Raw genomic sequence first — 57271 nt, 5'->3', positions numbered from 1 at the left:
AACTGTGAATGGCGCAGCGAACCATCGCCGCCATTAAAATAGATACCCTTGCTGGCACAATGCACTTCGGCGTATGCGATACTCGCCGTGGCCCCGGCAACAATTTCGATACCCGACCAGTCCTGCCGCTTGGTATTGATACCATCGCAAGCCGCTGTAGCGGATATGAATTTGACCGGATCGGCTGCCATCCCAGCCACCTGCAAGTGACCAGACACCGTCAGCTTGCGGTTTCCATCCGCAACAATGTTCACGCCCGGCTGAATCCACAGTGTGGTGTTCACGGCCACATTCAGGTTACCTGTCAGGGTATAAGGCGAACCATCCCCCTTTGTCCACACCAGCGTACCGGGGATCTCCCCCGCCCATTCTCGTGTAAGGGTATTGGTATAGGTAGTGGTGACACTATTGGAGGGGGGGCTTTGGCTGTTTTCCGTTTCAGAAAGCGCATAAATCACATTGGCGCCATCCTCCAACGGCACCCAGGCAGAGAAAACACCGCTGGCATCGACAGGGATCGTCCTGGTTACCCTGCCATTCACAAAAAAACTGACAACGGATCCCGGCTCTGCCGTGCCTGTCAAGGTAATCGGATTCTCTTCGGTATCGGCAACGGGTGCATCCAGTACCGGCGCAGAGTGATTGGCAGCAAGCGCCAGCTGCCCTCCTGCAACGTTTCTACCAGCGCTGAGCACATATTCAACGCTCAGCATTTCTGAAGCATTGCTCGTATCACTGTTGTGCATCGCACGAATCTGGTTTTCACCGGAGGTCAGGGCAATCACCAGTGCAAAGTCTCCTGTTGCATTGCTTGTGGTTTGGGTGACAAGCGAACCATTGATCTCGATAGCAACTGTGGCATTGGGCTGTTCCGCAAGCCCCGCAATATACAGCTGGGGGGTATAGACCCTTTCCGATACCGGATACAGCAGTACCTCCGCACGGCTGCTAAGCGGCAGTAACGCGAGGAGTCCCCAAAGCAACACGGGTAGGCAGGTGCTGAGGTACGAGCCCAAAACCCCAGCGTGAAAGTTCCGTTTAACCATTTTTACTCTACCCTGTAGCATGTCTTAAACCCTGTGATTCCGCCCTTTAACAATCAATCAGGACAGTTGAGCTTCCCAAAACCACTCCGATGAATTGCAGTGTTGGAGCGAATTTCCCCGGCAAACACACAGCCTCCAGTCAAGAGCGCCTGTGATCAAAATCGGGCTTTTTACCAGGCACTGCCTTTCTGGTTGAGTGTGAACAGCCCCCTGAACCTGGCCACACCAATAACCAGCAATGTGGCGAACATCGACACCAGGAAATACAACATTAATGACATCTGCGATTCCGTCCCAATGGCTGTAGCGTGCAGAAACACCAGTGGAAACACGATGATCCAGAGGTAGTGCCCAATCCGCCATCTCCCCCTGCCCGATGCCAGTTTCCACCCGGCAAAGAAGCCGACACACAACACCCCAAACGCGATCAATCCCAAACTCACCGATTGATTAAAATAGCCCTGGGTGAAATTCGGCAAAAACAGCCCCCAGGCGGGCTTGCCTGCCCGTACTGACGCTGCTGCAAAGAAAAGTGCGACGTGCAGAAAGGCGAGGGAGAAGGTCACAATGCCAAGTAACCGATGAGACCTGCTACTCCACGCTGCCCTGTAGGCCGGGCCGGCCAGCCGCTTGGTCAGTGCCAGCAAACACTGAAGCCAAAATACACAGATCGCCATCAATCCGGCCAGCTTGGAAAAAATATATAATTTCTGCCCCGGCGGTGAGTAACCAACAAAATAGTCCGCCGGATTGCCCACTGAGGTCCACCATGCAAACAGAGGGATTGCCATGGCGACGATGGCGATAAGTGCCAGGAAAATGCTTGTGACTGTGCTTTTCATTTGGCCCTGATCCCGAGCATACCCACTTTTCAAAAACGCGCTAAGTACCAAAACCGGAGCACTGGCCTTGGGAGATACAACGATCAAACTGCCGTAAAGCCTGTTCCTGGCTCAACGCCCGGGAACCCACTGTGGGCAGGCCCTGTGCAACCCAGCCTTTAATCCCATAGGGCTTTAAAATCACAGAGCGCTGAATGCCCGCCTGGGCCAGCGCTTTTGCCATTTCAAATCCCCTAAAATCCTTGACACAGTAACTGACAACATAATCCGCCGCCTGCAGCTGTGCTATGGCCTGATCATCAAGCTCGCGCAGGGGGATGTTGAGCGCATGTGGGATATGGGCCTCTGCAAATTCCGCAGCCTCCCGCACATCCACAAAGACAACGTTTTTCCCCCGCTGCATTTCACCGAGAAGCTCAGCAATCGGCATTTCTCGCACGGCAGCCGCGGCGGATACCAGGGTGGACTGGGCGTCTCTATCACAGGTCACCGTTAAGCCCCCCTGCTGTATCGGGGCCCCCGCGGCCTGACTCTGCGCCAAGGCAGAAGAGACTCGGTCAAAAAACGTGAGATAACACTCCGCAGGCACACGATCTCTGCCATATCGTTTCTGCAGGTCCCTGAATGCGGATTCCACAACCTGAGCTTCCCGGGTTTTATCCGCCCCCCAGAAATTGACTTCAATATCATGCACAATACCCACCAAATCCTGGACAACCGGGTTACCTATCCCGTAGGTATCCCGAGTTACCTCAAAAGCCGTACGATGCTCTATTCGGCGAAGTTCAGAGACGGGCGTATCAAATGCAATGCCGGCAGGTAAGCTTGCGCCCTGCTCTACAACCACCAAAGACCCATTGGTGTCCACATGCCGCGTAAGCAGCCAGGCCGTGGCCCACTTGTCGGGCCCCAGCCCGTATTCGGTGACAAAACGCTGGGGGTTATTTCGCTCCGACGGGGTACAGGCTGTTAAACACAGAAAAAACAGAGCTACAGATACACGAGAGATGCTAGCCAACTACAAACTCCTTTTGTGTTCTGGCAATTACCTATCGTAAAAAAGACGGTGATAGCGTTTCTATCACAGTCATTGAACTACAGCAATGCAAACGAGAAGTTTTTGAGACCTTGATCTTTACAGATTGTTGAAAATATCGAATAGTTCGAGAATATTTTATTAGACAATCTATAAAAAAAGAATTTTTGGTACAGCCAAATTTATTCAACTACACCATTTAGTCATCTCTTTTTTTAATCCACCCTACCGGGATAATTTAATTGCATTGTTCATACACGACGGGGCGAGATTAATCTGCAGGGTGATTTCTGAAACCGGTAGACGACAACCCAAAGCACAGTGACATCAGTTGTGACTGCCAGAGGCACGTAGTTTCCATCCTCGTTTGGCGGGATAATAAACTAAAAAAGTAAGTTTGATGCTGTATTTTCCTGAATGCTTATGTCAGTTTTCACTACATATAACAGAGCAATGCCAGGCGGACAATATGAAGCCGGTAATGACCAATGAAGCACCCTGCTCAGAACGAACAAGGTGCATTTTTTACCAAATACACTTCGATGAAACTTGTAAAGTAACCTACTGACTTACAACCGGAAGATCAATTTGCTATTTTCTGGCAACGGCTAATTACTGGCACAACTCGCGGTGGGAACGCCTACGATATCGAAGGCATTAACAACCACTGCCGCGTCATAGCCAAGGTCATTGGCTGCAAATAAAACACCACAGGCACCTTCAATAAAACTGGAATCTGTATTCCAGTACATCTGATTGGCTAACACAAAGAGATCAAAAGCATGCCGGGTATCCCAGCCACTGCTGTTCGCCATCAGGTAAAAAGCCCGATTAAACACCCCAGAACTGCCATGGGGGTCAAAGCCCTCCTGGTAATCGGAGGCATGGCCAATGGAGTAATCATCTAAGGTAGGATCTTGAAAATACCGTATTGCGTCTCTTCCCCAATATTCATTTCTGGTAATTTCTTGACCAACAAGCCAGTCATTACTGCCGTGCAGATAAAACTCGGCAGCTTCACCAGCGATATCTGAAAAAGATTCATTAATACCCCCCGGCTGATTCCAGATGCTTAGATGCGAGTTCTGTTCAGTGAATCCGTGCGCAACTTCATGGGCAATCACATCAAGGCTAACCAGCGGGTAGGTAACGAAGGCCCCGTCGCCAAAGTTCATCTGGGTACCATCCCAGTTAGCACCGACATAATCCTCACCATAATGCACCTGTAATCGCATTTTATGTGTCAGAGGGGCAATACCGTACCAATCAGTATACATATTGGATATGACATTCCCAAAAAAATGGGCATCATTTAATGGCGAGTAAGCGCCGTTAATCGCTTTGTAGGTATTATTCGGACAGGTAAACTGAAAAACCGTACCCCCCTCCCGCTTGTGCTCCATATTGACAGTTTCAACATTGGTGGTATCCATCCTGCAGTCATTGTCCACCTGGAGAGACGGAAAGTCGATGCCATAGAGATACTGTCCTGTTTTCTCATTCCCGCCTGGCCCAGTAGCCTCCAGATGGTTTATGCCTTCCCAGTGCTCTAAAACTTCACCACTAAGTGCGTCAATAAAGTAGAATGGTCGTGATATTTGATCGCCATACTCAACCCAGTTGACCAGATAAGAGAGACGCGCCCTGTTAAGATAGTCAATGTAAATATAGAGCTCCTGGCTCTGGTTCCGGGACAGCAGTTTGAGTGCTGAAACCGGGAGTGCGTTTGAAAGGGGATTTTGTTGCATACGCAGGTTAGTGGATCGAGTCATCGCCCGTTCCAGCGCTTGCTCTGGCTTGATCTCAGGCTGTACCTTGGGCAGCTCAAGATGTAATCCGGTTACGATATCACCGTACAGTTGCGCACCTGAGCCCTCTCCTGAACGAGTAACTGTTTGCCCCCAAATCGGGATTCCCCAATGGGTTTGCCGCAGCCGGGTAATGCGTTTGCCATTGGGAAGAACCCGCGAGCGCACAATATCAAATGTCATATCAGAAGCTATTCTTGCTGAGTCTTGCGCTTTGAGTATTTCCGGAGTTACCGGAACTCGACCTGCGGCTTGAGCGCCAGTGGCGATAATCAGGATACAAATAGCACCTAGTAACTGCATTCTCATTGTTTTATTCCTTATCCACAGATATCTGGCTGATCTTTTCAGGCGACAGGTAAAGACTCGATAATTGGAGAATATATTGTTAATCAACTCTGGTTTTGATTTCCAACACAAATAGCACGTCACACATCTGCACTTGCCAGACAATACAAACCAATCCAAAACCGAGACATTACATTTAAATATTCTTTATTGTATAGAATCAGGAAATATCTAGAACTTTAATTGGTATGAATTATCATTACCACCTATTTGAAGCACCCTTCCTTTTTTCAGCCTATTTTCAACGAATAGTCTGATTTCCTCTAGAGCTTGCCAACTAATAGCTATTCAGCAATGAAACTGTAAAATTGGGGTAAAGGGATCTTCCAGAATACAACATCAACCCGCCCCAAAAATTGGGGCGGAACAGAGGCTCAACCGTCAATATTAAATCTTATTTGATATTCCCCGGTAAAGACATTTTGCACCAGAACTTCAGAGCTGCACCGTGATGAGGGTTCAGCACCAATTGAAAATGTGTAGGCGGCTCCAAGCGTAATAACCGACCAGTTGAACCTGCAGGATTGATAGGTCAAAACACCCGCGTCAGCCAGACCATTTGAGATAGAGGTATGGAAAGTGGTACTATTCGCAAGTGCAGGACTTGGAAACAATGGGGTAACAATACCAGTGGTATTGGTTCCATCAATCAATGTTTTATCCGATGAGGTATTATTTTTCAGCTCGATACTTGTCAACAAAGTACCAGCCAGAGCCAACAACGGGTTGACAACCAAAAATACGACCGCTGTTATTACCAAACATTTACGCTTAACTGCCATCATAAATTCCCTTTTAAAAAAAGAAAACACACCATAGCAGGTACCTTCCAGAAAAATCCTTAAAGAACAATTCCTGCGTGATATTTTGCGTCAATTAATTTGTGATTTGTGACACAATTCCAACAAGTCATTTGGGATAAATCCGACTCGTTTTGTATTCAAACAAACATCCTTTCAGGACACCACTAAAAGCAAGACAATCAAAATTGTAAAATACTTTTCCCAAGTTTGTTTCACAGCATTGTCAATTTTTTCGTCCGATAGTTTGATAGCTAAATACGTATGAATCCCTGGTCCAGACAGAACATATCAGTTCAGTTATTCTACACAGCTTAGGAAAAGAATATGATCAACATTCAAGTTGATCCTTTCTCTTTTGATTCAAAAGCTGTCAAAGTTTACTCAGGTCGCACAGGCCCATCCAAATAAGCTCACAACCTATCGGCAAATCAAGGGTAGGCGAGGATACCAGCAATCATACGGTCTGATTTGGCCACAATTCGCCATATTAGCCAAAGTTGAGATGATGGTAAATAAGGCAGAGAATTATGGAAAAAGATGAAGAATTATAGTAGGAAAGGTGCCAAAGTGAATACGGATAACACCTAGCAAGTTGGTGAAACCCGCAGTGCCCCCAAAAACTCACCGACTGAGAGTTTGGATAGCATCTTAAAATGTACAAAATCGGAAAGGAGCTACTCTGATGAATGAAAAAGGTCAGAAAAAATTATTTTTACTGAATAATCCAGACGTTATTTTCAAGTTCTTCATTCATTTCACGCCAACAGTATACAGGTTAATTGGTATAAACAGCCTCAACATGGGCTTCCTATACCCCTTACAAGTATCTAAAAACACTTTATTTGAAAATTTCAATATAAGCAGCCCGATTACAAACAGAAGCATCATCGTAACTAAATATAGAGACTAGCTTTCCTGTACTTAATGCCATTAAAGCCGCACTATAAGCCCGATTATGAATACCTTCATTATTTCCTGCGTTACCCGCCAAAGAGAGCGGAAAAGTAATTGTCTCTCCACTACATAGACCACTACCATTAGTCGTCTTTACAGTAAAAGACTTGGCATTTGCTCCAGTATTGGCCACAGATATTATTTCCACACCATTGGCAATATAACCTGATGATGCCAATACTTCCATTGAGAATAAAGTACAAACCAGTAGTAGTTTTCTTTTCATCATGTAATTACTTTTGAAATAGGGCTTCAGTTTATTGTATATAAACAACCGAAATGAATTTAGTAGGATGCGATGATAAGTCATTACTTCCCAGTATTATATGTAAAAATACAATTGCACGAAAGTCAAGTGTTTTTATCTATCGGTGGTTAGATAAAGAGCCCGTTCAACTTGTGGTCCTATTTTTGTCATACCCCGCCATCACCACTTCCCGATCATATTCACAAACACCCCCTGGCTGTCGTAATCCAGCTGGGTGAGGTCATCGGAGAAGTCGGTAAAGTTATAGCCAACCCCCAGTTTCAATTGCTCCCCCAGGTGCCGGTACAAACCGACGAGGGCACCGCTTCGGCTGTCCTGGGCATCGGGCAGGTCCAACAGGCGCCCTTCGATCAGCAGATCCCAGCGGTTCACGAAGTGCCAGTCGGCGCGCAGCACATACAGGCTGGCACGGCTGTCGAAGAACTCCGGGTCCTGCCTGTCGAGACTGAGCTGGCCGAGGCGGTAGGCGTACTTGCCCCCCAGGGTCCAGCGGCGGGTGAGGTCGTAGCTGGCGTCCACGGAGAAAATATGGCTTTTCTGGATAAACTCCGCGGAGGTGTTCTGCACCGTGACCTGGTCCCGGGTCGGCACATTGTAGAAGTAGGTGTACTTCAGCAGGGTGTTGAGGCGGTCGTGATGCACCGGGCGGTAGGCGTAGCCCATCACCGCTTCGGTAAACCTGCCATCGTAGAACTCCCCCCGGGAACTGCGGCTGTCGGAGTAATTGAGTTTTCCCACTAGGCGCCAGTCGGGATTGAACTGATAGCTGAGGGTGTTTTTCAGCAGCCAGGTGTCCCGCTGGGATTCCGTCACGGTGGTTTCATCCAGTGCGGTTTCCATGGCGTCGGTGCGGTACTCCACTGCGGCGGCGAGGCGGACTGTCTCCAGGCTGTAGCCCATGTTGAAGCCCAGTGCGTTGCGCTGGGTTTTGGCACCGGTGCGCGGATCTTCCAGGGTGCCCGCCTCCAGGGTGGTGCCGTAGGTCCAGCGGTCGCTGGGGGCCAGGTCCACCCCCAGGGCATGGGTCAGGCCGGTGGATACATCGCCGTGGCTGTAGCGCTCCTCGCCGTAAATGCTGAGGCTGTCGGAGTAGCGGCTGCGAAAGCCGGTGCTCATATTGCCCTTGCGCGCCCGCACACCGGTATCACTGCGCTCGTTATCCAGGGTGTAATTCAGGTAGAGACTGGTTCTGTCACTGACCAGAAAATCGGACCCCAGGCGCGCCGCCATGCCGGTATCGCCGCCGGATACCTCGCTGTCCAGGGCCAGGCGTTCGCTGACCCGGTAGGCGCCACCGATACCGACGCGATTGTTGTCCTCGCGGCTGCCGGTTACTTCCAGGGTGTTTTGCACAAAGCCGAAAGCGCTCCAGTCTGTTCCGGAATCGTAGCGCGCCTCCACCGCCATATCGGTACGCTCCCCCTGGGTCTGGGTGGCGGGAACCGCGGTGGAGAAGTCCTCGCGGCGGTCCCTGCGCACCCCGGAGCTCAGGCGCCAGCGGTCGTTGAGGCGGTAGCCCAGGGCCAGGTCCAGGGCTCGGGTTTGCAACCCGAACTCCTCTTCCCTGCTGTCGGCCTTGAGGCCCATATCAAAGCGCTCGCCCAGGGGCAGATTGACACCGGCCCCGTATTGCAGTGTGTCGCCCTGTACAAACTGGCCGGGGCCGGAGAAGCCGGCTTGGCGCTCCTGGTGATAGAAGTTGGCGGAACCGGGCAGGCTTTCGAACAGGTCGCCCAGTTGCAGGCTGCCCTCCAGTTTGGTCGCGCCCGCACTGGCTTCGGGATCGAAGGTCTGCCCGTTGTCAAAGCTGAAACCACCGTCCAGGGAACTGGTACTGTCCAGGTTGCCCCCTGTGCTGTCCGCCACTTCGACTTTCAGCCAGCTGCCGGCGCTTTTGCGCAGGGTGAGATCGAATCCCTGCAGGACACTCTCGTTGCCCTCTTCGTCCTGCCGGGTGCCACTGATACCCAGCTTGACGCTGTCCCCCAACCAGTAGTGGGCGCGGCCACCAAAGGCCAGGGTATCGATTTCCTCGAAACCGGGGGTGTATTCGTAGCGGGCCACCAGGTACTGGGGGTTGCCGTTGTAGGAGCCGTCCTGGATCAGCAGGTTGTCGTTGGCGAGGGCGGACAGGGGCTTGTTCAGCAGCACCCGCCCCTGGAGGTAGTCGATATCGTAATCGATCACCGGGGAGAGGTTTTTCACCCCCAGCACCAGGTCGGAATCCTTGTCCCGCACTTCGATACGCAGCCGCTCGGAGCTGCTCAGAATATCCTGGTGGCGGAGAAAATACAGGGAACCGCCGGTGCCGCGATATTCGTCGCGGCCGGCGACGGTACCGGGCTCGGCGCCAAAGGCATCCACCTGCAGGCGCTTTTCCCCAAAGCTGGTCACACCATCGCTTTCAAAGTGACCGTTGGCACCGTAGAGGGCGCGGTCGATCTGTGCCAGTTCGTTATCGGCATAGGTGGCCTTGAAATTGCCCCAGAGGCCATAGTCATCGTACCTGGACAGTTTCAGATAAAATTTGCCGGAGGTGGGCGCGTCCTCCACCACGGTGGCATCGTCGCCGAAGGTGGGGTAGTAGAGATCGCTGTCCAGGCGGCGAAACAGCGCATCGGGGGATTTTTCCATAAAGTTTGAAAACAGGTCGTCCACCGGCCCCTCTTCGGTATCGGCACTGGCGGCGAGACGCCAGCCTTCGCCGAAACCGCCGCTGGTGTAAAACGCCAGGCGCCCGTCATAGCTGACGGCATTGTCATAGTGGGTTTCATCGCCGGTGACCAGTGCCGCCGGGCCATTGGTTTTGTCATAGCCGATGGTGAGGTCGGCAATCCCCACGGTAAACCAGTCGCTGCGGGCAAATTCCAGATCGCGCAAGAACAGTTCGCCATTGCCGCCCCCATCCAGGACCGCCACTTCCACCGTGTGGGTACCCGGCGCGAATATCTGTTCGGCAACAAACTCCCCCCGGGGATTGACCGGTACCGGGTTGCCCGCCAGCCAGACACTGTGGCCCGGTGGCACCTGGGCGCCGTTGACCAGCACGCTGTTGCCGTCCAAGGGGATATTGCGCCGGGCGAGGCGGTTTTCGCCGTAGCCCACCAGCAGTTCCCGACCCACATCCACCGCTTCTGCGAGGGCTTCGATGGTGTCCACCAGCCACAGTGTCTGTGCGTCGGTTTCGTCGTAGCGGCCCTGTTGGTCGTATACCCGCAGCAGGTAGTGCAGTTTTTTCAGCGGCGCCTGAAAAGCGCTGAACTCCGCCTGCCAGGCCCCGCGTCCATTGCTGTCCAGGGGCACCACGGCGACAGGGGTATCGCGGGGGGACTGGTCCGCCTCGAACAGGCGCACTTCGGCCCGCTCGATAAAGGACGGATAGTTGGTATAGCTGCGGAACTGGACCCGGTTATCCGCCATTTCGGTATCCGGATTGTCCGCGTAGCGGATGCTGTTGGGCCAGGCGGTGACATTGAGGCGCGGCTGCATGGTCTTGTTGTCGAAACGGAACTGGATATTGGCATGGTCCAGGGCCACGTCGGTACAGCGCTGCAGGTCGGCGGAGTTTTTGTAGGGGTCATATTCCGGGCTGCCATCCACGGTGATGCGCATCAGGTTGAGGGCATAGGGATTGTTGGCCAGGGCCTCGCGGTTGATGCGCTCTATTGCCAGGCGGTCGCTGTCGGCCAGCACGGCCAGCTCATCGTAGAGCACCTGTACTTCCACCCGCGCGTCGTCCAGTTGCACAAAACCGTCGCGCACCACATCGTCGGACTGCACATAGCCGCGCCCTTCGAATTCTACCTGGGCGTCGTCGAGCCCGAGCTGCTCCTGTACCTGCGCCATGGCGCGGCGGGCGCGGGCGCGGGACAGGCCGACATCATCGCCATACACCATGGCCTCGCGACGCTCCATGCGCTGGTTGTCGCTGTAACCGATAAAGCTCAGGCGCACATTGGCTTTGCTGGCCACCTCGGCCATGACACTGCGCATCCGCTGCAACTGGGTTGCGGTAATCTCCGGGTCGCCATCGCGAAAGCGGATAGGTGGCAGTGGCCCGGAGGGGGATTCGTGGGCGATGGTGATGGTTTCCGCGGCCGCCGCTTCGGGGCAGGCCTGCACACCGTCGGTCTGAATCTCCAGGGGGTCGTCGTACCAGAATTCCACTGCCACACGGCGATTGAGGGCGCGCCCCTTGGGGGTGTCGTTGGCGGCGATGGGCTGGCTGGCGCCCTTGCCGCTGTAGGTGACGGCACTATCGGGCAATCCCAGGCTGTCGCGCACCGCCAGAGCCACCCGGCGGGCCTCCGCCAGGGATAGCGCCGCGGCGTCCCGGTAGCGCTGCGCAGGACCCTCCGGCAGTGGAGCCCCGTCCGTATGGCCGACAAAGTGCATCACCAGGTTGTGCTTGTCCGCCAGGTTGGCGCGCACCTCGCGCAGGCGGCGCACAAAGCTGTCGGGCAGGTCCAACTGCCCCGGCGCCAGGCGCAGGGGAGTCAGCAGGTTTTTCAAGCGCGCGCGCTGCTCGCTGCCGGCGGTGTAACTGAGCCTGCACACGGTTTCCTGGCGGCAAACCTGGACGCGGTTCAATGCCAGCGCCTGGGCGCGGGCGCGTTCGGCCATGGCTTCCTCATCCAGGGCGTCATAGGTGGCCAGCACCTGGACGCGGCGGTTCAGTTGCCGCCCCGCGGTGGTGATGTTATCGGCGACCGGCTCCCCATCACCGCGGCCCTCAACCGCAATCCTCTGCCCGGGCAGTGCCAGGGCGCGCTGGAAATAGTCCGCCACAAAGCGGGCCCGGGCCAGGGTCAATGCCTCCTTGCTCTGGTATTGTGCCACCAGTGCCGGATCCAGGGGGTCGGCGTCCGTGTGGCCGATAAAGTGCAGCTTGAAGTTGGGCTGTGGACCCAGCTCGCGCAGTTTTTCCCGCAGTGATGCCACGGCACCGTCGGCAAGCCTATCCTCAACCCCGGTAAAGGTCAGCGGCTGGATAAAGTCCTCCACCACGACGGGGTCGGCGGCGGCAATAAAGCTGGTGGCATCCTGCAGCCACTGGTGCTCGGGGGCCCGCAGCAACATGCCTTCGGTGTTGCTGCCGATGGGTTTTTCCTCGAATGCGGCCTCTGGCTCCTCCACCTCCGGCGCCAGGCCGGGAATTTTCTGCCACAACTGCCACCAGCTGGACTCCTCCGGCTGGGATTGCGCGTCCGCGGCGCGGCCCTGAGCCGGCAGGGACAGGGCCAGGGCGAGGGCGACAACACTGGCGAGACAGTGGTGTGGACCCGTGCGGGCGCAGGCTTTGAAGCTACTGAACACCCCGGACCTGGCGGTTTTATTGCCTATTGCAGAGGACATCACTGCAACCCCCCCTTACCGGGCGGCGCACCGCGCCGCCAGAAGACTTCAGTTTCAATCGTCAGTTCGTAATCCCCATGCGCGCGCGCCCAGGCAGCGGCGATCTCCGCCTTGATGGCCTGCAAACGCGCTTCCACCAGGTCCGGGGCCTCATTTTCCGCCAGGTAGGACAGGCGCAATACGGAGGGCGCCTCGCTGAGTTTTTCCAGCAGCAGGTCGATACGGGACCGCCACTGGGGGCGCAAGTCGGTGCTGTCCGGCTCGAACACCGCCTCGGCCATATCCAGGCGCACCACCCGGTGCAGGCTGGCACCGAAGTTAAACTTCACCATCTTGCCCCGGGTGGCCCGCATCACCCGCGGGTTTTCCGTGGTGAGGCGATAGCCGCTGGGCAGGCTGCGGTCGTCGAGCTTGAGCACGAAATTGGAACCGCGGTCGGCATTGGGCACCACCGCGCAGGTGATGTGGAAGCGCCCGTGGGCATCGGCGGTGGCATTGAGGCCGGTGGCGCTCACCACCCGCGCGCCGGCCAGGCCACCCTCGCCGGCATCCTGGTAGCCGTTCCTGTTTTTATCGTCGAATACCTTGCCGATCACGTCGGTGCAGTCGAAGGTGGGGTCCGGCACCACGCGCACCGTGGCGGAGGCCTCGCCGGAGGCAAGCTGCCCGGAGAGCTGGTTGAACAGGCGCGCGCGGTTGATATATTTGCCTTCCCCCACACCGGAGCCCACCACCAGCAGCAGTTTCAGTTCGCGGGTCTGCTCGGCCTCCACGCGCAGGTCCGGCCAGATCAGCTGCAGGCCGTTCATCACCGGCTCCACCGGCTCCACCGGCTCGCCGTCCAGGCGCGCCGAGCCGGCCACATACTTGAAGCCGGCGGGGAAGAAATCCACCAGCTGCAGGTCGGTGAGCGGTATCGACAGGGTGTTGCCGAAGGTAATGGTGTAGGGCACCAGCTGGCTGCGGGTCACGTTCAGCAGTGCGGCGGTTTTGGTAATGGAGAGCGCGCCCTCCAGCTGGGGGTCCATGGGAATATGGTTGTTGAACAACTGGCTCTCCCCCGGAATCCGGTCGTCGTCCAGGGCCAGGCGCAGGTAGTAATCGGTGGCCGCATCGCGGGCCGCCACATCCAGCGGCGGAAGCTGGGCGGACAGCTGCACCTCGCAATGATCCGTGGTGCCCGGTATCCGGTCGGCGCTGCTGCCGAGGCAGGCGCCCACGTCGAAACCGGCGGTTTTGCCATGGGTCTGCGCGGGGATGATCAGGGATTCGCCACCCACATAGTTGTCATCGGCCATGTTCACCCGAATCAGGTAATCCGTCCGCGCCGGACAGGCGGCATCGCTGAAGTTGATGTCGAATTTGTAGTAGCCGCCCGCGCGGGTCACCTGGCCCTGCTGCCTGTCGTCGTCGAAACAGCGATCCGGCAGCGCCTGACCGGAACTGGCGCGCAGCAGGGTCAGGGTGGCGCCGGCGATGGGCTGGCGCAGCACCGAGTTGTAGATCACACCATTGGGGGTGATGGGCAGGTTGAGGTTTTGCGGATTGGCGCCGGACCCGGCCACTATATCCCCAATGCGCTGCGGGCCATTGGTGAAGTTGGAACTGGTATTGCCCAGGGAGGCGGTGTTCTCCCCGGCATCCGGGGCCCGGTAGCGTATCTCATAGCCGGGACCGGCGGCGCCGTTGGGCGCCAGCCCGCGAAACTGGAAATAACCGCTGTCATCGCTCTGCACCGTCTCCAGCAGGGCGTCATTGAAATAGAGATCCACACTCCAGTTCAACAGCAGACGCTCGTCCGCATCCGCTCGACTATTGAAATTCACGTCGTGCCACAGATAGCCGGCCAGATTGGCGATACCCGGGGTGCCGCCCACATCGATGGCGACACTGGCCCGGTTGCTGGAGGCGGGATTGTTCCACTGTACCTCGGCGGTGTTGAGCACCCGGTAGCCGATGACCAGGCTGTCCGAGAGCCTGGCCTGAAAGCGCAGGCTGGCACTTTGGCCCGGGGGAAGGTCGCCGTAAACCGCGGCGTAATCCGCACTGATCACCGTGCCGCTCACACTGATGCCGTCAACCCGGCCGTTGAGCGTGGCGGAATTTACAACGTAACTGAGAACGCCGTCGCCGGCAGTGGCCAGGTCGTCGCTGATGCGCACCCGGGTCGCCGGCACGGCACCGATATTGGCAATGGTCACCCGATATTCCAGTATCGCGCCGGCCTCGGCGGCACCGCCGCCCACCACCGTCACTTCCTTGACGATGGACAGCAGCTGCGCATCGCCCACCACCACCTGGGTGGGCTGGGCGCCATTGGCGGGGTTGCCGTCCGCATCGGTGAGGGTCAAAGGCGGTTCCGCTGCAGTGACACTGCCCTGGTTGCTGATCACGGTACCGGTGGCGGTGCCGCTATCGACCGTCACCTCGAAGGTCACTGTGGCGCTGCGGGCGGCAGTGATCACGCCGCCGTCCGCCGCTGGCAGTGGCGGCGTCAGGTCGGCGGAGGAAACCGGCAGCCCGGATTCCAGCGGTGCGCCGCCGCTGTCGGCCACGGCGATACCGTTGAGGCGGGTACTGCCGGCCACATAAGTGGTATTGGCGGGCACCTGGTCCCTGAGTGTCACCCGGGTGGCATCGACGCCGCCGGTATTGCGAATGGCAATGGTGTAGCGGAGCACGTCGCCGGGGTCCACTATCCCGGGGGACAGGTTGTCCACGGCAATGGCCACGGTCTTGTGGGCGACCAGCAATGGCACATCGCCCACAATATCGATGGTGGGGTCATTGGGCACACTGGTGTCGGGGTCGTCGGAGGGCACTTCCGCGAAGGGACCGCTGCCCGCGCCTTCGCCATTCAAAAAACCCTGGTTGGAGATAATGGTGCCGTCGCTGACGTCGTTGATGGTGACATCAAAGGTAATCACCGCCGCCGTCGCGCCACTGGCCGCGGCGAGGATAAGGCCGGCTGCCTCGCCGGCGGTGTTGATCTGCAGGCCGGCGACGAGGGGCGAAGCGCCCCCAACATCCGCAAGCGCTGTGCCGTTCATAGTGGTGGAGCCGGCGACATAGGTGGTGTTGGCGGGCACCTGGTCACGCAGCAGCGCATCGACACTGTTTTCGTTGCCGGTATTTTCCACCCGCAAGGTGTAGCGCAGGGTATCCCCCACCATCAGCAGGTCCGAGTCGCCGGTTAAGTCCGCCGAGGTTTTGTGCACCAGCAGCAGCGGCCCCGACTCGATCACCACCCGGGTGGGGTCTTCATCCCCGGCCAGGTCGGGGTCGTCGACGCCGTTGATATTGGGGTCGTCACTGTCCCGCAGCAACTGGCCGGGCAGCTGCACCTGGGCCTGGTTGAGCACCTGGGTGCCACTGTCGATCACATCTGCCAGGGTTACCTGGTAGACCAGTTGGAGGCTGTCACCGGCGCTGCCCGCCGCCGCCAGGTCCAGGCTGTTCACCTGCAGCAGACCGCTGCCATGGGTACCACCGGTGGCACTGGTGCCGCTGCTGTCAGCGCCCGCCGGCACCGAGATCAGTTGCAGTGAACCCGAACGGAACAGGGGCAGGCTGTTGAGGCGGCCGAGGTCGTCGGTGATTGCAATACCGCTGACCGCGGCCCCGCTGAGGTTGGCGAGGGTGAGTGTATAGCGCAAAACCTCCGCGGGGCTGGCCAGGTTGGCTGGATTGTCCCCACGGGTAATATTTTCCACCGTTTTATAGAAGGTCACCCTGGGCACCGAGGCGCTGACCGTAAAGGCATCCTCATGGTCGAGGACGCCGGGGGTGCCATCGGTGGGTGCCGGGCGCGTGTACTGGCGCACTTCCGGCATGGTGCTGTCCCAGCTGTGCCAGCCTGTCACACCGGCTATGTTGGTCAGGGTATCGCCGTCGCGGGTATCCGCATCCAGATAGGCGTCGTAGCTCAGCAGCAGGTGGTGATCCGCGGCCAGCATCGCCGCTGCCCCCCGGGTGGTCAGGCTGAGGGTGCAGCTGGCCGGGTCGAAGGCGACATCAAAATCGGTGCCCTCGGCCAGTGTGGCAATCCCATTGCCCGCGCCGTCGGTAATCTGCGCGGCAAAGTTATCCGGCGGGGTCGCGCACATGCCGCCGGGACTGTTGTCCGGCAGCCTGTCGGACACGCGCATATCCCAGGCGGGACCTGTGCCGATATTGTGCAGGTCCAGGGTAAAGCGGCCCGGCAGGCCCGACTGCACGCTGGCGGGCCCGCTTTTGGTGAGGGTAATCGCGGTGGGCTCCACCACCCTCATGGCCGGGGTGGTGTTTCCGGCACCGGTGCCCTGCCCCGCGGCCGGGTTGTCATTGTGGTAGTTGTAGCGGTAACTGGCACTATTGGTGAAGGTGAGGCCGTCCAGATTGGGCGGATTGCTGTCCCGCAGGCGCAGGGTCACATCCATCACCACCTGCTGCCCCGCCGGCACATCGATACCGTCGCCGGTATCGGCAATTACCAGTGCTGTGGCCGATCCGGTGTTTTGCGGCGTAAACGGGTTGCCGCCGGATACCCTTGCGGCGCCGACAAATTCCAGTTCCGCGGCAGAGGCGCCCAGGTCCATCAGTAGGCTGACATCGTGCAGGGCGGTGGGCTGCGGAGTTTCCGGAATGGTGATGCGGTAATTGAACGGTTCGCCGATAGCCGCGCTGGACTGGGTGTTGGCAATCGACAGCGGCGCCGCATTGGGGGTATTGAACTGCACACTGACCGGCGCGGTGGGGCCATAGTCCTCGCGCATGGCCTGGCTCACCGCAGTGGCGCCCAAAGACGGCAGGTTGTCGTCGTCCAGGGAGTAATAGACCTCCACGAAAGCGGCGTTTTGCAGATTGAGGCCCGCGCCCAGGTTGGCATCCGCCTGTACCCGATACACCATCTGCAGCGCCTGGCCCGGTTGAATGGCGTAGCCGGTGCCGGCGGAGAAATCCCACACCGCCGCGCCGGTGGCGCTGTCGAAACCGGGGGCGAGCAGCGGGGCCGCGGCGCCATTGACCAGAATGGACTGCACATTAATACCGCCCTGGCGCAGGCCGGCGGGGATACTATCCCGGAACACCGGATCATAGGCCGGCGCCGAGCCGTTGTTGGTCAGGGTAACGGTGTAATCGATGCTGTCCCCCACGGCGAGGGTACTGCCGTCCGCGGGGCTGGAGCTGATGCCCACCACCAGTTCCGGCTGGCGCAGATCCAGGCTGTCACTGTCGACGCGGGTCTCAGTGCCGGTCGCGGTGTCGAAGCTGAACTGCACCCGATTGGTCAGGGGGGTACTGTCGGCGGGCCAGGGATGCACATCCCGGTTCAGCACCCGCGCCCGGTAGCGCAGTACAAACACATCGTTGGCGGCATTGTTGTCACCGCTGTTGCGCAGGTCCGGGATGGACCAGCGCAGGGTGGTGGGCCCGGTGGCGGGGTCGCCGCTCTGGACGGGCTCGGCGATATCCCCGTGCACAAAAGGCGCTGTGGCGGCGAAGGGGGCTGTGGTCACGCCGTTGACGGCGAGTGTGCCCTCGAACACCATGCCCCGGGGCAGAGTATCTACAATGGCCGCCCCGGGGGCGCTGCCTTCCGGCAGCGACAGGCGCAACTCATAGTCCACCAGGTCGCCTACACGCAACTGGGCATCGCCGCTGCCGTAGCTGTCATCGATACGGGTTTTGCTCAATGCACTGTTATTGGCGGCGGTGAGCTGTGCGGCAATATTTTCCAGCACATAGTCGTTCAGGCCGCCGACACCGTCGGCGCCGTCGCGCTCATAGGGGCTGCTGTTGTCTTCATTCAGGCTGGTCCACTCGATACGGCTCGCAGCGGACAGGGAAGCTGAGGCGAGTACGTTGTCCAGTACCACCACGTCGAACACCAGCTGGCTGCTGCCGCCGGCGGCGATATCCAGGTCGCTGTTGCTGCGGTTCCACGCCAGTGACTGCGCCGCGGCGACACCATCCCCGCTGAGGATGGGATCGGCCTGGGGGGCACCACCAAAGGCGGCACTGCCCGGCACAAAGGCGAGACCCAGGGCCAGCTGTTGGCGGATGGAAAGGTCGTAGGCATCGGCATTCTGTGGATCGCTGGCGGCGGCGATATCGAGGGTAAAGCGCAGAATATCGCCCGCATCCGGGTCGCTGCCGGGACTGGTCCGGTTGGCAACAGTTGCCGTTGCGGACAACTCCGGTTCCACAATGGTGAGAGTGGGCGCAGTGCCACTGCCGCCGGCCTGTGGCGCTCCCCCTCTGCTGACGGCATAGGTATAGGCGACCCGGTTGTCGACACTGTAGCCCGCCTGGGCGGTGGCATTGTTGGCGACCCGGGCGCGCAGTTCGAACACAGCCACTGTGCCGGCGGGAATCAGTTCCAGGCCCAGGGCGATATTGTTGCCGCTGCTGTTATCCGTAAAGGCAAGGCCGTTGATCTCCCGCAGCTGCACCAGTTCCAGGGCGGGGTCGAGGGCATCGGTTATGTCCACATCGTAAATGGCCGCCGTGGTGGCACTGCCGGGCACCTGGATGCGGTACACCACCTCCTCCCCCACTGCGGCGGTAGCGGCAGTCTGCAAGGTTTTCTGCGGCGCGGTAACCGTAGTGGCCACAGTGCCCATGGGGTAAGGCGTACCGAGGGGAACCGGTGCATACCGCTCGCCAGTGTTAGCCGGCAGTGACCAGAATTCGTCGACGGCAAAGGTGTTTATCCAGTTTTCGCCGCCGCCGATATCGGTGTAAAAACCGATCTCGTAATCAATATCCAGGCAGAGCCCCGGTGCGATGGGCGCCTGGAAGCTGAACCCCATAGCGTCGCCGCGACTGGCCGGCGGGGTATAGGTGTAGTCGCTGCCCTGGGTCAGCAATGTGCCGCCGGCAGTGACCTGCAGATTGGCGATGGAACCTTGGTCCATCTGGGTGGCCAGGTCGTCGGTGAGGGACAGGTTGTAGGCCGGCGCCAACCCGGAGTTGCAGGCGTGCAGGGTAAACCGCATCAGGTCGTTGGCCGGGTCCACATTCAGGTGGGAGTTGGGCCAGGTGGCATCGGTTTTGGTCAGGCCGTCGATCAGCGGCTGTAATACCGTGATAGTGGCGCTGTCCTGAAGACTGGCGGCGGCGCCGGTGTAATTGAGTACGGCGGTATTGGTCAAAGTCGCGCTGGGCGCGGCGATACCGGCTCCCGCCACCACTTCGGCGGTGTACTCGATCACAAAGGGATTGCTGTTGCCAAAATCGCTGCGGATATCCCCCAGGTTCCAACTAACGGTACCGGTGGCTCCCGCGGTGGGAAGCGCGATGGCGGAATAGGTAAAACCATTCAGGTTGGCATCAAAGGGGGCGCTGGTATCGCCATTGACACTGACAATGGCATCGAACGCCAGCCCCGCCGGCAGCGCATCGCTCACGGTGACCGCCGGCGTGGTGCCCGGCTGCAGGTTGAGGGTCAGTCGATAGGTAACCCTGTCGCCGATCCGCAGGGTCCCCACCGGGGAAGCGGTATCCGTGTCCGCGATAACGGTTTTGGCAATACTGGTATTGTCCACCGTATCGATACTGGCCTCCGCCGGACCCACACAGTAATCATCCGGTGCGGCAATGGCCGGGCAGCCGGCGCCGTCACGCTCGTAGGCCAGATCGTTGATGTGGCTGTTGTCCAGGGAGGTCCAGTCCAGCAGTACACTGTTGCTGATGGGGGAGCCGAATACCCCCGCCACCTGGGTGCGGTAGGTGACCACCAGCGTCTGGCCCAGGGGCAGGTCCAGGCTGTTGTCGCCATTGCCCCGGCCCCACACCAGGGGCCCGGTGGGGGCCCCCGCCGGCGTCGCCACAAAGCCGGCAACGGCGGTGCCGTCAATACTTGCCGTGGGGGTAAAGCCGCTGTCATAACGCAGCTCTGGGGGCAGCGTATCCACCAGGTTGAGATCGAATGCGGTGGCGCTGGAGCCGGCGTCGTGGGTGACGGTAATCACATATTCCAGCACATCGCCGCCCACCGGTAGATTGCCCGGGTTGGTGGCGTTGCGCACGGTTTTACTGACTGCGAGCTGCGGCTCCACCACCGTAACTGGGGGCGTATCGTCATTGCGGCTTTCCGTCGCCCCGGATTCGCCGTTGCGGTAACTCAGCGCGGCGCCGTTCTGGCGGCTGTCGCCGCTATTGGTGGCCAGGTCATTGTCGACGCGGGCAAAATAGGTGATGCGGATCAGCGGCTGCAGTGCGTTGCCGGCGGTATCATTTTCACTGGCGGTATCGACAGTGCCAACGTTCCAGGTGGCATTGCCGGCGGTGTTATCTGCGGGGAAGCTGTTGAATGCTGCCTCGGCGGGCGCGCTGCCATTGATGCTCTCGATACCCACAAACGCATAGGTGATGTCGTAGTCGGCATTGTGACTGAGCACATAGCCTTCCGGGCTGCCCAGCTGGTCGGCAATGACCAGGTCCCGGCTGACGCCCTCCGGCAGACGGATTTCCAATTGGAACTGTTTGTGCGCACCGATGGTGGGAATGACAGTGGGTTCGAGGTCGGATTTGACCAGTTGCAGGGGCAGCACTTGGGTCTGGGCCCCGGCGGCGGTTTCATAATCGTTGATGGCATCGCCGGCGTTGGGCAATACACCGATGCGCATACCGTCGCCCGCCCCATCGGGGCCAATGTGATTGCTGCTGTTTAAAGCCACATCCGCGCCCGGCAGGGACTGCCAGCGGGCCTGGAGGGTGTTGTCCAGAATCTCGTGGGGCTCTACGCCCTGCCCGACGCGGACATCGAAGGTAAAGGATCTGCTCTCGCCGGTGGCGATGGTGTAATCCCCATGGCCGCGGTTCCAGCTGAAAATCGGGGCATTGGCCCCGAGGGTCGTGACATCCACATTCTGGGGCGGGTCGGCGCCGCCGATATTACCCGCATAAATCAGCTTGGAACCGGTGAGATCGTCCAGCACCTGCAGGTGATAGGCGGCCGCGGTGCCGGTATTTTCCGCTGTTACGGTGACGGTCAGGATGTCATCCGCGTCGCTGTCGGCGACCGCAAAAGCCTTGCTCAAGCGGATCTGCGGCTCCTGCACCCTGATCTCGTGGGCATCGAAAGGCACCACCACGGTTGATCCCGCCTCGTCCACATAACGCAACTGGGCAGTGGTATAGCTGCCGCCATTGCGCAGCAGGTCGCCGTCATTGGTATTGCTGCTGTTGTCGATGCGGGCGATAAATTCCACCGGGAAATCAAACAGGCTGCCAGTCACCATGGTGACTTCCTGATCGCCAAAGTCCCACGCCACATAGTCGGTGCTACCGGTATTGGTACAGGTCGCGCTCACAGTGCCACCGGGTATAAATCCCGCCGCGTCATAGGGGGGCGCATCGAGATTGACCGTCTGCCCCTCGATACAGCGCATGCCCGCCGGCAGCTCATCGCGAATAACGAAATTGCGCAATTTGGCCGCGGGTATTTTCGCGGTGAGCCGGTAGCGGACTTCCTCACCCACCACGGCGGTATCACGGTTGGTGCCACTGGCAGCGCCGTTGGAAAACGCCAACGCCTGTTTCGGCTCCGCCTGCACGGGGATAATCTGCATTTGCGCGTCCGCATCCGCGGACCGGTAGTGGCGCGCGCGCCCGGCGGCGGGGATGCCGTCACCGACACCATCGTTATCCCCGTCACTGTCGATCTGCGGCGCGCTCTGGTTGCCGAAATCCCCCTGCAGGCTGTCGTAGCGGGCGAAGAAGCTGTTGTTAAATGTCTGCAATGGCGCTACGGAAAAATGGGGTTTCACCCGGTAGTAGAGGGTCACCGAGTCGCCGGGGTTGATGCGCTCCAGGGCGGAGGAGTGCTCATAGGTGAAGGTGACAGTGGCCGGGGTGCCGCCATCGCTGCAGTGGGTGGCGATGGCATAATCATTCGCGCCGGCGGTGATGCCCACCAGGCCGTCATCGCCAGCGGCAGTTTCCGCAGCGCCGTCGCCGTCATTGTCCAGGCCGTCGCTATCCAGCGGCTGCACACACATCTGCCCGCTGGCATCCAGGGTGTCGGTCACCACCAGATCGTAGGCCGGTGCGCGGTTGACGCCACTGTCGGCGGCGCGATTGGTCAGGGTCAGGCGGAAGATATAGGTCTGGTCCCGGTGGCCCTCGTTGGTGAAGTCGACAAAAGTGCTGCAGCTGACCCCTGCGCCATAGAGGTTTTCGTTACAGACTTTTTTATCCACCTCGATGCGGGGCTCGGTAACAGTCACGAACTCCGACCACTCGCTGATATCCGGAAAGCCAGGCACTGTGGTGGGCACGCCGTCGATATTGGTCAGGATGCCGCTGGTGTTGTAATTGTCCACCACCAGGGTTTCGCTATCGAACACCGCGGTGAACCGGGCCCGCCCATAATCGGTGCTGGGGTTGGCGTGCTGGTTGGGGTCGCTGTTCTCCCTGTCCACCGGATCATTCAACAGTCGGGTGGTCATATCCGAGAGAAACCAGCGGTCCCGTGCGCTGATGCTGGCGCTGATATCCCAGAGCAGGTCCGTTTCGCTGAGGGGAATATTCAGGCCGCCGCTCTCGACGATATCGCTGCCGGGAATCACCACACAGTTGGCCTGGGAGACCGGGTGCGGCAGGGTGACGTCGGCACAGTTGAGCAGTGTATCGGCAATATAGCCCTGGCCGTCCGGCAGGTCGTCGCGCACATCGATATCGCGCACTTCGATCAGGGTAAATCCCGGCGTGTCAAAACCAAACCAGCCACCGGCCTGGATTTCGAAGCGACACTCCTCGCCGATCAGGACACTGCTGTTGGGGAAAGCGGCCTCGCCGGTCAGCTCGTTGCAGGCGTCGGCGCGGTCTTTGCGCAGATTGAAGCCCATCACCCGCGCGCGCATACCGTCGAGGGTATAGTTGTTGGCCAGCTGCTTGCTGGGGGTTGTCTGCGCCAGGGTGGCCGGCTCGGGAAAGGTCAGCGGAGTGCCATCAGACAGCGCAATCTCCCCCACCACATCCGCACGAAAGGTGAGATCGTCATCGGTGGCGGAGTGATTTTTTTCCACCTGGAATAAAATGCGCTCGGTGGTGCCCGGTTCGATCACACCACCGAGGTTGCCACAGCGATACACGGTTGCGGAGGCGGGCAGGTAATCCGGCTGGTTCCACAGCGGGTGTGCGGGCACTGTGCCGGGGTTTGGATTGCCCACAGCCGTACAGGCGCGGTTATTGGACAGCACCCGCATGGCCTCGCCAAAGGTGACATACACCGTGTAATTGTCCGCGTCGTGGCCGCCGTTGTTGGTGACGTCCACGGTCAGTTCCGAAGTGCCGCTGTCGCGCACGATATACAGAGGGTAAACGGTGCTGATATCCAGATCTTCCGGGTCCGGTGTGACCGGCTGGCGCTCGATCTGCGTGGGCGGATTGGTGCCGGGACAAAAATCCTCGTAATCGATGCTGAGCACATTGTCGGCCAGGCGCAGATTGCTGTCGGGGTCCAGGCCATTGGCCGCCGTCTCCTCCTCGACATCCAGGTCGGCGGTCTTGTCGTAAAAGTCCGGCTCGGTGGTGACGATGCGAAAACGGATCTGGATTTCATCCCCAAAGCGCATCATATTGCGCTGATCGGCATAGCGCGGGTGCACACTACTGCTCAGCAGACGGAACTCCGGGCGATTGTTGTTGAGCGGGTTGGAGTCCCACTGATTCCAGTTACTCCCCACACGCCACTGCAGTGTGTCCGCCATGCCCGGGTAGTTTGCGCCGTAATTGGCCCCGTGGCCGTCAATACCCCGCCGCTGGCGGGTGATCCGCGGCGTATAGGTGGGGTCCACCACATACTCATCGGGCAGGTCGCTGACAAACTGGATATCCCTGACCGATCCCCGCGTCTGGTTATTAAGGGTAATAGTGACAAAGCCGGCGGAACCCAGTGGCTGGCTCAGGTTGGTACCGGTAATCGCCTGGGTAACGGTGAGATCTGTTGCCACCCGGGCAAACAGTGTCTCCGTATCGGCGCCCGGCGCGCTTCCGGTGGCTGGAGAGGAGATACCACCAACACCGGTATCCGCATCGATTTCACAGCCCCACTGCAGATCCGAAACCCGATTGGTGCCGTCGCTGCAGGAACTGTTCACCTTGCCCACCAGGTAGATGTCGCGACTGCCTCCCGCCGGCACATCGGTACGCCCGGGTCCGCTGGCAAAGTTGCCGCGCAGTTCGAAATTATTGATGTTATTGCCCGCCGCTATGCAGCCGGTACCGCCGGGATCGGTGCCATTGTTATTGGCAACCGCGAGCGCGGCGGCGTTACTGGGGCAGGCATAGTTGATGTCCATATTCGGGTTGGTCATCAAATCATCGAAGCGCGTATCCTGCATAGCCGCGAGGCCACTGTTCGAGATGCGGATACGCCAGATAACATCATCATGGATATTGCCGTAGACGTTATTGGTGTAGTTGCTCTGGGCTGCATCCACATTCCGCCCGCGCTTGTCCATGGACGGCAGCGGCTCGCGGATAGCCAGCTCCAACCTGTCCGTATCCGTGGTAGTGGGATAGCTGCAGTAGTCGAAGGATGCACTGGCGTTCAGGGTGCGGTTGTTGACCACCAGCTCCTCTTCCCGGTTGACCCGGCTGCGCACACCGAAGGTGATGGTCATGGTGGTGCCTTCATTGCGCGCGGCCAGCGCGGACAGATCCGTGCGATCCCAGCGAATGGCGGTGCCGCTGATGGTGGGCTCGCCCAGCACCACCCCGGCGCTCACGGAGGTGGAACCGGGAATATATTCCAGCTGCGAGGTACCCAGGTTTTCGCTGACGACGATGTTTTCAATATGCTGGATACCCTGACCGCCACTGCGGATACCGGGCACGCGGATTTCAAGCGTCACCTGTCCATCGCCGCACAACTCACACCAACTGCTTCCAGAGCGGTGATCCAAAATATTGAAGCTTGCCGGGTTATCGGGAAATGAGGGGCAATTGTGGTCGGCCAGTACCTGCGGCGCAAAAAAAAACGACCAAGTGCTCAACAGAATCAAGCTGACTAGCAAATTATTCCAGGATTTCCGTCCAATTACTTCTGACATCATCGTCACTTTTGCGCCGCCGCTTTTGTATTTCAAAAAATCCCTGACCATGCCCGCAAGCATTACCGCCAGAAAGACACAGTCCGGCCCGCCAAGCTTAATGACAAGTTGAAAAATTGGCCGTGAAACAAGTCATAAATCCCTGTCAGGTGCGGAAAATTTTTTGGGGATTGCCAAGTGGTTCTCAGGCTGACTTTGGGGAAAGATACCTCTTGAGGAGGAAATAAACCGGGCGTAAAAAACACACCCGAAACAGTTTTTCTCTATCCGCGCCTAATCTCTCTCCGCTTGTGCGGAGAGGACGTATCCATTAATTGTTGGGAAAGAAGTCGATCGGGAAAAGAATGGTGATGGTGGGCACACCGGCCTTTTCGCCGAAATTAAACCGCTTCACCCGCGCCACAATTTTGGCGTTGAGCGCCGGCGAGTCCATATCGCTGGAGTCCACTTCCGCCAGGGATACCGAGCCGTCCGGTTCGATGGTGATCTTCAGCACCATCTTGCCCTGCAGGGCGGGATTGTTGCGCAGTTCGCGGTTGTAGATGCGATACAGCGCGGCCTTGTAGCGGTCGAAAACAATTTGGATTTCCTCATCGGTACGGGATGGACCAACACCATCGCTGAGCGGTCGGTCCTCGCCGGCGAAATCCCCCTCGGTACCGATAGAACTCTCCACTCGTGCGAAGGCCACACCGCCCAAGGATGATCCGGTACCACCCACGTTGCGGCTTAATGTTGCGGTGCTGATACCCCCACTTCGGGTGGTTGCAGCGGCAGTGATCAGCGAACGCTGACTGCGGTTTTCCCGCTTGCCCGCGGTGCTCAACTGGGTTTGCTGGCCAAGGCGATTGTCCAGGTCGTCCTGGATAAGATCCTGCAAATTATCCTTAAAGGCGAGGACACCGGCGCGCTCCGCTTTTTTACGCGCCTGCTTCTTTTCCGCCTGGGCGGGCTTCGGATCCTGCCTGGCCACTTGCTGCTCCGGCTCGGGCCGGGGCTTTTTCTCCTCCTGCTTGGGCTTGGCCGGCTCGGGTTCGGGTGCTGGCTTGGGCTTGGTTTTCTTCTCGATCACCAGCTTGGCCAGACGCTCGGGGATCTCCACCACCTGGGTTTCCGGCTCGGGCAGGGTATACAGCGGCACCAGATAACCCAGCAGTGCAGCGAAAAACAAGGTGGCGAATACACAAATACGAAAGCGTCTTTCATCCTCGCCCCGGGTATGCCAGGGCAGTACCATCGGGTGGAAATCTGCTGGCTTGAATTCCCGGGTAATTTCCAATTCAAACCGGGATTCCTCTTCCGCGAGGCGCAGTTCCTCGGCGCGCTCATCCAGAACAAGGATTTCCTCGTTGCAGCCATCCATTTGTTCGAGGAGTGCCCTGCGGCGCTTTTGCAGCTGGCCCCGGCTTTCGTTATAACCCCAGGTGGACTCCCTGATCCGCTCGATAACCCGCCCAGAGGCATCTGCCCGGTAGTCCTCGGCCCAGAACAGATCGCCGGCGCCAACTTCTTCGAGTTGATGCAGGCGCTGGGCAATTTCATCCAGCAGCTGGTACTTGGTGCCATGGGTTTGTAATTCAGCCAGCTTCTCTTCGATCTGCCGCTGCTGGTTCCCAAGCAGATGCATGCGTTGGTGAGCCGCCTCAAGCGCCTCGGTGACCGCCCGCTGTTGTTGAAGAAAATTACTCACAAACTTCCATTAACCCTGAGATGCTTTTTGAATAACCGCCAGTGAAACCTTGGTGTAGCCCGCTTCGGTGCAGCTGGACATCACCTTTTTCAGCAAACTGAACGGGATGCCTCTGTCTGCGAGAATATTCACCTCCGGTGGTTCCGGCCCCTGCTCACCTTCGCCCTCATTCCCCCCGTCTTCAGTAAAGGCCTGGGCAACACCAATCGCCTTACCCAATTCTACGATCATAGCCTGCTTAATGGCCTCGATAACGATTTCCTCGCTCTCAAGCACCGCGCTGGTGGCAGCGACGGAGTTGGATTCCACCAGGATCTCATCGGCCGTCACCATCAGGGTTACGGTTTCCCTCGGCTTGGTCTCCACTACCGAATCCGGCAGGGTAATTACCTTGGGCGGCTCCAGCGCTTCGTTGCTGGATGTGTTGGTCAGGAGAAAAAACACCAGGATGGTGAACACGTCCATCAAAGACGTCAGGTTCATACCAGAGGTTCTTTTGCGCTTATGACTGCGCGCCATGCGCTTCATACGTCGGCTTTCATGTCTCACGGCGCATCTCCCAGGGAAATATCGGGAAACAACATCACCTTCTCCACCGCCTCGGGATCACCGGGATCACTGCCCTCAACCCGGACTTCGGCACCGCGCACGGTATCCATCACACCCACAAGGTGTTCGTAAGCAATATCCGCTTCCATCAGCAGAATGGAGTCTGTCTTTTCCGGATAACTGGCTTTCACCTGCAATAAAAACTCGGTGAGTTTTTTCAGGTCATATACTGCTGCTGTCGGCAATACTGCAACACCGGTGTCCTGCCCGGCTGTGTCCGGCGCAGCCCCTTCCCGCTGTGCGGACTCCGTCTCTTGCGTAACATTCAGGTTCGGAAAACGCGCGATCACCTTCTCACCATCGCTGATTTCCAGCGCCGCCTTGCGCACCACAACCTCCACAGTCACGGTGGGATCATCCGGGGCGCCACCGCCTGCGCCACTGGGCATATTCAACTCCAGGATAGTCACCCGAGAGAACACTGCCGATACCAGCAGGAAGGGGACCAGTACCACCATCAGGTTCAGAAAGGCAGTGATGTCCAGCTCCGGGGCCTCTTTATCTCTCCCGTGGCGCCGCCTTCTCATTACGCGGTTTCCACTTTTTGCGCTTTGCCGTGGGCTGTATTGGGCGAGCGCTTGGCGGTTTTACTTTCAGGCTTTGACACATCGATTTCGAAACGGCGCCGGGTGGCGCTGTCAATCAGGTTGGAAGCTTTCACAGACACCATCTCCAGACTGTCGATAATTTCACCGGTCAGGGAGTTGAGCAGCGCATGCACAATCAACAGGGGAATACCGGTCATCAGGCCGAAGGCGGTGGTGTTCATCGCCACAGAAATACTGGCAGAGAGCAGGTCGGCCTTTTCCGCCGGGTTGGCATTGGCTACTGCGGTAAAGGCTTCGATCAGGCCCATAATGGTTCCGAGCAGGCCCAGCAGTGTGGCGATATTGGAAAAGAGCGCGACATAAGGGGTGCGCTTTTCCAACTGCGGAGTAATCTCCATCATGCTCTCTTCCATCGCGATCTCAATATCTTCGCGACGGCGCACCGTACCCTGGCGGGCCAGCCCCATAGACAACAGCTTGCTCACACTGGAATGATCCTGCTTGACCAGGTTGCGCGCACGATCAAAATCCCCGGAGGCCAGAATCGGCTGTAATTTTTCCCACATGGCGCGGTTGGTATGGCGTTCATAGTGCAGGCGAATAAATCGTTCAATGGCAACGGCGCTACCCAGGGCGGCAACCACGAGAATGGGGTACATAAAGGTACCGCCCGTCTGGAAAAACTCGATGACGCTGTTAAAAAAGCCCATTGCAAACCCTCTTGATAAATACTGCAGTAATTTGTTGCTACTCCGACCACAACCGGAGAAAGGACGGCGTTAGTCGCCAGACAGACTGAGCTGGTAGAACGTCAACTCGCGCAGGAACACTTCCTTGTCGAGCGGCTTTAACTGGTCATCCATCAGACTGGAGACCAGATCACTTTCGACACCCACCTCGGAACTTTTCCAGGGGACAATATAGAGAGACTTGGGGGCTTCCTTGTTACCAATAATGGAGATGCCCGATAACGCTTTAATGGTTGAGTCCACTTTCTTTTCGGTGGACGCTTTCACTAACCCATCTTCAGACTGCGCCAGGGCCGCAGGGGAGGTAGCGACAGAGAAAACCACCAGCAAAATCCAATTAAATCTCAACATCACTTGCCTGCCCTCCGCTTAAGATCCGCCAGCCAGATGGATACATCCCGGTCCTGCGGCTCCAACTGCACATATTGCTGGAATTGTGCCAGAGCGCACTGGAGATCTTGCAGATAGAGATCACACAATATGCCAAGATTTTTTATCAAAGGCAGGTACTCGGGGTTTTCTGACAAGGCATGGACATAGATGTGTCGCGCATCGACAAAACGCCCCTGCCTGCGATAGAGCGCCGCCAGCTCGTTTGTGGCCACCGGATGTTTCTCATCCAGCGCAAGGGCCCTCAGGAAAGCGTCTTCCGCACCTTTCTCATTGCCAACCCGGTAATACGCGATGCCCAGGTTAATGTAGGGCGCAGGAAGTCGCTGCTCCCGCTCCACCACCGACTGCAACAGCGCAATGGCGGATTCATATTCCGCTTCGGCCAAATAATCCAGCGAGCGCTCAAAATCCCGGTTCACACTGCCGGAAATCCGCACTGTGGAATAGTCAGAAATCTTACCGGTTACGGTTTGGGTGCCCGCACAAGCGGTTAGAAACAGTACCAGCCCCGGTAGAAAAAATAATCGCAGTATTATTTGCATAGCCCTCAACTCCACTCTTGCTGCTATTACTACCCGGTCGAAAGAAAAGAATACCCCTCTCCCAGGAAACACTGTGAATACATCCCTGTACGCTCGTAATCGGCATCCATGCCTCATGCGCTCTCGGGAGAGAGGGACTCTTCCCCCCGCCTTATTCGTAACCCGACTTCTTGATGGATTACCGGGCCAATCTGCTCGGTTACCGACCGGAAACCGCTTCACCCGCATTCACCTGCTCCGGCGCCGGTGGCAGGGGTACCATACTCTGCAGGTACTGCCCCACTTCCTCAGCCCTTGCATAGCGGGCCGGTACCAGTCCGGCCAGCTTACCGATACTCTTGTCGATCCAGGGGTTGTAAATACCCACCCCCAAAAGCTCGACGTTTTTCTCATGCACCGAGATTGCTTTTTCCTCAAAAGGATAAATCTGCTCTTCCAGAGCCAGTTCGTACTCCTCCATTTCCAGCGCATTCAGGTTGGTGGGGCGTTCGGAATCCTTGAGTGACTGACTGAAATGCAAATAGATTTCCGCCAGGTAGTAAGTAGCCGCAGCAGTGACATCGGCTATTTGGTAATCAATCAGATCGGTGAAAGTGTCGATAGCCGCTTTCATACGCTTGCGTTTCAGTTTCAGGTTTTGCTCGATTGGTTTCACCAGAACTATCTGGGTAAAGGCACGGAAACTCGGCTCGGCGAGCTGCAGTGCGGCATTACCGGCGAGATAGCGAGTGCGGTCGCTGCGCTGGGAGCCACCGCGCAGTTCGATACGCACCATCTCACGCAACGCCTTCATATAGAGTTTTTCATTGCCATCGGCTTTATGGATATCGGCAATTCCCTGCCGCGTCTCCAGTGCCGGTTCCAAGGGATTGGGAAACTGGTTCACATAGCGGCGCAGCACCGTTAGGGCTTTTTGACTGTCCTGTGCCGCACTGTAGAGATCCGCCGCCTGGGTCAGGGCCTCGCGGCGGATTGCCTCATCCCCGGACTCGCGCTCAATGCGCTCAAACTCCCCTGCGGCCAGCAGCAACTCTCCACTCTCCTGATAAACCACCGCCAGTTTCTTGGTGACTTCTTTCGCCAGCTCGTGTTGCGGGAAATTGCTGCGGAAATTGTTGAGCACCATCGCGGCCCGGGTCCATTCCTGCAATACGATCAGTGAGGCGGCCGCATCGTATTCCGCTGTGGCCAGCAGGGTGGCTCCGGGAGCGGCAGCCCGAATACGCAGGAAATGGTCGGCGGCGGTGGCGTGATCCTGTTGCTGGCGGGCCATATCCCCCTGCTGGTAAATGGATGCCGCCAGGTTATCGATCAGCCCGGCGCGATCCTTGGCATCTGCGGCGGTCAGATTCAGGGTTTTTCCGTAGGCCACTTCGGCATCCACAAATGCCTGTACCTCAAACGAGGCGTGGGCTACCAGCATCCAGCTGGAGCGGCGAATCTCCCGTGCCGCGGCCGGGAATTTCTCCAGTAACAGGCGACCGTTTTCGATGGCAAGGACATAGTCCTTAAGGCCATACAAATCCTCCACGGCACCCAGCATCACCTGCGGCGCTTTGTCGTGTCCGGGGAAGGTGTCGGCGAAGGTCAGAGAGGAGCGGATAATCTCGCGCAACAGGACAGCACGCTGGTCTGCAGTGGCCGCTTTCAGGTGATTTGCCAGGTGTTCTCGATAGGCGTAAACCGCCGCATAACCCGCCCCGCTGGAATCTTTGTGGGCCGGATATTCATAGGCGGTGCGCTCATATTCCAAAGCCGCACTGTGGAAATCCCGGTTCTCCAGCATCAAACCGGCCAGTTGATAGTTCATCTCCGGCGCGCGCTCGGTTTCGCGGAAGGATTGCAGATAGCTGCGATACCAGTGAATCGCCTCACGGTAGTGCTCGGCCTTTTTATCCTTGAACTTTTTATTCTGGTAGGCCGCGTGATAATGGCTGGCCAGGTCGATCAGGTTCGCCTGCAGAAACTCAACCACCTCTCCGTACTCATTGATATCGAATACGGCCCAGTATTCAGCCTTGAGCCCATAGGTGTTGGCAAAGGATTTCTTGGCATCCAGCACCAGCTTGGGAAAGCCGCCCTTGCTGTAAATTTCGATCACACGAATGGAGAAATCCGCCGAGACTTTGTGTAGCGGATTGCGCTCCACAAAGGCGGTATAGGATTTTGCCGAGTCCTGATAGCGGCGCTTATCCAGGTAGTACTCACCCAGGTGGCTGTACACCAGGTATTCATACTGACGCGCCCCCTTGCGGGAGAAATAATCGACAATAGAATCGGGGCCTTCCAGGTAGGAGAAACTCAAGCTCACCACACGGAAAGTATCCTCGATGTGCTTGCGCTCCACCTCATTGGTCTGCTGGTCGAAGTCATACCCCTGGGAGACTTTGTAATCGAGCATGGCGATATAGTCGTCCAGCGCCATCTCGTACATATCCTGCTTGAACAGGGACCAGCCGCGCTTGTATAGGGCCAGCTCATAGAAACTGGAAATCACCCCGATACCGATCACCTTACCGTAGGCTCCCTCCGCATCCAGGTATTTCTTGCGGGTAAAGTAGTATTCCCCCAGGCGGAACCAGGATTCATCGATATGACGGGAATCCGGATATTTGGCAACCAACTGTCGCAACACATCCACCGCCTGCTCAATCTCGCCGGCCTCCTCATAGGCTCGGGAGAGCTGGTACATCACTTGGTCATTGCGGTCGTACAGGGGATATTTTTTCAGCAGGTCAAGATACAGATTAATCGCTTCGCGGGCATTGGCCGACATCAGTGCACCGGTATCGTCTGCAGGAACCGGTAGCGCAGCGTTATCCGAGGCAATCTCAATGCTACCGCTGGCACGCGCCGCAAATTCATCGTCCGACTCCGTCTCGCCAGAGAATTTCACTGCCTTAATTTCAACCCGGGCAGCCGGTGCGGCCACTTCCGCGGGTGCATCGAGAGTATTTTCTGCAGACACTTCTGCGGCATTGATGGCAACCACCGCTGCGCTCGTACTTGCCACACCTGCACCACTGGCAATACCGTCAATCGCAGCATCCTCAGCGCGGTGCGCCTGTTGGATTTTCAGATCGGCAATTCGGCGCATCGCCTCGGGCGTGAGACTGGACTCTGGTGTTTCCTGCAGGTAGCGCTGGTAACTGGCCAGGGCCTTCTCAAGACTTCCGTCGATATATTCCTCTTTAATCTCGATATCGACATCCTGCAGGCTGCCAATAGTCTTGCCACTAGTGACCGCGCAGGCATTGAACAACAGGGCAATCGCGCAAGCCAGGGCGCATCGATACGCAATAGCCGTACTCAGCGGGCTGGTTTTAAACCAGGGCATCAGGCTTCTCCTCCTTCACGCGCTTCCGCTTCCAGTTCAGGGGGATTGTCGTCCGGCAGGGGTTCGGGCGGGGACTCGCGGAACTGCTCGATTTTGCGCTGCTCCTCGCGCTGCTCCTGCAATACGTTGGCGCGGTCATAACTGTCGGCCAGGGCAAATCGCGCTTGGATCTGGTAGCTCTCGAGCTGGGTGCGACGGCGTTCCAGTTCCTGAATCGCCAGGGTCTCCAACATACTGCCCTGGCGCGCCATCAACATTTCGAGACGCTGCTGGGTAGTGTGTATCTGCGCACGCAGGCGGGTGATCGATTTGTTGTAGCCGGTATAACTGTGCGTGGCTGCCTGGCGGCTGCGCACATAGGATTGGTAAACCCCCTGCAGTTGTTCAATTTCCCCATTGAGTTCCTGCAGATGCTTATAGGCTTGCGTAAGCCGCTGGTCGTACTCTGTGGAGAGGCGCAAATCCAACACGCCCTGCAGGCGCGCCACCCTGCTGCGGGTGACCTCGGTAAAGCCCTGCGGATTCTGGGCAAGCTGCCGGCGCAATTCCCTCAATGTCAGGCGCACCGCCTGCTCATCGGCAGTGGCGAGATATTCCGGGCGACGCGAGACCAGCATCTGCTCAATGCGCCCGACATATGTATCCCGTTGCTCAATACGCAGTTTGATACGGGCATCCAGATTGCGGAATTGCCCGTCGAGTTGCGGCAGTAGGGGTTCATAATAAGCCCTGCGGATACGGATAATGTCCTCGAAGGCACTGAGGCTTTTGAGCCACGCTTTATTGCGCTCATAGAGAGCATTCAGGTCGCGGTAATTGCGCAGGAATGCCTGGTAATCATTGGATGCCATCAGGTCGAGAAGATAATGGGTCTCCGGTGCATCCGGCAGTTTGCGCAGCGCCACCACCCAATTTTGCACCTGGGTAGCCTCTTTGCGGCGCAGCGCCTGCAGAAACTTACCCAGGCGAATACTGTTAATCGAGGCGGTCAGGGTATCAATTTCATTGCCGAAAGAATCCAGCGCACGGCCATAGTGAATCGCAGCAGTACTGTGTACATCCAGCTTGCCGTAGGCATAGGGCACAGCGAGCATGGCTTCCTGTACGGATTCGTTGGTCCCCTTGCGATCCTGCAACATTTTCCAGGGCACCAATGCCCGCTCATAGCGACCCGCGCGGGCCTCGACCCAGCCGGCACCGAGCAGGGCGCGGTTGGAAAATGGGCCTTCGAGATTGACGCGGTCAAAATACGGGCGCGCCTGCTGCAATTCGCCGGCTTCCATTAAGTGCGCGCCGAGCAACAGATTGGTTTTGTCATACAGTGCCTGCTCGCCGGGCTCACTGCTGCGCTTTTTGCCCAAGTCAGTGAGTTCCAGCACACCGCGGACTTCCTCACCGGATTTTAACTGGGCGACACCGAGGTTGAACTCGACAAACCCGGCCAGGGACGCTTCCCCTTTCAGGTCCTCAAGCAGCTCAACCGCCTCATCGAAACGCCCAAGCTGCATAAACACCCGCGCACGCAAAAACTGCTCTTGCGCACGTACACGCTCTGGCACCCGCCCTTCAATCATTTCCAGCGCGTGCAGGGCATTGACCGGCTGCTGCTTGTGATAGTGGATCTTGGCCAGGCGATAGGCGGCTTCATTGCGCACCGGTCGGGAAACATTCCCTTTCAGTACCGCTTCAATCGCCCGACCCGCTTCCCGGTGCATGCGATAGGAAAGCTCCAGATCGCCCACGGAGAACTCCGCCTGCCCCAGATGCGCACTGAATGGGTCCAGCTCCGGCTCATCCAGGCGATGGAACTGGGCCAGTTCGGTATCCAGGGCCACAATCGCATCAAAGTAGTTTTCCTGGTGGGCGTGGAACATGGCCGCACCAAAAAACAGATCGCGCAGCGCCTCACGCTCTTCAGCATTGGCCAAACCGGAGAGGACAGGCAGGGTACACAGGGAGACCGCTAAAACCCGCAGCGTCACCCTGACCGGGCCCGGCAGTGCCGAAAGCAGAGAGGTAGGCATGGTTACCAGTCCTTGAAGTGAATCTCGGACTCGGTTCCCAAAATACTGATCTCGACAAACTTCGGCCCAACCGCCTTGTCCACCTGGTAAGCGGCATCGGCCCGGTATTCCCTTCCGGAAGGGGTTTTACCGATAAAGCGTACTTGCAAAGGGTGCGCACCCGTCTGGACATTGCCGGTATAAATTTTTTGTACACCGCCTTTTTGCAGGGATTCGATTTCGCGATAGGTATATAGATGGTGCGCAACAATTTCACCGTTCAGCCTGAGCTCTACCGATTCCAATTCAAATGGCTGCTCATCGGCAATGGAGACAAAAAAAGCCACCTGGGAATTTGAGGGGAAAAGCAGTTTCTCTTCCAGTTGTGCCAGGGTTGCGGTCAAATCGATCACATCTTTTTTTACATCCTGGATTTGCTCATCCAGGCCACGGATATCATCGCGGCTGACGTTTTGCGCAGTTGCGATGCCAGTCAATAGCAGAAGAAAGAGTGTGACCTGTAGCATTCTGAACATGTGACCTACCTCTGACCCTATCCATTAACCATGGACATCAACCATGTATCAGCCCTGTCAGGGCCGCATTGAAATGCCTGCAAGCAGGGACCTATCAGTCTGCGACATTGTATTGAATCGGGGCGTGTGGGGATGTGAGGGACGTCAAATCTAGCGAAGCGAATGAGAGCGACGTGTTTTACACAACGATACCGGCTTCAGGAAAAATCATGGGCCGGGCGGGAATTTTTCAGTGGAAAAGGAAGTTTGAGGCGGGCCCGCTGTGGCCTGTGACCAGCAGCAGCGAGTCCTGTAGCGTACGTTCAAGCTGGCAACCCGGAAGGACCTCTCCCTCCGGTTGCATTGCCTATTCAATAATAAGCCTGGGACTTGTCGGAATGATCGGTAATATCTTTCACACCGGCCAACTCGGGAATTTTTTCTTTCAGCGTTTTTTCAACGCCCTCCTTAAGCGTCATATCCACCATGCCACAGCCCTGGCAACCACCGCCAAACCTCAGCACCGCAAACATGTCCTCGGTAACCTCCTCCAGACTCACCTGCCCCCCATGGGCCGCCAGGCCGGGATTGATCTCGTTGTAGAGCACATAGTTGATGCGATCCTCGATAGGGCTGTCATCGGTGATCTTGGGCATGCGGGAGTTGGGGGCGCGAATGGTAAGCTGCCCGCCCATTTTGTCCGGGGAATAGTCGACTCGGGCCTCATCCAGATAGGGGACACTGCGCCCCTCAAAGTAGGCCCTGAAAGCGTTCATTTCCATGACCACATCGTCAGCCTCCTCTTCCCCCGGGCGGCAGTAGGCGATGCAGGTTTCGGCATTCGGCGTGCCCGGGCTGGAGACAAACATGCGAATGGCAATACCCTCACATTCCTGCTTGTCCAGCAGCTCTTTCAGGTACGCCTGCGCGGATTCGGTGATGGTCACATTCAAATCTGACATAAGCCTTCTCAAATAACCGAGTTTCTATGTCGGGTATTTTACGCCTCCAAGCGCGCAAGTGAAACCGGTCTGTTGGCGAGGGCGCGCGCGGGCAGCACGCACACCGGCCTCAGACCGGGATAAATCCCAACAGAGTCTCGGCAGCCTCCACAGACGATGCCGGGTTTTGCCCCGTCACCAGCTTGCCATCCACCACCACATAAGGTGCCCAGTCCTCTCCTTTGGAATAGTGACCCCCCTGGTCCCGCAGCATCTCCTCCACCAGAAAGGGCACCACGTCCAGCAGTTCCACTGCGGCCTCTTCAGTATTCGAGAAGCCCGTGACACTCTTGCCCGACACCAGCGGGGCACCGCCTTTGCGCAGGGTATGGCGGAATACCGCCGGCCCATGGCACACCGCGCCAATGGGCTTGTCCGCCGCGTGAAAATCCTCGATCAGGGAGATGGACGCCTGGTCTTCCGCCAGGTCCCACAGGGGGCCGTGCCCGCCCGGATAGAAGACCGCATCGAAATCCCGCGCCTGCAGACGCGCCAGTTTCACCGTATTGGCCAGCGCCTGTTGCGCCGCCGGGTCCCGGTGGAAGCGCCGGGTGGCCTCGGTCTGGAAATCCGGCTCGTCACTTTTGGGGTCCAGGGGCGGCTGCCCCCCCTCTGGGGAGGCCAGGGTCACTTCCGCACCGGCGCTCTTAAAGGCGTAATAAGGGGCGGCAAACTCCTCCAGCCAAAAACCGGTTTTTTTACCGGTAGTGCCCAGCTTATTATGAGAGGTCAGCACCATCAGAATCTTCATCGCATTCTCCGCATTATTCTGAGTCCCCGGCAGCCCATTGGCCTGCCGGGGCGTAAACACTGTCAGGATAGGTCAGTCGTCTGCGCCTACGCGCACCACCAACTTGCCAAAATTTTCGCCCTGTAACAGGCCCATAAACGCCTGCGGGGCCCGTTCCAGGCCCCGCACGATATCCTCGCGATAGCGGATTTTGCCCTCGCCGACCCATTGGCCCAAAGCCTCACTGAATGCACCGAAGCGCGCATACTCGTCGAAGATGATAAAACCCTGGATTTTCAGGCGTTTGATCAGCACGTCGCGCATCAACAGGCCCATCCGATCGGGCCCCGGTGGCAGTGCCGTGGCATTGTACTGGGAGATCAGGCCACACAGGGGGATGCGCGCAAAGTCATTCAGCAGTGGCAACACCCCATCAAACACCTTGCCGCCAACACTTTCGAAATAGATATCGATACCGCTGGGGCAAGCCGCGGCCAGCTGTTCGGTGAAGTCGGCATCGTGGTGATCCAGGCATACATCAAAACCCAATTCCTCCACCGCGTAGCGGCACTTCTCGATGGAGCCGGCAACACCGACCACACGACAGCCTTTGATCTTGCCGATCTGCCCGACCACCGAACCCACAGGCCCGGTGGCTGCCGCCACGACCAGGGTTTCATCCGGCCTGGGCTCGCCAATTTCCAGCAGGCCAAAATAGGCCGTGATACCCGGCATACCCAATACACCCAGGGCATAGGAGGGATGATCAGGGTTCACGCCCATATTGACGAGGCCGGTGCCATCAGAAAGCCCATAGTCCTGCCAGCCACTGTAGCTCAGTACCCAGTCGCCAACCGCATAGCCCGGCAGGCGGGATTCGACAACACGGCTCACGGTGCCTCCCACCATGGTATCGCCGAGGGCGACAGGCTCCGAATAGGATTCGGCATCGCTCATGCGACCGCGCATATAGGGGTCCAGTGATAAATACACTGTGCGCAACAACACCTGGCCGTCTTGCGGCTGTGGCACGGCAACTTCCTCGATACTGAAATTATCTTCACCAGGGGGCCCCTCTGGCCGGGAGGCAAGAATCACCCGGCGATTCTTATCACTTGTTTGCATCCTATTCCTCTCCTTTTGTGGCTTTGCAGTCTGAAGCGCCTGGTGTGGTGGCGCACGCGTGGACATTCGGTATGCCCGGCCGGAGGCATCCGCCCCGCCCGTCTCGGTCTGGATTTCCAGGCACGCAAAATAGTATCAGGCCGATGGAACATCTAGGGGTTTATCGCTATAGGTGCCAAGTCCTCAGGGTTAAATTGCTGGTAGCCGACAGAAAGCGGCCAATAATTGTGGCGCAGCGGTCGATGGCAATCACGTCACCACCGGTCCATGGGCTTGCCTGTGCTAAGATTGACGCCTTTCCCGCCCCTGATATCGAGTAAGGACTGGTACATGTTGCAGCCGTTTCGCAGCCGTCGCCTCGGGCAACTGAATACTGCACTGACTGAGCGTATCCTGATACTGGATGGCGCCATGGGGACCATGATCCAAAGGGCAAAGCTGGGGGAATCCGACTACCGGGGCGAGCGCTTCGCCGACTTTCCCCGGGACCTCAAGGGCAACAACGACCTGCTGAGCCTGACCCGCCCCGAACTGATCGAGCAGATCCACCGGGAATACCTGCAAGCGGGCGCCGACATTATTGAAACCAATACATTTAACGCGACCCGGCTGTCCCAGTCGGATTACGATATGGCGCACCTGGTGGAGGAACTGAACCGCACCTCCGCCGAAATCGCCCGGCGCGCCGCAGATGCCCTCTCCACCCCGGCGCGGCCCCGCTGGGTAGCCGGGGTGATCGGCCCCACTTCCCGCACCGCCAGTATCTCGCCGGATGTCAATGATCCCAGCGCGCGCAATGTCACTTTCGAGGAACTGGTAGAGAATTACCTGGAAGCCGGACGCGCCCTGATCGAGGGCGGCAGCGACCTGATTCTGATCGAGACCATCTTCGATACCCTCAATGCCAAGGCGGCCATCTTCGCCATGCAACGGCTGTTCGAGACGCTGGGTTTCGAACTGCCGCTCATGCTCTCGGGCACCATTACCGATGCCTCCGGCCGCACCCTGTCCGGCCAGACCACCGAGGCATTTTACTATTCCATCGCCCATGCCAAACCACTTTCCGTGGGCCTCAACTGCGCCCTGGGCGCCACCGAACTGCGCCCCTATATAGAAGCCTTGTCTGGCGTCTGCGCCACCTATGTCTCCGCCCACCCCAATGCGGGTCTGCCCAACGAATTTGGCGAATACGATGAAACCCCGGAGCAAACTGCCGCAATTGTGGCGGAATTTGCCCGCAGCGGTTTTCTCAATATTCTCGGCGGCTGCTGCGGTACCACCCCCGATCATATCCGCGCTATTGCCGAGGCAGTAACCCATATCGCCCCGCGCCAGCCGCCGCAGATCAAACCGGCCCTGCGCCTGTCCGGCCTTGAGCCTTTTATCGCCGATGAAACCGCGCTGTTCGTCAATGTGGGCGAGCGCTGCAACGTCACGGGTTCCGCCCGCTTCAAACGCCTGATTCTGGAGGAGGACTACGATACCGCCCTGCAGGTCGCTGCCACCCAGGTGGAAGACGGCGCTCAGGTAATCGACTTCAATATGGATGAGGCGATGCTCGATGCACTCGCCGCCATGCGCCGCTTCCTAAACCTCGCCGCCACCGAGCCGGACATCGCCAGGGTGCCGTTTATGGTGGACTCTTCCAAGTGGGCGGTGATCGAAGCGGGCCTGCAATGCATTCAGGGCAAGCCCATCGTGAACTCCATCAGCCTTAAGGAGGGCAAGGAGGAGTTTATCGAGAAAGCACAGTTGTGCCTGCGCTACGGTGCCGCTGTGGTGGTGATGGCTTTTGACGAGGACGGCCAGGCGGATACTTTCGAGCGCAAAATCGAAATCTGTAAACGCAGCTACGGCGTGCTCGTGGAGGACGTTGGGTTCGATCCCACGGATATTATTTTCGATCCCAATATTTTTGCCGTCGCCACCGGTATTGAGGAGCACAACAATTACGCGGTGGACTTTATCCAGGCCTGCCGCTGGATTCGCAAAAATCTGCCCGGCGCCCAGATCAGCGGCGGTGTCTCCAATGTCTCCTTCTCCTTTCGCGGCAACAACCCGGTGCGCGAGGCGATCCATTCGGTATTTTTGTTCCACGCCATCAAGGCCGGGCTGAATATGGGTATCGTCAACGCCGGCCAGCTGGCGGTCTATGACGAACTGCCGGAGGAACTGCGGGAAAAGGTCGAGGATGTCATCCTCAACCGCAGCAGTGACGCCACCGAGGCCCTGCTGGATATCGCAGCCAAATACCAGGGCGGGGGCGGCACCACCGCGCGCAAGGAAGACCTGAGCTGGCGCCAGCTGCCGGTGCGAGAGCGCTTGTCGCATGCCCTGGTAAAAGGTATCAACCACTATATCGTAGAAGATACCGAGGAGGCCCGCGCCAACTCCTCCCGTCCATTGGACGTCATCGAAGGCCCGCTGATGGACGGTATGAATATCGTCGGCGACCTGTTTGGCGAGGGTAAGATGTTCCTGCCCCAGGTGGTGAAATCCGCCCGCGTGATGAAACAGGCAGTGGCCTACCTGCAGCCGTATATCGAGGCGGAAAAAACCCAAGACAGCCGTTCCAACGGCCGTATCCTGATGGCTACGGTAAAGGGCGATGTGCACGATATCGGCAAGAATATTGTGGGGGTGGTGCTGGCCTGTAACAATTACGAGGTGATCGATCTCGGTGTAATGGTGCCCGCCGAGACCATCCTGCAGACCGCGCGGGAAAAAGCCTGCGACATCATTGGCCTGTCCGGCCTGATCACCCCCTCCCTGGATGAAATGGTGCACGTGGCAGCCGAAATGGAGCGCCAGGGGTTTGATATGCCCCTGCTGATCGGCGGTGCCACCACCTCCAAGGCACATACCGCTGTCAAAATTGAGCCCCAGTTCAAGCGCAACCAGGTGGTCTATGTGGCCGACGCCTCCCGCGCGGTGGGTGTAGCCAGCAGCCTGATTTCCGCTACGCTGCGCCCACCCTTTGTAGAAAAAATCCGCACCGAATACGAAAAAGTACGCATCCGCACCGCCAACCGCAAACGCAACGACACCCGCCTGACCTATAGGGGGGCGCGCGATGCGGCACCGGAATTTGACTGGCAGAACTACCGCCCCGCCAGGCCCAACAAACTGGGCCTCACGGTGATTGACGATTTCCCCCTGGAAGAACTGCTCGACACCCTGGACTGGACGCCCTTTTTTATTTCCTGGGATCTGGCGGGCAAATTTCCGGCAATCCTGAAAGATAAAATCGTTGGTGAAGCCGCCAGTGACCTCTACAAAAATGCACTGCGGTTACTGAAAGAGATGATCGACAACAAGCGCCTGCGCGCCCGCGCCGTGTTCGGGCTCTGGCCCGCCAACAGTATCGGCGACGATATCATCGTCTACAAAGACGAAAGCCGCAGCGAAGAGCTGGCGCGCCTGCATCATATGCGCCAACAGGTGCAAAAACGCGGGGGCGATGGGCTGTGCCGCTCCCTGGCCGACTTTGTCGCCCCACTGGATTCCGGCCAAATGGATTATGTGGGTGGTTTCGCGGTGACTACCGGTATTGGCGCAGACGCGCTGGCGGACAGCTACACCGCCAAACACGACGATTATAATGCCATTATGGTCAAGGCCCTGGCAGACCGCTTGGCGGAGTCTTTCGCCGAAACCCTGCACCGCCGGGTGCGCAAGGAATACTGGGGCTATGCACCGGACGAGGCGCTCAGCAATGTACAGCTGATCAAGGAGGCCTATCGGGGTATTCGCCCCGCCCCCGGCTACCCAGCCTGCCCGGATCATTCGGAAAAAGCCACCCTGTTCAAATTGCTTCAGGCGGAGCAAAATGCAGGGGTCAGCCTTACCGAGCACTTTGCCATGATGCCTGCGGCGGCGGTGAGCGGCTGGTACTTTGCCCACCCGCAGGCAAAGTACTTTAGTGTCGGCAAAATCGGCAGGGACCAGCTGCAAAGCCTGGCAAAACGCAAAGGGGTCAGCGAGCAGGCACTGGAACGCTGGCTGCGCCCCAATCTGGAGGAGTGAGCCTATGCAGGAAAACAAGAACAAGGAGGCAGAAAAACCCGGCTTTGGTCAAATAATGCTCAGCACCCTGGCTGCCGCCATCGGTGTGCAAAGCAACAAGAACCGCGAGCGGGACTTTCAGAGTGGTAGCATTATGCACTACCTGGTAGCCGGCATCATTTTTACAGCGCTGTTTGTGCTGATCCTGGCTTGGATTGTGAAGGGCGTTCTCAGCAATATGGGCTGAGTGGCGCGGGATAGAGCCCCGCCACCGCCAACCCTTTATGCGAGGTCATTCCTATAGTCCGATCAATACTTCAGAATGGTTTGCCCGGCACCGCTCAGCTCCGGGCCTGAGGGGTCGGCTATCGGGTGGCAACCCAGAAAATACAGGTCACGACGAACACAGCCACCAGTAGCACAGCGGCAAGGGCGTCTACGACGTTGTCATCTTCCGGGGCAGCAACAACTTCATCACTCATCAAATCTCTCCGATCACTCATTATTGTTATTCAACGCAGTTGGGCCGTTTGCAACGGCCAGCCAAGTAGACCAAATCCCCGCGAGTGGCGCAAGCCGGGCCTGTTGGGCCCTCCTCTTACCTTATAACCGTTGGTTACAGATATAGCGGAAAATATTGTTATTTTTCGTATAAGAGCGCTGGTATGTTATGCGCCATCGGAGGACCGTCCGGGGCCTGCCCCTTTCTCCGCCACCAGCGCACAAAGGCAATGGAATCAAGCTGTAATGTATCGATACGATGATCGGGACCGCGCCATACTCAATGATCGCGTGGCCCAGTTCCGCGGCCAGACACAACGCTACCTCTCCGGCGAGCTGAGTGAGGAGCAATTCCTGGTGCTGCGGCTGCAAAATGGCCTCTATATCCAGCGGCTGGCCCCCATGCTCCGCATCGCCGTGCCCTACGGCCTGCTCAACAGCACCCAGCTGCGCCGTCTCGCCCGTATAAGCCGCGACTACGATAAAGGCTACGCGCACTTCACCACGCGCCAGAATCTGCAATTCAACTGGCCGCACCTGGAAGACGTGCCCGATATCCTTGCCGAACTGGCCGAAGTGGAAATGCACGCAGTGCAGACCAGCGGCAACTGTATCCGCAACACCACCTCGGACCCCTTCGCGGGCATCGCCCCCGACGAGATCGCCGATCCGCGCCCCTACTGCGAATTGATCCGCCAGTGGTCCAGCTTCCATCCGGAATTCGCCTTCCTGCCGCGCAAATTCAAGATCGCGGTGAGCGGTTCTGAACAGGACCGCGCCGCCATCCGCGTACACGACATCGGCGTGCAGATCAAAAAGCGCGCTGGGGAAGTGGGATTCCAGATACTCGTTGGTGGAGGTCAGGGCCGCACGCCGGTGATTGCCGAAACCATCCGCGACTTCCTCCCGGAAGTGGACCTGCTCTCCTACCTGGAAGCGATTGTTCGTGTTTACAATCGCCTGGGCCGCCGCGACAACAAGTACAAGGCGCGCATCAAAATCCTGGTGAAAGCCCTGGGCACCGAGGAATTTGGCCGCCGGGTGGAAGAGGAATGGCAGCAGATTAAAAACGGCACGGAAAAACTGACCCCGAAAGCACTGCAGTGGGCCAGGTCCTTCTTCACTGCCCGCAATTACAAAACCTTCGACGGCAGCGCCAGCGAGGCCGCCCTGCAACAGCAGGCAGAGGGTGACAGGGCCTTCGCACGCTGGCTGGAGCGCAACACCTATTGCCACCGGGTACCGGGTTACCGGGCCATCAAATTATCCACCAAGCCCACCGGCGTCCCCCCCGGCGATGTGACCGACCGCCAATTGGATGCCATTGCCGATCTCGCTGACGATTTCAGTTTTGGCGAGGCGCGCGTCACCCACGATCAGAACGTGGTGCTCGCCGATGTTGAGCAGGACAAGCTGTACGCACTGTGGCAGCAGGCGCGCAAAGCCGGTTTTGCCACCCCGAATATCGGCACCCTCACCGATATGATCTGCTGCCCCGGCGGCGACTACTGCTCCCTGGCCAATGCCAAATCCATTCCGGTGGCCGAAGCGATCCAGCGCCGCTTTGACGACATGGACTACCTCTACGACCTGGGCGATTTGAACCTGAATATCTCCGGCTGTATGAACGCCTGTGGCCACCACCATGTGGGGCATATCGGCATCCTCGGGGTGGATAAGAAAGGGGAAGAGTTCTACCAGATCCAACTTGGCGGCAGCGCCTCCAATGATGCCAGTCTGGCCAGGGTACTGGGCCCCAGCTTCTCCCGCGCGGAAGTCCCGGCGGTGATCGGCAAGATCCTCGACCTCTATGTACAACAGCGCCGGACCGCAGAGCCCTTTATCGATACCTATAAACGCATTGGTCTGCAGCCCTTTAAGGAGAGCGTTTATGCCAAAGCCGGCTAAACCGGGCCCGCAGCCGAGCAACCCCACCGAGCTGATTATCGACGGCGAGATCCGCCCCAACCAGTGGCGCTTGCTGGTGCAAACAGCAGCGGGGGAAAGCCCCGATATTCCGGCCCCGGGTGCAGGAAAGGTGATTTTGCCCCTGCGCCAATGGCAGGCCGAGCGCAAAGCGCTCGCCGGCCGCAGCGGGGAAATCGGCGTATGGCTCGATAGCGACGAAGGCGCGGAATTGATTGGCGCTGCGGCGGCCCAATGCCCGCTGATCGCGGTGCATTTTCCCGCTTTCGCCGATGGCCGCGGCTTCACCACAGGCCGCTTATTGCGCGAGCGCTTTGGCTTCAAGGGCGAGTTGCGTGCCGTGGGCGGCTTTATGCGCGACCAGCTCAGCTATCTGCAGCGCTGCGGCTTTAACGCCTACGCTTTCGAAGGCGAAGAGCCCCTCGCCAGCCTGCGAGACTCCCTGCACGACTTCAGCGACAGCTACCAGGCCAGTGTCGACCAACCGCTGCCCCTGTTCCGCCGCCGGCTGTAAACCGATTTTTAGCGCACCCCCTGTGCCAGGATAGTTGCCGCCTCTACTGAAGCGAAAAAAGCAAGACAGGGGGCAACCGGGACATCGACAGCCCGCCCGGTGCTGTGTCATGGTGGAACCGAGACTGGCACCCAGCGCTTATCGCCACCGGTTTGCCGCAACCCTCTTTTACTCGAATCAATCGGCGCAGCCTGTCATCCGGGAAGCAGTTTTCCCCTAACAACGGCAGGACAACAGCCTCTTCGGCCCTTATCGGCGGTTGGTGTCGCGTCGAGTTGAAATCGTTTGCTTTAAAAACCCTTGTGCCGCTGGCGACTTTTATCCTTGAGGGCTATCGTGACAAGCGGTGAAGGGTGCCAATGTAACTTGCACGTTTTTAATAGATCATTGCAGTTTTCTAAACCCAGGCGGTTAGAAATATAGGCATCAAAATAATCTTACTGGATTGCATTTCGTTTTCTTTCGTGTCAAAGCGGCGTAGAATCCATAGGCATTAATCGATATTTGGGCTGTGATTGGGCCAGTTTCTGTGCACCAATAACCCAAGAGGTCCAACAAACCCGGGCATTTTCTAGCCTGGGGATTTTCTCTAAAAACCCTCCCTGCAACAGGAGAACGGTAACGTGACCTAAGCGTAAGTAAAAGGCGCTGACCCAAGGTGATGCAACACCAGGGGCCAGCTAACCAAATTGATAAGCAAGTATCAAAATGGGTTTATGAATAATACGCTAGAAGCCCGCTCGTCTTCAATAAAGTGGGGCCCCTTCAGGCGCTTGGTGCGGTTCGCCAGGCCCTGGGAGTGTTGCGTCCGCCTGTTCTGCTTTACCGCCTACCGTTCCCGCGCCCCACCCTGCCTTACCTCGAGTCGTGACTTTCCAGCTATTCCCATCACAAAAAATCACTCCAGGATTTGCGATCCGGAAGGAAAGGTTTATGTTGGTTGTAAAACGCCGGCCAGGCGAGAACCTCAGAATTGGAAAAAATGTTTCCGTCACCGTATTGGGTATTTCCGGCAACCAGGTCAGGGTGGGCATCGCGGCCCCCAAATCCCTGCCCGTGCACCGGGAAGAAGTGTATCTGCGGATTCAAAAGGAACGGGCGCTGGACAATGAAAATGGTTGAGAAACCAAGGCTCTCTTTTGCGAACCCCCAAGGCTTGACGGTGGTATAGGCTGAATTAAGCACCCTGGACAGTATATTTATCTGAGATAAGGAACTCCGCGTCACTGCGATAGACGTGTCTACTCGCTTAGCAATGAAAGCCATACACTGCCAACCTTCACAGCGAGCCGGTAGAATGACTGGCACACAGTGACCACCCGACGATTTTTTCGGCCACATTGAACAGAAAACATTAAATTTGGAATAAAATTACCTTGAAAAAACGTGCTTAAACGATAAAACTGTTTCAGGATCTCTGGTAAAAGGCTTTATTTGAAGGCTAAATAAGTGCTTTACACTTCCTATAGCCCAGAATAATGTGCGCACCCAAAAACTGAACAAACGCAAACAGTAAGCGCTCCCTGTGGACTTCCGCAGCATGTCCAATGCTTCGCATTGGCCGGTCCTGTTGGCACTGTTAAACAATCAAAATTCACCATATAACAAAAATATTCTCTTATGGCAATATCAAGAAGAAATTTATTGAAATATTTTGGAGTGACTACTGTTCTCAGCTTTGACTATTTATGCAGCTCCAATACATACGCCAAACCAAGCACTTTTTCTTGGTCACTTGGCCAAGCACTGCCAAATCCAATACAAGAGATATATCCAGCCGTTTTTAGTGGTGAAATTTACGTTGCTGGTGGGTTTGTTCCCAGTGAACAACCCACGTTTTATGGACTAGCCCCTTCCAATCGGGTTTTCATTTATAATCCAAAAAAACTAATCTGGCGAAATGGTATTGAATTACCGCAAGCCAGGCACCATCTTGGGATGGCCAGTAATTCCCAACATTTATATGGAATCGGTGGCTTTAACGGCACTAAGGGTAATGTATGGCAGATAAGAGATACCGTATATAAAATCTCACCTAACGGAAAAGATTGGTTACCTGGTCCTTCTTTGCCCATCCCATTGGCTGAATCTGTTTATGCTTCGAATGGTGAGAATATCCACGTTATTGGTGGGAAAACATTAGACAAGGATTCGAAAAGAAATATTGATACTCCTAGCCACTTTTTACTCGTGGATAATACACACTGGGAAAAGGCTGCACCGGCAACCATTGCCAGAAACTCGGCTGCCAGTGTAACGTTGGCCAATAAAGTATTTGTTATCGGTGGCAGGAGAGCTGGAAAAAAGGCTAAGAATATACAATTTTCCGAGGTATATGACCCTAAAGATGACAAGTGGGAATCAATTAGACCACTGCCTGTTGCATTGGCAGGATTAACTGCAGTCACCTTAAACGGTAAGATAGTTGTCGCTGGAGGAGAAGCCTTTGGATCTAACGGAAATTGGAAAACAGGGAAAGCATTTAACCAGATATGGTTATACGATTCTATCAAGGATTCGTGGAAGGAAGTGATGAGTATGCCCCAACCAAGGCATGGTCATGGCGCAGTTTCCATGAACAATACCATGTACATTATGGGGGGAGCTTCAAAAGTTGGACCGCAAGATACTTTATCTTCATTACTTATTGTTAAGGAGTAAGTATTTAACCAATAAAGCCCCAAAATTAGTTTTGATTTTATTGATTCAATACCGCCAGCAGCTATGCAATAAGGTACTTGTGGGGCGCCTTCTATCAGATATTTGGCAATACAAGTTTGAACTCTGCTCCACATCCTGAAATTAGAAAAAGGATATTAATTTGAGAATTTTGATATTAGGGGGTTATGGTGTTTTTGGTGGCCGCCTTGCTGAATTACTCCTGAGTGTAACAGATCTTGAGATCATAATTTCCGGTCGAGATTTAAACCGTGCCAAAGATTTTTGTAACACCCACAACGGTAATGCAGCCTTAACTCCTCTACGACTGGATCGTTGCGAAATTGGGACCCAACTCACCTCCATAGCACCTGACATTGTTGTCGATGCTTCAGGCCCTTTTCAATCCTATGGCCATGACGGATATGCTGTAATCGTAGCCTGTATAAAAGCAAAGGTGAATTACCTGGATTTCGCAGATGCGACAAACTTTGTGTTTGGAGTTTCTCGATTTGATCAAGAGGCGAAAGAAGCTGGAGTTTTTGTCCTCTCCGGGGCGAGCAGTTTTCCAGTTCTTACTGCCTGTGTCTTGAGGGAAATGTCGAAGAGTATGGAAGTGCACTCGTTGAAAGGAGGGATTGCACCATCTCCTTACGCCGGTATTGGGCTAAATGTAATGAGGGCTGTTATTGGATACGCAGGCGCGCCAATCACCTTGCTTCGTGATGGCAAGAAAGTGCAGGCACTGGGTTTAGTGGAAACCATGCGATATACCATCGCTGTGCCTGGAAAGTTACCTCTGAAAAATATTCATTTTTCACTCGTTGACGTACCTGATCTGCAGGTAATTCCCTCAGAGCATTCAACACTGCAATCGATTTGGATGGGTGCAGGTCCAGTTCCCGAGGTTCTGCATCGATTATTGAACCTGCTTGCCAGAACAAGAGCAATCTTTAAGTTTCCTTCTTTTGTGCCTTTCTCTCGATTGTTTTACTGGGTTCTAAACCTGCTTAAGTATGGTGAGCACCGAGGAGGCATGTTTATCCACGCGCAAGGCATATCAAATGACAACCCCGTCGAGAAATCCTGGCATCTTCTGGCTGAGGGTGATGACGGTCCATACATTCCTTCTATGGCAATTGAAGCAATTGTTCAAAAAGTAAGAAAGAGGGAAGAACCTGCTGCAGGTGCCAGACCAGCCACGCAGGCACTGGAGCTTGAAGATTATAAAAATCTGTTTGCCGGAAAATCTATATCAATGGGTTTTCGGGGTGATGAAAATAAGCAGGACACCCTATTCAGAAGCATTCTTGCTGAAGCATTTGAACAACTCCCGGAAGCTGTTAAGGCATTTCATGACTCGGACGGATCGCGCATATGGAAAGGGCGGGCAGAAGTTCAGCGAGGCTCTGGATTTTTGGCAAATTTAGTCTGTAGGATTTTTGGTTTCCCCAAGAATTCCAGGTCATCTGTTGTGCGTGTAGTTCAGAGTCAGGTAGAAGGTGGAGAGCAGTGGATTAGGACATTTAATGACAGATCCTTTAATTCCATATTAAAAATCGGCTTGGGCAAGAATAGTTATTTGTTGACAGAGCAATTTGGGATTGTCCAAATGGCATTGGCATTAGTTTTGGACAAAGGGAAGCTGCATTTTGTTCCTCGTAAATGCTCTGTTTTTTCAATACCTCTCCCAAAGATTTTAATGCCATCTGGAAACAGTTTTGAAGAAGAAAAAGATGGTCTTTTTATTTTTCATATCAATATCGTTGCACCAATTGTAGGACATATAGTTTCTTATAAAGGCTTTCTGGAGCGAGGATGATAGAGAAGGTTTAAAGATGGCTTCAAACAGTAAGAAAAATTTTTTGGTAGTTTTTTGATGAATATGCAGTAGCTTGTCAGCCCTATACCCAATGGAGTAGCCTACTGCTAGGAGTAAGCTGCCCGAGCTAGATCGCTGTTCTTCCAGTCACTCATGTGCTGCTGCCAGAAATCGGTTTTACTCTGAGTGGTCATTTGATTCTCCTGATCGTTAATAATCAAGAAGTAGAGAAAAACTGCCCGGCCTTTCAGATGGGAGAGCTGCCGAAATAGCTTAACCACTTACTACCGGGTCGCAAGGAAAGAATACCCCTCCTGCTTTACTAGTAAGACTTCCCAAATATAGCAAGGCTATCGATTCAGGCTCTTAGCAAACCTGCCAGAAAGAATCTTCTGCCCTTTCTCTTAATAACTGAAGCCCAGTAACAAGCACTCAAGAATAGGCCAGTTCCCTGCCTTGCCCATCTGCTGGATACACAGCGATACAATGTAAGACCAACTGATACGTCTCTTAACTCCGTTTTCCCATACAGTTTAGTTTCACTACAACTGGAGAGCGTGAGATGAAAATTTCAGGACCCGAAATCCCCACTGTGTACGGTCTTGTCAGCAACCCAAGTTGACTCTGCTTCAAATTTATATCTTGAAAAGCAGAGGTTGTTCCTGTGCGATTGAAAAAAATTTCTGTTCTCTTTTCCCTTATTTCAATGTCATCTGTCGCTGCTAGTGATATCGAGACTACTACCAGATTTAAGCAGTTTACTCCTGCTAAAAATGGAGAGATCGTTGTGGAGACAGGAGTCAGTCTCGCCCATTCGAATTTTGAAAACCTGTACTACAGCTCCGTTTCCTATCGGACGCCCAGCATGCTTTTCAATATTCCAACTTATCTCAACCTTGAGCTAGGAGGGCTTGTCGGACAGGGCTGCGTAGAAAGCGCTTGTAGAATAGCCAGTGGAGAGTCTAAGACTAATTTTAACACACTGTTAATGGGAATCTCAGAGGAGTATCTGCTGATTGATAAGAAAAATTTCTATATAAGCTTTTCACTTGGAGCTTATATCAAAAAACCATCGTCACGCATTGGCTCCATATTTACCTTTGGGGAGCGGCTAGCTATTGGAACAAAATTCTCCGACTTCAACCTCAAACTCTTTGCTCGACACTTCTCAAATGCATCGATGACCGAGAACAACAGTGGGCAGAACTTCCTTGGAATCTCGCTTGATGTTCCTCTATAGATCGCATTGCCTAGTAAATAAGTCTACAAATTTTATTTAGAAACAAACTATGGATAGCAAAGAATTCGGTCTCGTTGCCGCTCAACAACTATTTCAAGTCGAAGACTTACACTACGGCTTTTGGGAAATAGGAGAGCAGCCCTCCTTCCAAAACTTACAGAGAGCGCAGGAAAACCATACGGAATTTCTACTTAAGCACATCATAACTCAAGGGACTGCGGGAAAAATACTCGATATCGGTTGTGGCATAGGAAATACTACACAGAAACTTCTAAGTCAAGGGCACCGAGTTGACGGCCTGGTTCCTTCCGAATGGATGGCTCGCATCGCGAGAAAGAAGGTCTCACCATTCGCTAACCACGATAGAGGCAAAGTATTTTTTTGCCCACTGGAAGACTTGCCCGTTACTCGCCTACAAGAAAAATACACATTAGTATTTTTTAGCGAAAGCTACCAGTACGTCAACATGCAGAAAGCCTTTTCGGTGATTGACAAAATTTTGATTGACCAAGGTAAAGTGGTCATTTTTGATTTTTTTAAAAAGGACAATGCAAAGGGCAAATCCCCCTTAAAAGGAGGACACTCACTGAGACAGTTCTACGAAATCGTCACGGATAACGGCTACATAATGACTGAAAACATTGATGTTACGAAAAACTTGAGCCCCAACCTTACCCTGGTTAACGAAATGTTGGTGCAGCGGCTTATACCCTTCTCGAACTCCCTCGACAATTTTCTTTCTCACAAGCACAAACTCACCTATAGATTAATAAAATGGCTATTGCGTAAAAAAATTGACAAAGCCAAGTTCAAATATTCGGAGCAACGCAACGCAGAGAATTTCCAAAAGTATAAGAGCTATAGGTTAATCGTATTGACCAGGAAGAAATAATTTATGAATGGTAAAGTTTGTCCATACTAGTGCATTGTTCGTGGCATTGAGTGCCCTTTTCCCGCAGCAAGGTAACATCCTTGAATCTCTCGGTTTCTCTATCATATCATGAATTCTCTGTGCGGCCTAAACGACTATACTTTTACGCTGATCCTGTCCAATCAGTAATAGCAAAAGCCTGCCGATTGGCAGTAAGATAATCTGCAATTCCACATTGCAATTGGGGCTTAGCTGTCAATACAGATGATAGAACACGAGAAAGAAATACAATCATGCACAAGACATTCAAAATCATACTCGGTGCGTCACTCCTTATTGCACTTTCACTCAATCTCTTTGCGCAAAGACCTACAACGGAGACTTATTAGTAACGCAGGAGGGAAGAATCCCCCTCTCCCAGGATCGTATGAGGCATGGATGCCGATTATAAGTGTACAAGGGTGTATTCACAGCGTGCCCTGGGAGAGGGGTAGCCTTTTCTTCTGACCCGGTAGTAAGTGCGATTAAGCTGTGAGTAATAGAACAATAAAGCAAGCACCGGTTAACTTAGTTGAATTTTCAATAACTAAATGTCCTTGATGCCAATCTAATACGCGCTTGACAAGTGCTAATCCAATGCCATGGCCACTAATTTTTGTTTTATACTGATCGCCACGCACAAAAGGCTTTACTATTTTTTCTCGCAGCGAAACATCAATGCCTTTACCGTTATCATGAACATATATCTTGCAATAATTGCCTTCATTCATACATTCGATGAGTACCTGCCCACCTCCATAGGTAAGTGCATTTTGAAGAAGGTTGTTTATAATCATTTTAATGTAAAAGGCATCAGCTTGAATCTTTAATTCACGCGACCCATGCGCAAATGAGATATTGCTTTCAAATTGATTATTCGCCTTAATGCACTGATTAATCAATGGCACTAAATCAATAGCATTACTATGTAAGGACACCATGATTTGGTCTAAGCGGGCATAAGTTAACAAGGTTTCAACCAAGGTTGTCATATCGTCAATATGATCGCTGATTTTTGCTTGATACTTTTGCCTGAGTATCGGATCATTTTCCTCGGCGAGTGTGTCAAGTCCAAAACGAATACGCGCCAGGGGCGTTCGTAAATCATGTGATACTGCACTGCTCAGTAACTTTACATCATCCACCAAACTTTCAATCCGAAGTGCCATCTGATTAAATTCCGCCTCAATCTCTTTAAGATAAGAAAATTTTCTGGATGGAATTCGTTGCTGCAGCTCACCCTGACCAAAACGTTTTGTTGCGTACCTCAATGACAATAATTGTCGTATTAAAGGAAACGCCCAAAGGAAAAATAAAAGCAGTAGCGCAATATAAAAACCTATAGTAAAGCCATATTCTCGTGTTGATATTGCAGGTGAAAAATAGGATTTTGACACTTTTATCAATAATACTTCTTGCGATTGCCTCAGAGGAAAATACCATGTTAAATTATTTTTTGTCTCTAACAGCAAGGGCTCACCTTGCTCCATTTGAAGTGCAAGCGGGTTAGGCATAGGCAAATCGGCCTTTGTTAACAGGCCTAATTCAAAGGGCAGATGTTCTGTTTCACCCTGCACCGATGGCCTTTCGCTAATGGCAGCTTGCCAATTTTCAATATATTGCGCTCGCGAAGGAAAGTTAGCCAGTGAGTTCGACCATTGATAACCTAAATCTTCTATCATTTTGGCCTTATCAACATCTCTTACCAGAGAATGATTTTGCTCATACAAATAATCAAACAGCCAACCAAGACCAGCAGTAGCTAAAAAAACAAATAACAGCAATGAGTACAATAAAGTGCGCATATACCTCCTTCACTACCAGGCATCTTTGGCAAAGAGATAACCTTTACCCCAAACCGTTACAATACGACGAGGCTCACTTGGGCAATCACCTAATTTTTTACGCAGTCGCGATACTTTAAGATCTATTGAACGATCAAAACCATCATATTCAAATCCTCGCAGCTCACTCACCAACTCGCTCCTAGAAACGAGCTGCCCCGCTTTACTTGCCAATAACCACAACAGATTAAATTCATTGGAGGAAATTTTTAGCACCTTGTCCTGCAAGATAACTTTCATGGCTTTCTTATCAATGCAAAGTTGATTAAAGACGAGCGGGCCTTCATCATTATTTGATATTAAATAATGGTTTAACTCTTGTTGACGAGCAATATACTTGCGAATGCGCGTGAGCAAGGCGCGTGCTCGTACAGGTTTTGTCAAATAATCATCGGCGCCCATTTCAAGACCCAAAACCTCGTCTATTTCTTCATCTCGCGCAGTCACCATAATAATCGCGTTCTTAAAGTTTGGCCGCACCGCTTTACAAACATCAACGCCGTCCAAGTTAGGCAACATACCATCGAGAATAACCACATCAGGATGAAGCGCTTGTATAAGTTCGACCGCTTGCTGACCACAGCCTGTGATATCTACTTGGTACCCCTTGGCAACGAGGTAGTCCTGCATCCATTGGGCTAAGTCAACATCGTCTTCAATCAGGAGAATATGTCCTGAGCTTTGTAACGTGGCGTTAGTCACTGATGTGCTTATCTCTTTTATGATGAGTTAGTATTTTATTAACCGTTAAAACATACGCCAAGACAGTCTTGATCGGACGTTTTTCTTATATACCCATGCCATTTCCAATTCAGCAGCTACCAATCGTACCTGCTGCTTGCCATCTTTTTCCGTTAGATAGAAGGTCACATTAGTATTTGAAGCAATTTCTTTTGCATAGTGACCTTGCCTCGCTTCTGACCAGCACGCCAGGTGTGAATCTTGTTGATTAGAAAAAAGACAGTACGTCCCTTTTTTGCCTGCTGACCACTGCACATCAATATCTACATAGCACGTTTGACCATGATGAAGCGCAATACACTGCTTGGGCGAGAGTTTTAATGTTGCCGACGGCTTGGCATCATTCACAACTTGCGCAAACGAATTGGCGCTCAAAAAAAATACTACCCAAGCAATAACAAAGATTTGAAGTATTGTAAAAGGGACCAGCAATGCGATGTTTTTAATAAGAAGTTTCATGAGTTCCCCTACTAAAATACATAGCTAAAAAGTACGCCAAATTCAGTGATATCTTCTTTTCTTTCTGGTGATGCAATAATTAGTTTCATAATGGGGCTATCCGTGATACTGCTTGATATATTGGTGTAGCGATAATAAGTTTCAAACAATAGATTTTCACTGATAGGGTAGCTTGCACCAATCTGCCCAACAAAATCAATGCCGGCCCCTGCCTGATAATCGGGGAAATCCAATTGACTTTGCAACTCTGTAGTAGAGTAATAATAATCCAGAATTTCTTCTGAGCGATATACGAGCCCAGCAGAAGCGTAAACTTCCCAATTTTTTATTTGCCATGCATTAGAGGCAAATAAGGACGCATATACACCATCATTATACTCATCATTAAACGAATATGGCGCAACCACAAGCTGCAATAATTGATTTTCAAACAGCCCCGTAGCCCTCAATCCCAGCATTTCTGAGCTTTTTATTTTTTCTTCTTGATGAAACCCAGATTGTCCGTAGCCATATTTGTTACGCCCATGAGCACGTACTGATGTTAAGTCAAACTGCCACTGCTCAGTATTGTAGAAGTTGAAACCAACGTTTATACCTTGATCTAGCCTATTTGCGCCAGAAGCAGCTTCAATGAAAAAACCCCACTTTACTTGATATCGACCACTCACGAATAATGTACCACCTTTGGCTTCATCATCAGAGGGACCTACTTCGGATTTGTAACCGTAGCCTACTTTTAAGTACCCACCTTGAAAGTCATCGTTCTGACTTCCAAAATCACTGACTTCCCTAGGCGTGGTCGAGGTGTGAATTTGATTTACATTCTGTACTTCAATCAGTGGCTCTTGATTAGTATCAAGAGCATTTGCTACAGGTGAGTAACTGATTAAACTGGCGCATGAAAGTGATACAGCGCGTACCCAATGAGAGTTTGTCATCGTGTTTTCCCCTAAATCACCCTAGGTTTGCCGGAGGCAATTTGATTTGGGTCATACCGCTTGGGTAGACTCAGCTTGTTGATAATACAGGTTTTCGTATTCGGATGGGGGCATATCGCCAATCGGCCTGAGAATGCGGTGAATGATCTTATCCTCCAACTCGTCAGTAAGCTGGGTTCGATGCTTCTTGACGACCTGTGGCTCGAAGGTGCCGGCTCGGTCCCGTGGTGTCTGCAGCTCGAAGCTGTCCGTCTGGCTTTTCATGGTTTTGGATGTATGGCCATTGTTGAGGTTGGGCTTGTCCTCGCCGGCGAGGTGCTCCTCCAGCTCAGCACTCATAGCTGCTTCGGTAAGCTGTTTGATCAGGGGGGGTCAGGATGCCATCTTTGCCGCTGAAGCCTTCGCCCTCACACAGCGCCTTGACAGCAGCATCCATATCGAAAGTAGGTTTGGTCATAGGTCATCTCTTTTTTGCTAATGATAAAGAGATGACACAGAATTCTGAACGCTACCCTGCCCAGCCTGATTTATGTTCGTGCTCGCCGGTCAACACCCTGCGAACTGCGCGTTCCCATACTTCGGGGGAGTATCCGGGTTGTTTGCTCATTGGATAATTCTCTCAAGAAATTTAGGCTCCGAGAAATCCGGAGTGATTCATCCCTTACTTTTGATTGTTTTGACAGGAAAACAATAATAGATAGGTTGCTAAAAAGAAGTACCACTAATTGTCAACCTGTATCAATTTGTATCTACTTCCTGTTAATGATCATTTATCGGCATGAACACCGAAATCAACTTTGAAGATACGCTATTTTAATCAATTCGCGGATTCAACCTTGAAGTGCATACCATTTATGCGGCTTGTGCCGCCAAGTAATTATCCATTAAATCTTCTGGTGTTTCAAAGCCTAATGTTTTCCTTGGGCGGTTATTTAAATCGCATACCACTGCATCAACCTCCCCCTGAG

At 55.2% G+C, this 57271-nt stretch carries 35 protein-coding genes and 1 pseudogene; 10 read left to right on the top strand and 26 right to left on the bottom strand.

Translation table 11 applies throughout. The features are described from left to right. From ACL7TT_RS17820 to ACL7TT_RS17785, 8 genes are all read right to left on the bottom strand, one after another. Positions 1–1046: hypothetical protein (locus ACL7TT_RS17820; protein WP_413397434.1), on the bottom strand; the 1046-nt coding region annotated here is incomplete at its 3' end. A gap of 170 nt (positions 1047–1216) precedes the next feature. Then, positions 1217–1888: a hypothetical protein gene (locus ACL7TT_RS17815; RefSeq protein WP_413397432.1), complete on the bottom strand. Its 672-nt coding sequence runs from the start codon at positions 1886–1888 to the stop codon at positions 1217–1219. Between the two features lie 40 nt (positions 1889–1928). Then, positions 1929–2906 carry a chromate resistance protein ChrB domain-containing protein gene (locus ACL7TT_RS17810; RefSeq protein ID WP_413397430.1) on the bottom strand — a complete coding sequence of 326 codons (978 nt, stop codon included), beginning with the start codon at positions 2904–2906 and terminating at the stop codon, positions 1929–1931. A gap of 626 nt (positions 2907–3532) precedes the next feature. Next, the gene (locus ACL7TT_RS17805; RefSeq protein ID WP_413397428.1) at positions 3533–5041 is read right to left on the bottom strand and encodes a M4 family metallopeptidase; all 1509 of its coding nucleotides are present in this window, start codon (positions 5039–5041) and stop codon (positions 3533–3535) included. A gap of 413 nt (positions 5042–5454) precedes the next feature. After that, the gene (locus tag ACL7TT_RS17800) at positions 5455–5862 is read right to left on the bottom strand and encodes a hypothetical protein (RefSeq protein ID WP_413397426.1); all 408 of its coding nucleotides are present in this window, start codon (positions 5860–5862) and stop codon (positions 5455–5457) included. Positions 5863–6721: 859 nt separating this feature from the next. Continuing rightward, positions 6722–7066, bottom strand: a complete 345-nt coding sequence (locus ACL7TT_RS17795; RefSeq protein ID WP_413397424.1) for a DUF5992 family protein — start codon at positions 7064–7066, stop codon at positions 6722–6724. 198 nt (positions 7067–7264) lie between these two features. Then, entirely contained in the window at positions 7265–12460 is a 5196-nt protein-coding gene (locus tag ACL7TT_RS17790; protein WP_413397422.1) for an OmpA family protein, read from the bottom strand. Continuing rightward, entirely contained in the window at positions 12460–25305 is a 12846-nt protein-coding gene (locus ACL7TT_RS17785) for an isopeptide-forming domain-containing fimbrial protein (protein WP_413397420.1), read from the bottom strand. The genes ACL7TT_RS17790 and ACL7TT_RS17785 overlap by 1 nt, the downstream gene beginning before the upstream one ends. A gap of 55 nt (positions 25306–25360) precedes the next feature. Here ACL7TT_RS17785 and ACL7TT_RS17780 point away from each other — a divergent pair, with 55 nt between their 5' ends. Then, positions 25361–25615, top strand: a complete 255-nt coding sequence (locus ACL7TT_RS17780; protein WP_413397418.1) for a hypothetical protein — start codon at positions 25361–25363, stop codon at positions 25613–25615. A gap of 198 nt (positions 25616–25813) precedes the next feature. Here ACL7TT_RS17780 and ACL7TT_RS17775 read toward each other — a convergent pair whose 3' ends face one another. The 12 genes from ACL7TT_RS17775 to ACL7TT_RS17720 form a co-directional block, all read right to left on the bottom strand. Next, positions 25814–27193 (bottom strand): AgmX/PglI C-terminal domain-containing protein, encoded by a 1380-nt coding sequence (locus tag ACL7TT_RS17775; RefSeq protein WP_413397417.1) that lies wholly within the window; start codon positions 27191–27193, stop codon positions 25814–25816. Between the two features lie 9 nt (positions 27194–27202). Then, positions 27203–27742: an ExbD/TolR family protein gene (locus ACL7TT_RS17770; RefSeq protein WP_413397415.1), complete on the bottom strand. Its 540-nt coding sequence runs from the start codon at positions 27740–27742 to the stop codon at positions 27203–27205. Then, entirely contained in the window at positions 27739–28329 is a 591-nt protein-coding gene (locus tag ACL7TT_RS17765; RefSeq protein ID WP_413397413.1) for an ExbD/TolR family protein, read from the bottom strand. Before ACL7TT_RS17765 ends, ACL7TT_RS17770 begins: the two co-directional genes overlap by 4 nt. Beyond that, on the bottom strand, positions 28329–29060 hold the full coding sequence (locus ACL7TT_RS17760; protein ID WP_413397411.1) for a MotA/TolQ/ExbB proton channel family protein: 732 nt from the start codon (positions 29058–29060) through the stop codon (positions 28329–28331). Before ACL7TT_RS17760 ends, ACL7TT_RS17765 begins: the two co-directional genes overlap by 1 nt. Positions 29061–29129: 69 nt before the next feature. Next, positions 29130–29450: a hypothetical protein gene (locus tag ACL7TT_RS17755; protein ID WP_413397410.1), complete on the bottom strand. Its 321-nt coding sequence runs from the start codon at positions 29448–29450 to the stop codon at positions 29130–29132. Further along, positions 29450–30034, bottom strand: coding sequence for a tetratricopeptide repeat protein (locus tag ACL7TT_RS17750; protein WP_413397408.1), 585 nt, complete (start codon positions 30032–30034; stop codon positions 29450–29452). Before ACL7TT_RS17750 ends, ACL7TT_RS17755 begins: the two co-directional genes overlap by 1 nt. A gap of 199 nt (positions 30035–30233) precedes the next feature. Then, positions 30234–33371 carry a tetratricopeptide repeat protein gene (locus ACL7TT_RS17745; protein WP_413397406.1) on the bottom strand — a complete coding sequence of 1046 codons (3138 nt, stop codon included), beginning with the start codon at positions 33369–33371 and terminating at the stop codon, positions 30234–30236. Further along, complete coding sequence (locus ACL7TT_RS17740) at positions 33371–35395, bottom strand: tetratricopeptide repeat protein (RefSeq protein WP_413397404.1); 2025 nt, start codon at positions 35393–35395, stop codon at positions 33371–33373. Before ACL7TT_RS17740 ends, ACL7TT_RS17745 begins: the two co-directional genes overlap by 1 nt. 2 nt (positions 35396–35397) lie before the next feature. After that, a complete protein-coding gene (locus ACL7TT_RS17735; RefSeq protein WP_413397402.1) occupies positions 35398–35910 on the bottom strand; it encodes a hypothetical protein in 513 nt (170 codons plus the stop codon). Positions 35911–36260: 350 nt separating this feature from the next. Next, the gene (gene nfuA, locus ACL7TT_RS17730; RefSeq protein WP_413397400.1) at positions 36261–36851 is read right to left on the bottom strand and encodes a Fe-S biogenesis protein NfuA; all 591 of its coding nucleotides are present in this window, start codon (positions 36849–36851) and stop codon (positions 36261–36263) included. A gap of 109 nt (positions 36852–36960) precedes the next feature. Next, positions 36961–37641: a type 1 glutamine amidotransferase domain-containing protein gene (locus ACL7TT_RS17725; RefSeq protein WP_413397398.1), complete on the bottom strand. Its 681-nt coding sequence runs from the start codon at positions 37639–37641 to the stop codon at positions 36961–36963. Between the two features lie 72 nt (positions 37642–37713). Then, on the bottom strand, positions 37714–38745 hold the full coding sequence (locus ACL7TT_RS17720; protein WP_299944924.1) for an NADP-dependent oxidoreductase: 1032 nt from the start codon (positions 38743–38745) through the stop codon (positions 37714–37716). A gap of 330 nt (positions 38746–39075) precedes the next feature. Here ACL7TT_RS17720 and metH point away from each other — a divergent pair, with 330 nt between their 5' ends. Both metH and ACL7TT_RS17710 read left to right on the top strand, forming a co-directional pair. Next, positions 39076–42771 (top strand): methionine synthase, encoded by a 3696-nt coding sequence (gene metH / locus ACL7TT_RS17715; protein ID WP_413397396.1) that lies wholly within the window; start codon positions 39076–39078, stop codon positions 42769–42771. A 4-nt stretch (positions 42772–42775) separates the two neighbouring features. Next, positions 42776–42997, top strand: a complete 222-nt coding sequence (locus tag ACL7TT_RS17710) for a DUF2970 domain-containing protein (protein ID WP_413397394.1) — start codon at positions 42776–42778, stop codon at positions 42995–42997. 118 nt (positions 42998–43115) lie between these two features. Here ACL7TT_RS17710 and ACL7TT_RS17705 read toward each other — a convergent pair whose 3' ends face one another. Next, the gene (locus ACL7TT_RS17705; RefSeq protein ID WP_413397392.1) at positions 43116–43253 is read right to left on the bottom strand and encodes a hypothetical protein; all 138 of its coding nucleotides are present in this window, start codon (positions 43251–43253) and stop codon (positions 43116–43118) included. 244 nt (positions 43254–43497) lie between these two features. On the opposite strand from ACL7TT_RS17705, the gene ACL7TT_RS17700 reads away from it, so the two are divergent. From ACL7TT_RS17700 to ACL7TT_RS17670, 7 genes are all read left to right on the top strand, one after another. Beyond that, the gene (locus ACL7TT_RS17700) at positions 43498–45159 is read left to right on the top strand and encodes a nitrite/sulfite reductase (RefSeq protein WP_299944930.1); all 1662 of its coding nucleotides are present in this window, start codon (positions 43498–43500) and stop codon (positions 45157–45159) included. Beyond that, positions 45143–45691 (top strand): DUF934 domain-containing protein, encoded by a 549-nt coding sequence (locus tag ACL7TT_RS17695; RefSeq protein ID WP_413397390.1) that lies wholly within the window; start codon positions 45143–45145, stop codon positions 45689–45691. Before ACL7TT_RS17700 ends, ACL7TT_RS17695 begins: the two co-directional genes overlap by 17 nt. 933 nt (positions 45692–46624) lie before the next feature. Continuing rightward, positions 46625–46813: a carbon storage regulator CsrA gene (gene csrA / locus ACL7TT_RS17690; protein ID WP_413397388.1), complete on the top strand. Its 189-nt coding sequence runs from the start codon at positions 46625–46627 to the stop codon at positions 46811–46813. A gap of 522 nt (positions 46814–47335) precedes the next feature. Beyond that, positions 47336–48352, top strand: a complete 1017-nt coding sequence (locus tag ACL7TT_RS17685) for a Kelch repeat-containing protein (RefSeq protein WP_413397385.1) — start codon at positions 47336–47338, stop codon at positions 48350–48352. A 160-nt stretch (positions 48353–48512) separates the two neighbouring features. Then, positions 48513–50171: an SDR family oxidoreductase gene (locus ACL7TT_RS17680; protein ID WP_413397383.1), complete on the top strand. Its 1659-nt coding sequence runs from the start codon at positions 48513–48515 to the stop codon at positions 50169–50171. A 664-nt stretch (positions 50172–50835) separates the two neighbouring features. Beyond that, on the top strand, positions 50836–51411 hold the full coding sequence (locus tag ACL7TT_RS17675; RefSeq protein ID WP_413397382.1) for an acyloxyacyl hydrolase: 576 nt from the start codon (positions 50836–50838) through the stop codon (positions 51409–51411). Between the two features lie 49 nt (positions 51412–51460). Beyond that, positions 51461–52303 carry a class I SAM-dependent methyltransferase gene (locus ACL7TT_RS17670; RefSeq protein WP_299944941.1) on the top strand — a complete coding sequence of 281 codons (843 nt, stop codon included), beginning with the start codon at positions 51461–51463 and terminating at the stop codon, positions 52301–52303. A gap of 503 nt (positions 52304–52806) precedes the next feature. Here the strand turns inward: ACL7TT_RS17670 and ACL7TT_RS17665 are convergent. The 5 genes and pseudogenes from ACL7TT_RS17665 to ACL7TT_RS17645 form a co-directional block, all read right to left on the bottom strand. After that, complete coding sequence (locus ACL7TT_RS17665) at positions 52807–54126, bottom strand: HAMP domain-containing sensor histidine kinase (protein ID WP_413397379.1); 1320 nt, start codon at positions 54124–54126, stop codon at positions 52807–52809. Between the two features lie 12 nt (positions 54127–54138). Beyond that, positions 54139–54867: a response regulator gene (locus ACL7TT_RS17660; protein ID WP_299944936.1), complete on the bottom strand. Its 729-nt coding sequence runs from the start codon at positions 54865–54867 to the stop codon at positions 54139–54141. Positions 54868–54912: 45 nt separating this feature from the next. Then, positions 54913–55365 (bottom strand): DUF3019 domain-containing protein, encoded by a 453-nt coding sequence (locus ACL7TT_RS17655; RefSeq protein WP_413397377.1) that lies wholly within the window; start codon positions 55363–55365, stop codon positions 54913–54915. Positions 55366–55376: 11 nt separating this feature from the next. Then, positions 55377–56303: a MipA/OmpV family protein gene (locus ACL7TT_RS17650; RefSeq protein WP_413397375.1), complete on the bottom strand. Its 927-nt coding sequence runs from the start codon at positions 56301–56303 to the stop codon at positions 55377–55379. Between the two features lie 141 nt (positions 56304–56444). After that, positions 56445–56760 (bottom strand): annotated as a pseudogene (locus ACL7TT_RS17645) (transposase); the annotation flags it as partial. Positions 56761–57271 lie beyond the last annotated feature (511 nt).

This window comes from Microbulbifer jejuensis, from assembly GCF_047289955.1.
Taxonomy (GTDB): domain Bacteria; phylum Pseudomonadota; class Gammaproteobacteria; order Pseudomonadales; family Cellvibrionaceae; genus Microbulbifer.
This window is presented reverse-complemented; position numbering and strand designations above follow the sequence as displayed.

What these genes read in the sequence shown, in the direction of transcription:
- ACL7TT_RS17815 (WP_413397432.1), bottom strand. Translation starts at nt 1,888, where the DNA reads ATGAAAAGCACAGTCACAAGCATTTTCCTGGCACTTATCGCCATCGTC.
- ACL7TT_RS17765 (WP_413397413.1), bottom strand. Translation starts at nt 28,329, where the DNA reads ATGAGAAGGCGGCGCCACGGGAGAGATAAAGAGGCCCCGGAGCTGGAC.
- ACL7TT_RS17800 (WP_413397426.1), bottom strand. Translation starts at nt 5,862, where the DNA reads ATGGCAGTTAAGCGTAAATGTTTGGTAATAACAGCGGTCGTATTTTTG.
- ACL7TT_RS17790 (WP_413397422.1), bottom strand. Translation starts at nt 12,460, where the DNA reads ATGTCCTCTGCAATAGGCAATAAAACCGCCAGGTCCGGGGTGTTCAGT.
- nfuA (WP_413397400.1), bottom strand. Translation starts at nt 36,851, where the DNA reads ATGTCAGATTTGAATGTGACCATCACCGAATCCGCGCAGGCGTACCTG.
- ACL7TT_RS17750 (WP_413397408.1), bottom strand. Translation starts at nt 30,034, where the DNA reads ATGCAAATAATACTGCGATTATTTTTTCTACCGGGGCTGGTACTGTTT.
- csrA (WP_413397388.1), top strand. Translation starts at nt 46,625, where the DNA reads ATGTTGGTTGTAAAACGCCGGCCAGGCGAGAACCTCAGAATTGGAAAA.
- ACL7TT_RS17705 (WP_413397392.1), bottom strand. Translation starts at nt 43,253, where the DNA reads ATGAGTGATCGGAGAGATTTGATGAGTGATGAAGTTGTTGCTGCCCCG.
- ACL7TT_RS17745 (WP_413397406.1), bottom strand. Translation starts at nt 33,371, where the DNA reads ATGCCCTGGTTTAAAACCAGCCCGCTGAGTACGGCTATTGCGTATCGA.
- ACL7TT_RS17665 (WP_413397379.1), bottom strand. Translation starts at nt 54,126, where the DNA reads ATGCGCACTTTATTGTACTCATTGCTGTTATTTGTTTTTTTAGCTACT.
- ACL7TT_RS17700 (WP_299944930.1), top strand. Translation starts at nt 43,498, where the DNA reads ATGTATCGATACGATGATCGGGACCGCGCCATACTCAATGATCGCGTG.
- ACL7TT_RS17710 (WP_413397394.1), top strand. Translation starts at nt 42,776, where the DNA reads ATGCAGGAAAACAAGAACAAGGAGGCAGAAAAACCCGGCTTTGGTCAA.
- ACL7TT_RS17755 (WP_413397410.1), bottom strand. Translation starts at nt 29,450, where the DNA reads ATGTTGAGATTTAATTGGATTTTGCTGGTGGTTTTCTCTGTCGCTACC.
- ACL7TT_RS17805 (WP_413397428.1), bottom strand. Translation starts at nt 5,041, where the DNA reads ATGAGAATGCAGTTACTAGGTGCTATTTGTATCCTGATTATCGCCACT.
- ACL7TT_RS17760 (WP_413397411.1), bottom strand. Translation starts at nt 29,060, where the DNA reads ATGGGCTTTTTTAACAGCGTCATCGAGTTTTTCCAGACGGGCGGTACC.
- ACL7TT_RS17650 (WP_413397375.1), bottom strand. Translation starts at nt 56,303, where the DNA reads ATGACAAACTCTCATTGGGTACGCGCTGTATCACTTTCATGCGCCAGT.
- ACL7TT_RS17740 (WP_413397404.1), bottom strand. Translation starts at nt 35,395, where the DNA reads ATGCCTACCTCTCTGCTTTCGGCACTGCCGGGCCCGGTCAGGGTGACG.
- ACL7TT_RS17795 (WP_413397424.1), bottom strand. Translation starts at nt 7,066, where the DNA reads ATGATGAAAAGAAAACTACTACTGGTTTGTACTTTATTCTCAATGGAA.
- ACL7TT_RS17670 (WP_299944941.1), top strand. Translation starts at nt 51,461, where the DNA reads ATGGATAGCAAAGAATTCGGTCTCGTTGCCGCTCAACAACTATTTCAA.
- ACL7TT_RS17735 (WP_413397402.1), bottom strand. Translation starts at nt 35,910, where the DNA reads ATGTTCAGAATGCTACAGGTCACACTCTTTCTTCTGCTATTGACTGGC.
- ACL7TT_RS17720 (WP_299944924.1), bottom strand. Translation starts at nt 38,745, where the DNA reads ATGCAAACAAGTGATAAGAATCGCCGGGTGATTCTTGCCTCCCGGCCA.
- ACL7TT_RS17725 (WP_413397398.1), bottom strand. Translation starts at nt 37,641, where the DNA reads ATGAAGATTCTGATGGTGCTGACCTCTCATAATAAGCTGGGCACTACC.
- ACL7TT_RS17655 (WP_413397377.1), bottom strand. Translation starts at nt 55,365, where the DNA reads ATGAAACTTCTTATTAAAAACATCGCATTGCTGGTCCCTTTTACAATA.
- metH (WP_413397396.1), top strand. Translation starts at nt 39,076, where the DNA reads ATGTTGCAGCCGTTTCGCAGCCGTCGCCTCGGGCAACTGAATACTGCA.
- ACL7TT_RS17695 (WP_413397390.1), top strand. Translation starts at nt 45,143, where the DNA reads ATGCCAAAGCCGGCTAAACCGGGCCCGCAGCCGAGCAACCCCACCGAG.